The organism is Aphanizomenon flos-aquae FACHB-1287 (assembly GCF_014698755.1).
Lineage (GTDB): Bacteria > Cyanobacteriota > Cyanobacteriia > Cyanobacteriales > Nostocaceae > Dolichospermum > Dolichospermum flosaquae.
In genome coordinates, this window is the sequence record NZ_JACJTO010000005.1 from 115344 (window position 1) to 156697 (window position 41354).

At 37.7% G+C, this 41354-nt stretch carries 47 protein-coding genes (1 of these 47 only partly in view); 13 read left to right on the forward strand and 34 right to left on the reverse strand.

Features of this window, described 5'->3' with window-relative positions; translation table 11 throughout:
- Both msrB and H6G44_RS04055 read left to right on the forward strand, forming a co-directional pair.
- Positions 1-50: the end of a peptide-methionine (R)-S-oxide reductase MsrB gene (gene msrB, locus H6G44_RS04050; protein WP_168360558.1), read on the forward strand. Its footprint begins 445 nt before the window's first position; 50 of the gene's 495 nt are visible here — the last part of the coding sequence; its start codon lies beyond the left edge, outside the window; it ends in the stop codon at positions 48-50.
- A gap of 196 nt (positions 51-246) precedes the next feature.
- Complete coding sequence (locus H6G44_RS04055; protein WP_190385082.1) at positions 247-585, forward strand: hypothetical protein; 339 nt, start codon at positions 247-249, stop codon at positions 583-585.
- Positions 586-761: 176 nt separating this feature from the next.
- Here H6G44_RS04055 and H6G44_RS04060 read toward each other — a convergent pair whose 3' ends face one another.
- From H6G44_RS04060 to H6G44_RS04110, 11 genes are all read right to left on the reverse strand, one after another.
- On the reverse strand, positions 762-1523 hold the full coding sequence (locus tag H6G44_RS04060; protein WP_190385083.1) for a phycobilisome rod-core linker polypeptide: 762 nt from the start codon (positions 1521-1523) through the stop codon (positions 762-764).
- Between the two features lie 125 nt (positions 1524-1648).
- Complete coding sequence (locus H6G44_RS04065) at positions 1649-2377, reverse strand: phycobilisome rod-core linker polypeptide (protein WP_190385084.1); 729 nt, start codon at positions 2375-2377, stop codon at positions 1649-1651.
- 141 nt (positions 2378-2518) lie between these two features.
- Positions 2519-3262, reverse strand: a complete 744-nt coding sequence (locus H6G44_RS04070; protein ID WP_190385085.1) for a phycobilisome rod-core linker polypeptide — start codon at positions 3260-3262, stop codon at positions 2519-2521.
- Positions 3263-3365: 103 nt separating this feature from the next.
- Positions 3366-4202 carry a phycobilisome rod-core linker polypeptide gene (locus H6G44_RS04075; RefSeq protein ID WP_190385086.1) on the reverse strand — a complete coding sequence of 279 codons (837 nt, stop codon included), beginning with the start codon at positions 4200-4202 and terminating at the stop codon, positions 3366-3368.
- A 37-nt stretch (positions 4203-4239) separates the two neighbouring features.
- Positions 4240-4839: a HEAT repeat domain-containing protein gene (locus H6G44_RS04080; RefSeq protein ID WP_190385087.1), complete on the reverse strand. Its 600-nt coding sequence runs from the start codon at positions 4837-4839 to the stop codon at positions 4240-4242.
- 87 nt (positions 4840-4926) lie between these two features.
- Positions 4927-5757: a HEAT repeat domain-containing protein gene (locus H6G44_RS04085; RefSeq protein ID WP_190385088.1), complete on the reverse strand. Its 831-nt coding sequence runs from the start codon at positions 5755-5757 to the stop codon at positions 4927-4929.
- 10 nt (positions 5758-5767) lie between these two features.
- Entirely contained in the window at positions 5768-6013 is a 246-nt protein-coding gene (locus H6G44_RS04090) for a phycobilisome linker polypeptide (protein WP_190385089.1), read from the reverse strand.
- Between the two features lie 49 nt (positions 6014-6062).
- Positions 6063-6923 carry a phycobilisome linker polypeptide gene (locus H6G44_RS04095; protein ID WP_190385090.1) on the reverse strand — a complete coding sequence of 287 codons (861 nt, stop codon included), beginning with the start codon at positions 6921-6923 and terminating at the stop codon, positions 6063-6065.
- 240 nt (positions 6924-7163) lie between these two features.
- A complete protein-coding gene (gene cpcA / locus H6G44_RS04100) occupies positions 7164-7652 on the reverse strand; it encodes a phycocyanin subunit alpha (RefSeq protein WP_190385091.1) in 489 nt (162 codons plus the stop codon).
- Positions 7653-7729: 77 nt separating this feature from the next.
- Positions 7730-8251 carry a phycocyanin subunit beta gene (locus H6G44_RS04105; RefSeq protein WP_190385092.1) on the reverse strand — a complete coding sequence of 174 codons (522 nt, stop codon included), beginning with the start codon at positions 8249-8251 and terminating at the stop codon, positions 7730-7732.
- Between the two features lie 615 nt (positions 8252-8866).
- Positions 8867-9802: an RluA family pseudouridine synthase gene (locus H6G44_RS04110; RefSeq protein WP_190385093.1), complete on the reverse strand. Its 936-nt coding sequence runs from the start codon at positions 9800-9802 to the stop codon at positions 8867-8869.
- 218 nt (positions 9803-10020) lie between these two features.
- Here H6G44_RS04110 and H6G44_RS04115 point away from each other — a divergent pair, with 218 nt between their 5' ends.
- Positions 10021-11061, forward strand: a complete 1041-nt coding sequence (locus H6G44_RS04115) for a response regulator (RefSeq protein WP_190385130.1) — start codon at positions 10021-10023, stop codon at positions 11059-11061.
- A 281-nt stretch (positions 11062-11342) separates the two neighbouring features.
- Here the strand turns inward: H6G44_RS04115 and H6G44_RS04120 are convergent, their stop codons facing one another.
- From H6G44_RS04120 to H6G44_RS04135, 4 genes are all read right to left on the reverse strand, one after another.
- Positions 11343-11957: a 2OG-Fe(II) oxygenase gene (locus H6G44_RS04120; protein ID WP_190385094.1), complete on the reverse strand. Its 615-nt coding sequence runs from the start codon at positions 11955-11957 to the stop codon at positions 11343-11345.
- A 106-nt stretch (positions 11958-12063) separates the two neighbouring features.
- Positions 12064-12564: a 2TM domain-containing protein gene (locus H6G44_RS04125; protein WP_190385095.1), complete on the reverse strand. Its 501-nt coding sequence runs from the start codon at positions 12562-12564 to the stop codon at positions 12064-12066.
- 514 nt (positions 12565-13078) lie between these two features.
- Positions 13079-14470 (reverse strand): asparagine--tRNA ligase, encoded by a 1392-nt coding sequence (gene asnS, locus H6G44_RS04130; protein ID WP_190385096.1) that lies wholly within the window; start codon positions 14468-14470, stop codon positions 13079-13081.
- A 91-nt stretch (positions 14471-14561) separates the two neighbouring features.
- Complete coding sequence (locus tag H6G44_RS04135; protein WP_190385097.1) at positions 14562-14906, reverse strand: hypothetical protein; 345 nt, start codon at positions 14904-14906, stop codon at positions 14562-14564.
- 65 nt (positions 14907-14971) lie between these two features.
- On the opposite strand from H6G44_RS04135, the gene H6G44_RS04140 reads away from it, so the two are divergent.
- Positions 14972-15238, forward strand: a complete 267-nt coding sequence (locus tag H6G44_RS04140; protein ID WP_190385098.1) for a DUF6439 family protein — start codon at positions 14972-14974, stop codon at positions 15236-15238.
- 222 nt (positions 15239-15460) lie between these two features.
- Here H6G44_RS04140 and H6G44_RS04145 read toward each other — a convergent pair whose 3' ends face one another.
- Both H6G44_RS04145 and rlmD read right to left on the reverse strand, forming a co-directional pair.
- Positions 15461-15910 (reverse strand): ATP-binding protein, encoded by a 450-nt coding sequence (locus H6G44_RS04145; protein WP_190385099.1) that lies wholly within the window; start codon positions 15908-15910, stop codon positions 15461-15463.
- Between the two features lie 384 nt (positions 15911-16294).
- A complete protein-coding gene (gene rlmD / locus H6G44_RS04150; RefSeq protein WP_190385100.1) occupies positions 16295-17668 on the reverse strand; it encodes a 23S rRNA (uracil(1939)-C(5))-methyltransferase RlmD in 1374 nt (457 codons plus the stop codon).
- A gap of 161 nt (positions 17669-17829) precedes the next feature.
- Between rlmD and H6G44_RS04155 the strand changes: the two genes are divergently transcribed.
- The 4 genes from H6G44_RS04155 to H6G44_RS04170 all read left to right on the forward strand — a co-directional run bounded on the left by H6G44_RS04155 (position 17830) and on the right by H6G44_RS04170 (position 21411).
- Complete coding sequence (locus H6G44_RS04155) at positions 17830-18315, forward strand: allophycocyanin subunit alpha-B (protein WP_190385101.1); 486 nt, start codon at positions 17830-17832, stop codon at positions 18313-18315.
- A 217-nt stretch (positions 18316-18532) separates the two neighbouring features.
- Positions 18533-19249 carry a hypothetical protein gene (locus H6G44_RS04160; protein WP_190385102.1) on the forward strand — a complete coding sequence of 239 codons (717 nt, stop codon included), beginning with the start codon at positions 18533-18535 and terminating at the stop codon, positions 19247-19249.
- Between the two features lie 192 nt (positions 19250-19441).
- Positions 19442-20785, forward strand: coding sequence for an AAA family ATPase (locus H6G44_RS04165; protein ID WP_190385103.1), 1344 nt, complete (start codon positions 19442-19444; stop codon positions 20783-20785).
- Positions 20785-21411, forward strand: a complete 627-nt coding sequence (locus H6G44_RS04170) for a retron system putative HNH endonuclease (RefSeq protein ID WP_190385104.1) — start codon at positions 20785-20787, stop codon at positions 21409-21411. Before H6G44_RS04165 ends, H6G44_RS04170 begins: the two co-directional genes overlap by 1 nt.
- A gap of 102 nt (positions 21412-21513) precedes the next feature.
- Here the strand turns inward: H6G44_RS04170 and H6G44_RS04175 are convergent, their stop codons facing one another.
- From H6G44_RS04175 to H6G44_RS04205, 7 genes are all read right to left on the reverse strand, one after another.
- Positions 21514-22476, reverse strand: coding sequence for an amino acid ABC transporter substrate-binding protein (locus H6G44_RS04175; protein WP_190385105.1), 963 nt, complete (start codon positions 22474-22476; stop codon positions 21514-21516).
- 114 nt (positions 22477-22590) lie between these two features.
- Positions 22591-22995 (reverse strand): ChuX/HutX family heme-like substrate-binding protein, encoded by a 405-nt coding sequence (locus H6G44_RS04180; protein ID WP_190385106.1) that lies wholly within the window; start codon positions 22993-22995, stop codon positions 22591-22593.
- Between the two features lie 138 nt (positions 22996-23133).
- Positions 23134-24087, reverse strand: a complete 954-nt coding sequence (locus H6G44_RS04185) for a PhoH family protein (protein WP_190385107.1) — start codon at positions 24085-24087, stop codon at positions 23134-23136.
- Between the two features lie 248 nt (positions 24088-24335).
- A complete protein-coding gene (locus H6G44_RS04190; RefSeq protein WP_190385131.1) occupies positions 24336-24722 on the reverse strand; it encodes a KH domain-containing protein in 387 nt (128 codons plus the stop codon).
- A 7-nt stretch (positions 24723-24729) separates the two neighbouring features.
- Positions 24730-24990, reverse strand: coding sequence for a 30S ribosomal protein S16 (rpsP, locus tag H6G44_RS04195; protein ID WP_190385108.1), 261 nt, complete (start codon positions 24988-24990; stop codon positions 24730-24732).
- Positions 24991-25648: 658 nt separating this feature from the next.
- Positions 25649-26056 carry a hypothetical protein gene (locus tag H6G44_RS04200; RefSeq protein WP_190385109.1) on the reverse strand — a complete coding sequence of 136 codons (408 nt, stop codon included), beginning with the start codon at positions 26054-26056 and terminating at the stop codon, positions 25649-25651.
- Between the two features lie 2 nt (positions 26057-26058).
- Entirely contained in the window at positions 26059-26961 is a 903-nt protein-coding gene (locus H6G44_RS04205) for a hypothetical protein (RefSeq protein ID WP_190385110.1), read from the reverse strand.
- 120 nt (positions 26962-27081) lie between these two features.
- Between H6G44_RS04205 and H6G44_RS04210 the strand changes: the two genes are divergently transcribed.
- Both H6G44_RS04210 and H6G44_RS20700 read left to right on the forward strand, forming a co-directional pair.
- On the forward strand, positions 27082-27570 hold the full coding sequence (locus tag H6G44_RS04210) for a helix-turn-helix transcriptional regulator (protein WP_190385111.1): 489 nt from the start codon (positions 27082-27084) through the stop codon (positions 27568-27570).
- A gap of 566 nt (positions 27571-28136) precedes the next feature.
- On the forward strand, positions 28137-28289 hold the full coding sequence (locus tag H6G44_RS20700) for a PIN domain-containing protein (RefSeq protein WP_338078948.1): 153 nt from the start codon (positions 28137-28139) through the stop codon (positions 28287-28289).
- Positions 28290-28312: 23 nt separating this feature from the next.
- Here H6G44_RS20700 and panD read toward each other — a convergent pair whose 3' ends face one another.
- The 5 genes from panD to H6G44_RS04235 all read right to left on the reverse strand — a co-directional run bounded on the left by panD (position 28313) and on the right by H6G44_RS04235 (position 32127).
- Positions 28313-28696 (reverse strand): aspartate 1-decarboxylase, encoded by a 384-nt coding sequence (gene panD / locus H6G44_RS04215; protein WP_190385112.1) that lies wholly within the window; start codon positions 28694-28696, stop codon positions 28313-28315.
- 139 nt (positions 28697-28835) lie between these two features.
- Positions 28836-29354, reverse strand: a complete 519-nt coding sequence (locus H6G44_RS04220; RefSeq protein WP_190385113.1) for an inorganic diphosphatase — start codon at positions 29352-29354, stop codon at positions 28836-28838.
- Positions 29355-29546: 192 nt separating this feature from the next.
- Entirely contained in the window at positions 29547-29735 is a 189-nt protein-coding gene (locus H6G44_RS04225; protein ID WP_190385114.1) for a hypothetical protein, read from the reverse strand.
- A 197-nt stretch (positions 29736-29932) separates the two neighbouring features.
- A complete protein-coding gene (locus tag H6G44_RS04230) occupies positions 29933-30724 on the reverse strand; it encodes a DUF4231 domain-containing protein (protein ID WP_190385115.1) in 792 nt (263 codons plus the stop codon).
- A 224-nt stretch (positions 30725-30948) separates the two neighbouring features.
- On the reverse strand, positions 30949-32127 hold the full coding sequence (locus tag H6G44_RS04235; RefSeq protein ID WP_190385116.1) for an MFS transporter: 1179 nt from the start codon (positions 32125-32127) through the stop codon (positions 30949-30951).
- A 286-nt stretch (positions 32128-32413) separates the two neighbouring features.
- On the opposite strand from H6G44_RS04235, the gene H6G44_RS04240 reads away from it, so the two are divergent.
- Together H6G44_RS04240 and H6G44_RS04245 are read left to right on the forward strand one after the other, a co-directional pair.
- Entirely contained in the window at positions 32414-33046 is a 633-nt protein-coding gene (locus H6G44_RS04240; protein WP_190385117.1) for a bifunctional 4-hydroxy-2-oxoglutarate aldolase/2-dehydro-3-deoxy-phosphogluconate aldolase, read from the forward strand.
- Between the two features lie 68 nt (positions 33047-33114).
- Positions 33115-33633 (forward strand): L,D-transpeptidase, encoded by a 519-nt coding sequence (locus H6G44_RS04245; RefSeq protein ID WP_190385118.1) that lies wholly within the window; start codon positions 33115-33117, stop codon positions 33631-33633.
- 17 nt (positions 33634-33650) lie between these two features.
- On the opposite strand, the gene H6G44_RS04250 is transcribed toward H6G44_RS04245, so the two are convergent.
- From H6G44_RS04250 to H6G44_RS04270, 5 genes are all read right to left on the reverse strand, one after another.
- Positions 33651-35249 carry an Hsp70 family protein gene (locus tag H6G44_RS04250; protein WP_190385119.1) on the reverse strand — a complete coding sequence of 533 codons (1599 nt, stop codon included), beginning with the start codon at positions 35247-35249 and terminating at the stop codon, positions 33651-33653.
- A 154-nt stretch (positions 35250-35403) separates the two neighbouring features.
- Positions 35404-35601, reverse strand: coding sequence for an NblA/ycf18 family protein (locus tag H6G44_RS04255; RefSeq protein ID WP_190385120.1), 198 nt, complete (start codon positions 35599-35601; stop codon positions 35404-35406).
- A 642-nt stretch (positions 35602-36243) separates the two neighbouring features.
- The gene (locus tag H6G44_RS04260) at positions 36244-36975 is read right to left on the reverse strand and encodes a Stp1/IreP family PP2C-type Ser/Thr phosphatase (protein WP_190385121.1); all 732 of its coding nucleotides are present in this window, start codon (positions 36973-36975) and stop codon (positions 36244-36246) included.
- A 21-nt stretch (positions 36976-36996) separates the two neighbouring features.
- Positions 36997-38682, reverse strand: a complete 1686-nt coding sequence (locus H6G44_RS04265) for an ABC1 kinase family protein (RefSeq protein WP_190385122.1) — start codon at positions 38680-38682, stop codon at positions 36997-36999.
- 446 nt (positions 38683-39128) lie between these two features.
- Positions 39129-39449 carry a DUF6825 family protein gene (locus tag H6G44_RS04270; protein WP_190385123.1) on the reverse strand — a complete coding sequence of 107 codons (321 nt, stop codon included), beginning with the start codon at positions 39447-39449 and terminating at the stop codon, positions 39129-39131.
- A 240-nt stretch (positions 39450-39689) separates the two neighbouring features.
- Between H6G44_RS04270 and H6G44_RS04275 the strand changes: the two genes are divergently transcribed.
- Entirely contained in the window at positions 39690-41282 is a 1593-nt protein-coding gene (locus H6G44_RS04275) for an N-6 DNA methylase (protein ID WP_242031629.1), read from the forward strand.
- Positions 41283-41354 lie beyond the last annotated feature (72 nt).

A 41354-nucleotide genomic window follows, 5' to 3' on the forward strand; every position in this document is an offset into this window, starting at 1 on the left:
GCTTACGCTACTGTATGAATGGTGTATCATTACAGTTTACACCTGCGTAAATTAGCAAAAAAGGGAATGGAAGGAACGGGAAGCGGTGAGTGGGTGAAAGTGTTAACAATAATACGGTTCACTTTTTCAACTCTCTCAAGGGGTTCAAACCCCTTGTTTTATTTGAGCAAAAGCGAGAAATTTTAATATAGCAGGTACTCGAGGTTGTATGGAATTATGGAAAAAAGAATCAATAAGGATTAAATAATGCAAGTTTTCAAAAGAGCCATCAAGCCAGAAAGTTATATATCATTTCTCCACACCTACCAAACCACTTGGGGGACTGCTGGTGATATTTGTTTAGTTCGGGAATCTATAGCCAAGTCCAGCGGGTCGAAGTTCTTAGGGCGCAGAATTCAACTAGCTCTCCCTAAAGGAATGGAACGTGATTACTTGGTGAATATTCCTATAATAAAAATTGCAGGTCATGTAGGTGATGGACATCCTAAAGATCCGCAATCTGAATGGGAGGCTTATGAGGGAATAGATCCAGAAATAGCGCTCACTGTTCTCAAAATTTGGGGCTTTAAGTTAATTGAGTTATAGGAAATTTTAGGGTGGGTCAAGAATTATCTTCCTAACACACCCTAGAAATTGAAACTTTTTTGATCAACTCAGTACACAACAGCGGAAGTTAACTAACTATTAAAAACAACTAAAAACCTGATCACATTTGCTTTTTCAATTTTCAATTGTTAATTTTTAATTCCGATAAAGCGGTACTAGCGTCTACCACGATAAGGAACAGCATTTAGGTAATCAATGTCAAAGGAAGATAGCTTTTGAGCGTAGTTACCCTTACCAGATACAGAAGCGGCCATAGCTGCAAATTTGCGAGGATCTCCTTCTGCCATGCGCTTTTCTTTAGCCTTAGCAGTGTAGAAGTTCTCCAAAGTGAAGCGCCAGTCGGTTTTGACTGTACCTGCTGTTTCTTGGAAGTCGGCACCGTAGCGGGGTGTTACCAAGTTAAAAGGACGATCTACAAAACGCTTACGTTGGTAGGGTACGGTATTGTCGCCAAAATTTTCGGTGTATTCGGTGCCGTCTAATAAAACATCAACGAAGCCACTAAAACCTTTGTTGCAAATGACAATTGACCAAGCAATTTCTTCTTTTTTGTTGTAAGCACAGCGACCTAATAACCGTTTGAGAGTGATGTCTACTAAACGGTAGTTGTTGTTAACAGAGACAACTAAACGATAGAAAGCTTCAGATTTAGCTAAACCCCGGATAAAATCACGAACTGACAAAGAACCGTTTTTTAGTTGAGATTCTAAAGTTACTTGACGGTTAAATTTGAGAATTTCATGTTCACTAAAAACTTGGCGATAAGCAGCCCAAATGATATTAGTCATGTCAGTGTAAGAACTAACATCTTCAGTGCGATAGATATAAGGTGTATCTTCATTTTGGTCAGCAATCCCAAAGCTGCTCACTCGGTGATTTTGACTGCTTGGATTGTACTGAAGTAATGGCAATGCCATATTATTTTTCTCCTTTGATGATCAAATTAAACAAAGATAATGAAACAGGAAATAGGGAATAGAGAATAGTTTTACCCTATTACTGATTCCCTATTTCCTCTTGATCTTATTTTCCCCTGAAAAGGTTAGTAGATATCACTAATTCCTAACCAATTGAGGATAAATAAGAAAGTGATGCCTGCGGTTATTACTAGTAATACAGCAGACAATGCTCCCCAATCAACATTTTGCCCAGAGCTTGGGTAGGAAAACCCACGCCATTGATGAATATACCGACCTTTTTGGACAATACCTGCCCGGTCACGATAATCAGCACCATAGCGGGGGGTAAAGCTAATGGGGCGGTCTGTGGTCATGCGTTTGCGTTGGTAGGGTACGGTATACTCGCCAAAGGCTTGTTCATACTCACTACTATCAATCAGCACATCGACAAATTTTCCCCAACCTAAAGTAGCAATTTGAATTGACCAAGCAATTTTTTCTTGCTCATTATAGGGAGAACGACCCAAAATTCTTTTTAGGAACATTTCTACCAAGCGATAGTTGTTATTCGGTGTCACAACTAGCTGATAAAATCGCTCTGATTTTGCCAAACCCCGAATGAAATCTTTAACCGTAATTGACCTATTTTTGAGTTGGGTTTCTAAGGTAATTTGACGGTTAAATTTGAGAATCTCCTGTTCGTTGAAAATTTGGCGATAAGCAGCCCAAATTAGTTGTTCAATTTCGCCGGGAGAGTTAGCATTTTCAATTCGGTAGATATAAGGATTGTCTTCGTTAATATCTGCCGTCCCAAAACTGCTAACTCTTTGATTTTGAGTTGTAGGTTTGTATTCAAGTAAAGGAATTGCCATTTTAAAAAACCTGCCTTTTGGTAAAGTTGGCATCTCAAAATGTTGTTACACTTAGCAAACTAACTAAAATTAAAATCCTTAAAAAAATGCAAACTTTGTCACTTTTTCAACCGAAATTTCCCAGCTAGTTAAAAAAACTATTTAGCCGAGGGGAAAACTAGCACCAGAACTAATAGAAACAGGAATACCTATTGATGTTGTTTCTCTTGTGGTGTTAGGAATTTGGATATTAGCAGTGCTAACTGGTGTGTAAGTCACTGTTTTAATCTTAATGGAATTTGCCATATCCAAAAAGTTTTTGATGTCACCCCATTTATAACGAGCTTCTTCCAGTTGGTCGCGCCAGTAGTCGCTGTATCGTGGTGTTACCAAATTAAAGGGTCTATCTTTATAACGTCGTCTTTGGTAGGGAACAATATTTTCCCCAAAGTTGCTTTGATATTCTTCAGAGTCTAGCAAAGCATCAACAAAACCACCCCAACCCTTGGTCGCTATGACAATTGACCAAGCGATTTCTTCTTCTTTGTTGTAAGGTGCGCGACCTAATAACCGTTTTAGTCCAATTTCTACTAATCTGTAGTTGGAGTTACTCTGAACTACCAAACTTTGAAAAGCTTCAGATTTAGCTAAACCCCGGATAAAATCACAGACGGTAATAGCTTTGTTTTTGACTTGGGATTCTAGATGAACTTGGCGGTAAAATTTGAGAATAACGTGTTCACTAAAAAGTTGCCGATAAGCCGCCCAAATTAATTCTTCTACTTCTCCACCAAAGGCATAATTTTCAATGCGGTAAATTGTAGGTGTATCTTCGTTGGAGACTTCATAACCAGAAACACGCTGGTTTTGAGAACTGGGTTTATATTCTAGTAAAGGTATTGTCATCTTTGTTAATTGTCGGTTGTGAGTTGTCAGTTGTTCAGTTGTTAGTTGTCAGTTGTTAGTTGTTCTTATTAAAGACCAATGACTAATAATGACTAATAACTAACTAATTCTTAGCATTAGCAGGAATGTAACGATAAGGTAAAGAAACTGCTACGGGTTTAATTGTGGGTTGTTCTTGGTTATCTCTGCTTGTATCAGGGATTGCGCCGCTACTAACAAAAGATTGGGCTGTGGCCAAACTGCGTTGGTAGTTGCATTCGTTGGTAATAATTGACCCCGCCATAGCGAAGAAATTAGCAGGAATTGCTCGACGGATATCTGCTGTAGTTAGTTGTCCAGATGTGCGGATATTATAATAGGAACGACCACCTATACCGCGAATGTTTTGAGTATCGCGCCAGTCAGCACCATAACGGGGGTTAGCGAGATTAAAGGGGCGAGATCCATAACGACGACGTTGAAAAGGAACAATGTCATCACCAAAGTTGTCTAAATACTCCTCTGATTCTAACAAAGCATCTATAAACCCATTTAACCCCTTGGTAGCAATGACAATTGACCAAGCGATTTCTTCATCTTTGTTGTAAGCAGCCCGGCCTAAGAACCGTTTTAAGGTGATGTCAACTAAGCGATAATTGGAATTTGTCTCTCCGACCTGGGTGCGATACACCTCTGATTTACCTAAACCCCGAATAAAATCACGCAAGGTAATCGCCCGATTTCGCAGTTGTGATTCTAAAGCGGTTTGCTTATAGCTGGCTAAAATCAGGTGTTCGCTGAAAATTTGGCGGTATGCAGCCCAGATGATGCTATCAATATCTTGATCTGAAGTAGCTCGATCTAAGCGATAAATAGTTGGGGTGTCTTCGTTGGGAACTTCATAACCTTCTACTCGCTGATTTTGGGATTTGGGCGCGTATTCTAGTAGTGGTATTGACATCTTTACTTTTACCTTGTTATATGGTATAAAAATCAGTTTACTGTGCTAAGGCCAACTGAAGGCGAGCGCGAACGGCTTTTTCAGTGTCTTTAGTCAGCATTAATTGAAATTTAGCAAAAATAGGCGCTTGCATTATCGCTACTTTTGCTAAAGCTTGTAACCCAACAATAGCAGCATAACGAATTGACCAGTCTGTATCTTCGCAAATCAACAGAAGTGTTTCTAGGGCGCGGTTAATGGCTATTTGACTTTCAGAAATGTCTAGTTTCTCCCATTGTAGGTTTCCCAGTCCTTTAGCAGCAGCACGACGGACACTGGGGGCAAAGTCGGTTAGTGCAGTATCAATGAGAACACTTAAAGCACGAGGATCGGCGATCGCGGCTATTGTGCGAATAGAATAAGCCCGTGCGCCATAGTTATAATCATCAATTTGGTCTAGCAGTTGTGGTACCGCTATTTCCCCCAATTCTGTCAATCCTGCTACTGCCACTATCGCTGCTTCTGGATTGTTATAACCAAAGACGGCAATTAATGTAGGAATTACCAAGGGATCTTGGGCTGCTGCCAGATTTTTAACCGCTGTCACCATTTGTTCAGGTGTTTCTGCTACGCTGACAGCCCGAATTAGTTCATCCATTTGATTAGTCGTCAGTGGTCAGTTGTCAGTTGTTAGTTGTCGGTGGTCAGTTGTCAGTGGCAATAACTACTGACAACCAACTATTAACTACAAGAGAGAATCCATCAAGTTCATAACTCGGATAGCTTGTTCAGATATACCAAAAGTATCAGACTGTTTTGGCAGTTGATACTCTAATAATCCTTTCAAAGCTATAAGTTTAAAGCTATTTTCCACCTGTGCTTGGGCGATTGCTTCTGCTGCGGCCAAATACCCAATTGCTCCCAAATCCCCCAAAACAACCCGACGCATTTTCAAATCACCTGTTGCCAAAGTTTTCACAAGTAACTCACCATAAACAGAATCTTGTGTCAATTGGTACATAGCTCTGGCGGCGGAACATTGCAATCGGGGAACTGAATGATTGAGAAAAGGCTGAATCAGAGGAACAGCCTCAGTTGCACCCATAGCTCCCAAGGCTTCTAATACTGCTGTATAGGGCTGGGTAAGGTGGGGAAAACCAGGTACTTGTACTGCATGGTCAACTCCCCCATCTAGCAGTTTAATTAGGGCTGGTAATGCGGTTTTATCCCGGAGCATAGCTAAAGATTGGGCTGCTGCTTCGCGGACATAAAAATCACTACATTCTAAACACTTAATCAAACCTGGTACGGCTGTTAAATTGCCTAATTTACCAAGTGCCCTAGCAGCATTACGCCGTAAGGGATAACCTCCCAGTTCTGTTCTGTCGGCTTCATCCTCTAAAGCCCTAATCAATGCGTCTAGGGCTTCTGGCTGACTGATACGGAACTTACCCAACCACCAAGCAGCATAATAGCGGAGACTTAAATCTGATGATTGCAGGTTAGCAATAGCTATCTCTGGGGTGAGATTTGGTGCATTCTTAGCAGAATATTCTTCTCCACTAGTTTCTATCATTGCCAGGAAGTTAGTTTTCTCCTGCTACGGTCAAAGTTTCAATTTTGACAATTCTGCCACCCAAACGGCTAATCCGTTGCATTTCCTCATTCATTCGGCTGTAGGGTACGGTGATGAATACGCTACCACTGCGGCGAATGTCGAATTTATTTTTATCGGTTTCTTGGTTTTGCTTTAGGCCGACAACTTCGTAACGAAATACGCGGCTTGCAGATGAAGAAACACTACCAGCACCAAGTGTGGTTTGACCGAACATTACTTCTATATCTCCTATGATCAGTTTTATCGGTGAACAGCGCCGGCTCTTACGTGGAAATTACGCTGACAATTTTGCCGCCAACTTTATGAATTTGCTGCATTTTGTCTAAAAGGCGTTCGTAAGGAACAATAAATACTGTGCTGCTACGGCGGACGCTGGGGTATCCAGGATTGCGAAGGCCTGTAACTTCAACTCGATAGGTGCGATTTGATGCCCCTACAGCATTACCGAGATTTTGCTTAGGAGCATTGTCCGTAGATACACGAAAGCCCCAATTGTCATTACTACCAGATGGTCCAACAACTGAGGAAGTTTTATTACTAGCTAATTCCCGCGCTAAACGAGATTTAGTACCTTCGACTTGAGCGGTATCGCTGTTGGCATAACCACGGTATAAACGGAACATCCGCGTAAAACCGGCGGCACTTTGTCCAGCTTGAAAATCAAACCCGCGATAGTAGGGAACAACATTTTCCCCGAAGCTATTTTGATACTCTTGGGAATCGATGTAGGAGTCAATTTCTGCGTCGTAACCTTGGTTAATATATAAGTCTAAGTGGTAAGTTACTTCAGACTCATTGTATGGTGCGCGACCCAACAAATGTTTATAGTTGAGTTCAATTAACCGAGTTTGGAAACTATTGTAGAAGAATTTAGCTTTGTAGAGTTCTGATTTAGCAACGCTGCGAACAAACTCACGCACGCTTAAATTGCCATCTCGTAAAAGTGATTCTGCACTAATCAGGCGATCTGATGCCAATATGTAGTCGTTGCCTAAAACTTGCCGATAAACTGCACGAATTACTGCTTGGACTTCTTCTTTGCTGGCATGGGGGCGCAGTTCAACTCTGCTTGCGTCGCTAAAAGGCTCTGTCCCCAGTCTGGATGCTGCTGTTGTAATTGCCATATTTTTCCCCTTTAGTGATTTTCACGCTCTGATTAGGAATTATCAGCTATCTAGATAAAACTATGCCCGGAGCTAGATCCAATTGCTAGGTGAACCAGAATGATCTTGGAGATGTTAATGCCACTTAATTTCTAGTTGAAATATTTTCCAACTTATGCAGTGACCCCCATGAATAACTGGCGAACCCCTCAAGGGGTAACTCCATCTAACAATTGTATCCCTCTCCGGGCATGACTCTATCTAGCTAAGAGCGTTAATTGCGTAGTCAATGTAGGTGTTAGCTTCGTTAGCAGCTTGACCACTTAAACCATGATTAGCTTTGATGGATTTCAAAGCTTCTACATACCAACTAGGGGATAAGTCGAAAGCTGCGTGCATTTCAGTCAAACCAGCAATCAAGAACTCATCTAAAGGACCTGTACCACCAGCAACTAAGCTATAGGTGATGATGCGTAGGTAGTGACCAACGTCACGAGCGCACTTAGCTTTACCACGAGCATCGGATGCGTATTGATTACCTGGTGTAGATGTGGTGTAAGGGAATTTGCTGTAAACAGCACTGGTAGCACCATCAATCAATTGTTGAGCTTTAGCGGTTAAACCACGAGCAGCTTCCATGCTGGCAGCAGCACGAACTAGACGACCATTAACTGCTTGTAATTCGGTGTTGCTTAAAAAGCGTCCTTGGGTATCAGCAGATGCGATTGCTTCGGTAATTGGTGTTTTCATTGGTGAAAATCTCCTAGATAGTTTCTTGCTTGTTTTGTTGGAAGAAGCTCAATTAAGATTCGAGCTATTTGTAATTGTTAGGCAACAGCAGCCGCAGCACGGTCAAAGTAGCTGGCAACTTCAGAAACCAAAGAACTACAATCACCTTTGGTGATACCGTTAGGATCGTTAACGATAGCGATTGCATGTTCTTTCATTTTACCAACACCAACTGCTACAGAAGCACCAGGAGTACCTAAAGCTTGGTATGTTTCGCGCAAACCATTTAAGCAACGGTCATCAAGAACACTAGCATCACCAGCAATTGCTGCATAGGTTACATAGCGCAAGATGATTTCCATGTCGCGCAGACAAGCAGCCATGCGACGGTTGGTGTAAGCATTTCCACCAGGAGCGATTAAGTTGGGTTGTTCTTCAAACAAAGAACGAGCAGCGTTGGTAACGATGGCGGAGGCGTTGCTGGTGATGCGGTTAACAACATCTAAACGTTTGCTGCCGGAAGCTACTACTGCGGTTAAAGCATCTAGTTGTTCGGTGCTGAGGAATTCGCCTCTAGCGTCAGCTTGGGAAACAACCTTGGAAAATACATCTAATGTCATGGACTCTAATCTCCTAAATTACTTAGTTGAGAGATGTCTAAATTAAAACTAATTTGGATCTGTTTGCAACGGAGTCAAATCAAAGCGTCTCTCAGTTTGTCTTCTCATCTACTAGTTTACAGTTTATGAACCAGAAATTATGAGAGTCAAAGATAATTTTATGAGAAACTGGCAAACTTGATTAATTGCCTGCTTTTTCAACTTTCCTCTGTTGTTTAACCCCTACAGTTTATGTTTATACAATGCTATAGAACCATTATTTGTTAAAAATTATGAATAAATTAGATGAAGGTCTCGGAAACACCTCAAATCCTTTATTTACAAGAAATACAACTCAGAATATCTTGATGCTTTTGTTACATAACTTTACATTTTTTGAAAAGAAACTCAATACTTAGTAAGTAAAGATTGTTTTAATCTTCCTGAAAACCCATTTTCTCATTGGATTACAGCAGTTTTTTCCTGTATATGGTTTTTCTAAGGTTTGTTAAGAAGTATTAAATTTACTTTTCTCAATGTTTGGAAATTTTTCTGTTTTTTCCCCAGGTAGGGATATTAAAGGGAAAAAAGTTATATTCATAAATTCAGAACAAATCCCTATTTTTTCATAAATTCTTAATAAATGCCACTGCGACGGCGCAGGACTTCTAGTAAGGTTGTCAAACTCCGGGGAAGAGGTGCTGTGACTGCGACTAAATCCCCAGTAACGGGATGTTGTAACTGGAGTTTCCAAGCGTGTAATGCTTGTCCTGGCAAATTTACGCCGAGGGAATGGCCAGAACTATAAATCGGGTCCCCGACAATAGGATGACCAATTTTGGCGCTGTGGACGCGAATTTGATGGGTACGTCCTGTTTCTAGTTGAAAGTGAATTAATGTATAGTTGCCAAAGCGTTCTTTTACTCGCCAATGGGTGACAGCATTCCGTCCACCATCTTCTAGGGAAACTATGGCCATTTTTTTGCGGTCCTGGGGATTGCGGCCAATGGGTAAGTCTATACTTCCGGTTTCTGTTTTGGGGACACCGTAAATTAAACCTAAATATTCTCTTCTGGCGGTTTTTGCTTGTAATTGCGCTTGTAGGTGTTGATAAGCTAGGTCGGTTTTAGCGATCGCTATTGCTCCGGTTGTATCTTTGTCTAAACGATGGACAATTCCCGGACGTTGAATGCCACCGATTCCTGGTAAATTGGGACAATGCGCTAATATAGCATTAACTAAGGTGCCGTCAGGGTGTCCAGGTGCGGGGTGGACAACTAAACCTGCGGGTTTATTGAGAATAATTAATTCATCGTCCTCATAGAGGATGTCTAGGGGAATATTTTCTGCTATGAGTTCTAAGGGTTGAGTAGCGGGAATTTCTAGGGTAATGAGATCTCCCGTTTTCAGGTTAATCTTCTTAGATGTGCAGATGAGATTATTAATTTGGACGTGACCCTGTTCTATTAATTGCTGGATGCGAGAACGGGATAAATCTGATAACTCTTGGGATAGGTAACGATCTAGGCGATCGCTATTTTTGCTAACTTGGATATTATTAATTACAGACACGATTAGGTATTGGGTGTTTTTAGAAACGTTGAGATTAAAAATGTGCTGAGAGAACCTGGTTACTTCATTTTTTCATCTTATTTTAAGATACTTTTTTATTTCTCCAAAAAATCTATAGTAACCTAAAAGTAATCATTGAATAATTATAATTCAAAACCTTGGCAAAATCCGATGATTCAATGATCATGGGAGAAAATTTTAATGATCAATTTGAAAATATGAACATAATTCCTATTACTAGATATAGATTTTTTCAAAAATTACAACCAATAAGCTTATTAAAAAAGATTACTAATCATTCCTTTACTGGTTGTTTGCAGGTATTTAGTGAGTCGGGAGCATGGTCAATATATATTGATCAGGGTCAGCTAATTTACGCTGGTTACTCTGGGGAAATGTTTGCATCTCTTTACCGCAATTTAGAGGAATTGAGCCAGAAAATTTCTACTCTTCCTCTGGGTATTAAGGAACAGGTACAGATGATTTTTGAAAATGATCTTGAGAATCAGTCTATCCCAAATCCAGATTATTTAGCCATTTGTTGGTTAGTTAATCAAAAATATATTAGTCATTATCAGGCCGCTTTGTTAATTGAAAAATTAGCGCTGGAGGTTTTACAATCATTGCTGGATTTAAAATATGGTAGTTATGAATTTGTTCCTCATACTTTTTTAGATAATCTTCCTAAATTTTGTCATTTGAATTTAAAAACTTTAGTGGAACAATGTCAATCAGGGGTTAAGGTTGATGTTACAGAAAATTTGATTTTGGAAAATTACCATCAACTTAATATACCTGATAAACAGCAGGAACAATTACTTGGAAGCAATTCTGAACAAGTTGATTTGGAAGTAAATATAAATCAGCAGAATCATACTCTAGTTAGTGAGAGGAAGAAATACAGTATTTTGAGTGTGGACGATGATTATAGCATATTAAATACTGTGGAAGAATTTTTAGATGAGGAAATATTTTCTGTGCTGAAATTTATGGATTCTTCCCAAGCGTTAATGGAGATTCTACGGGTACAACCAGATATGATTTTACTAAATATAGAAATGCCTAATTTAGATGGTTATGAAATTTGTTCTTTATTAAGAAAACACGCACATTATCAAAATATTCCTGTGATTTTGATGACTGAAAGAATGGGATTAAGAGATAGAGCAAAAGCTAAGTTTGTGAAAGCTAATGGTTATTTAGAAAAGCCTTTTTCTCAAGGAGATTTACTGAAAATAATTTTTCATCATATTGTGTGAAAATTCAGAAATCAATTTCTGAGTATTCTGTTAACGCAGCAGGATGAAAGTTGTATTTCATTTTTATAAAATTCGTCTGATTTGAGCTAAAGCACAAGTGTTGAATCCTGCAATAAAACTTTACAATCTTTGCGTTTTACCCAGGTAAAATCCATTGTCTATTGAGAATAGAGTCATTAATTGATCAAATTTGGTATCACCAATACCAATGCACAACTTGGACACAATCCTCAAAATCTTAACATTCAACACTTCTGAAATTGTTGATATTATATTATAACTTACTTCCTTTGTTTTTTCCCATTCCCTTGATTAACCCTAGATTCTAATGTAAACTGTGGTATTTCCTCAAGTTCATCTTCACTCAAACAATACTGTTCACACACAAGACTTAACCGATTTCCCACAGTTGTAACTGCATTCACAGAATGAGTTAAATCACCCTGAAAATAAATTAAAGAATTGGTTTGGGGTTTAACTTGTCCAACTTGGCGTTTTTGCGATTTTAGCACCAATTCTCCCCCTTGCATATCCTCCGGTACACGCACATAAAGCACACTTACAAATGCAGGAGGTTCAACAGTTTTACAATAGGAACGCAAAGACCGGTCAATATGGGGATCAACGCGAGAACCTGCTTTCAATAGTAAAGGATTCAGATAAAAAGCATTACAATTAGGTAAAAGTGCTAAATCTAAATAAGGCTTAAAATAGGGGAATTTTTGGATAACTTCTGCTAAACCTTGACGTTGAAATACAACAGAAAAGCCTTTAGTATTAATAAAATCTCGGTTGAGGTTATTAATAGCAAAATAAGGACAAGCTTGGATTTCTCCCCACAAGTCCTGGAGATATTGAAGAGAAAAAGCGTTAGGATGTTGTTGATAATATTTCACTGTATTTATTCTGTTTCTTGAAAACACAAATTCTCCTTAAAAGCATTCATCCAAAAACGATCTAAATTTAGAATGAAATAGCCCTGGTTTCTAGTAGATTTTAGGATTAAGGACTAAACACTTTCAACCACCTACTTAAAACTGTATTGATTGTTTGTTTAATTTGATGGTTACGATTCCATCGTTGAAAAGCAATTTCGTAATCCTCACCTTTAGTTTGAAAAGTATTCCAAATATCTAAGGATATAGCCAATCCACAACCTACTAAAATGTAAAGTGACCAAGAAATACCACCACTAATAGAATTTATAGCTAGGAAAAAAATATTCATAATTGCGTAATTTCCTAGACGCTTTTTAAATTTACTACGACGATAAATGTTAAAAGCTTCGCGCTGTTCAACTTCGCTTTGTTTAACTAACCAATCCCGTTCCGCTTGTTGCAGAGTATCAGGTGATATTTGTAACTCTGCTGCAATTTCCAATATCTGCTGATAGGAAAATTCTTGATTATTGTCATTGACTTGACGAGAAATCGCTAATTGTAGAATTTCCTGTACATCTTCCTGAGTATAGGAACGCAGGGTATGAGAATTAAAGTCCGTCATAATTCTTGCTCAAATAAACATTTTCATAGAGAACAACACTACCTCAGCAGTGTTTGCACTACTTCCAGGTTAGCAAATTTCAGTCTATTCTGGTTGATTTCTTTTCTCTGTGTTCTTGAGTGCTATCTGTGGTTAGGATTTGAAGAATAATTAACCGCAGATTAATGCAGATGAATGATAATGAGTTTATAATTTATGCAAAACTGTACAAAATTTGTATAATAGAACCCCATAAACAAGATAATCTATTGTGGGATAGTAACCAAAAAATTGCTAAATTTTTCTGTTTCCATTCATTAATTTTATCCTGGATTTTTTGGCTTCTATGAAATGATGTTTTATCAATAAAAGGGGGTTTGAAAAGTTTTGAGAAATCAAAATTTATGCCAGTCACCGTACCATTATCCAAATCATAGCAACGTAAATAAACGTCTCCGATATTTCCGGGAGAAGTTCATAAATTAGGAAAATAATATTTTCAAATGAGACGTGATTTACAACGTCTCTACAATCATTAAAACTCCGCGTTTTCTGGTGTGCGAGGGAATGGAATAACATCCCGAATATTCCCCATACCCGTCATAAATTGTACCAATCTTTCAAACCCCAAACCAAAACCAGCATGGGGAACAGTCCCATAACGACGCAAATCTAAATACCACCACAAATCTTCGGGGTTCATACCTTGTGCTAATACCCTTTTTTCTAAAACATCTAACCTTTCTTCCCGTTGTGAACCACCAATAATTTCCCCTATTTTCGGTGCGAGAATATCCATAGCACGGACGGTTTTTTCATCATCACTTAACCGCATATAAAAAGCTTTGATTTGTGCGGGATAATCTGTCACAATTACAGGCTTTCTAAACAGTTGTTCGGCTAAATAGCGTTCATGTTCTGATTGTAAATCTGCACCCCAACTCACAGGATAATCAAATTTGACATCGGCTTTTTCTAAAAGTTTGACAGCTTCTGTATAAGTCAATCTTGCAAATTGATTGTTAATAATATTATTTGCAGTTTCTAAAACAGTATTATCAATGCGTTCATGGAAAAATTCCATGTCTTCTAGACAGGTTTCCATCACATATTTAAAAATGTATTTCAGAAACTCCTCAGCCAAATCCATATCACCTTCTAAATCACAAAAAGCCATTTCTGGTTCAACCATCCAAAATTCAGCTAAATGACGAGAAGTATTAGAATTTTCGGCGCGAAATGTAGGACCAAAAGTGTAAACATTAGTAAAAGCCATAGCCATAATTTCGGCTTCTAATTGGCCACTAACTGTTAAATATGCAGGTTTACTAAAGAAGTCTTGGCTATAATCAATTTCTTGATTTTCAGTTCTGGGAACATTCTTTAAATTAAAATTAGTAACAGTAAATAATTCTCCAGCCCCTTCACAATCACTAGCAGTAATAATAGGAGTATGTACCCATAAAAATCCCCGTTCTTGAAAAAATTGATGAATAGCAGTCGCGCAAGCATTTCTCACCCGAAATACCGCACCAAAGGAGTTAGTTCTAGGACGCAAATGAGCTATGGTTCTTAGAAACTCAAAGGAATGACGTTTCTTTTGCAGAGGATAGATATCAGGATCAGCGTCTCCGTATACTTTCACTGTATCTGCTTTTAATTCTATTCTTTGTCCTTTTCCTTGAGAAGCTACTAGGACTCCTGATACTTCTATAGAAGCACCTGTATTGATTTGTTTTAATATTAGTTGATAATCTGGTAAATCTTGATTAATAACGATTTGCAAATTTCCCAAAGATGAACCATCATTAACTTCTAGAAATGCAAATCCTTTTAATTCGCGTTTTGTTCTTACCCAACCTTGGACTACCAAAGTTTCTTCTGGTTTACCACTTCTTAATATTTCTGCAATACGACGATTTAGCATTTTCTACAATTTGTATTTTTTTTAAATTATCATATCCCCGACTTCTTCAAAAATTCGGGGATCTTTTCTTTTTCTTTGAGAATTGTACCAATCATCCAACCCAAGACCTCAGTAACCAACCTATAATAACGCCCAAACCCCCAAAACGGATAGCTTGCCAAAAAGGTCTTTTCAGGCTACTCCAAGAAAACAACTGGCTTTCTAGGTTGATTTCTAAGGTTTCTAGCTGTTTTTGCAGCCGGGTTAATTCGTTCTTGATTTCTGGAGTCTGCTTGCTATTTTGCTTTAAATTTTTTAATTTCTGTTGCCATTGTGCCTGTTGTTGTTGATCATTTTGCACTTGGGTGTATCTATCCTTCAAGAATCGCAGTGAAGTTTCTACTTTCTCTAGTTCCTGTGCAAAATCCCGCTGAAAATTTTCCTCTAAGTTAGTCATTGGTGATTAGTCATTAGCTATGATGGTTAAATCATAACTTTTACTTTGATTTAGCACTTAGTCTTATGTCGCAAATTAGTCCACTAGATGAAATTAGCACTCTAGAACTGGCACAAGCCCTCATGAAAAGATTAAGTATCACTCCAGAGGATTGGCATCGTCTTAAATCTAATCGCAATGCCCGCGCTAGTGAACAGATTGCCGCCGCTATGGTCTTTTTGGTTAAAAATGACCCCCAAGAGGCACAAGCCAGAATAGAACAGGCTTTAGGCTGGCTAGACAAGTCAATTTCTGCCCCTCCCTGTCCTACCCACGGACACAAGGGAATATAGCCCTGTAATTGCTTCAGTAACTCCCTCCTCTGCCGTCTAGGGGCTGTGTGGTTAGATAAACCATTTTAAGACCGCATAATCACTAAGATCACAGAGTTAGGACTTAGCTCAAATATCTGTCAAACTCGCTTTTATTCGTCTTTTTTGCGTCTATAAGTGGTTCATTATTCCCTTGTACGTAATTCATAAAAGTCAGAAAAAAGAAATTTTTCCAGTCACCTCTCACCTTCGCAAAGATAACAAAGGACGGCTTTCTACTTGCTTACAAAGCCTGAGTTCTGTGCCTGTGCGATTCCATTCTACTTGATCAAAAATCTGGTGCAGTAAGGACATACCTCGTCCACTTTCTGCTTCGTCTGGTGGTAAATAGTTATCGGGCTCACTAGAGGATTCCAAGGAGGGAGTAAAACCGCTACCCTGATCTGAGATAATCCACCAATACTGATTATCTACCAATGAGAAACGGACTACAACTAATTTTCCGGGATCAAGATTATTCCCATGTTTAGCGGCATTTACTAGGGCTTCTTGAAGTCCTAGTCGCAGTTCTGATTGTAGTTTTGCCGGAATATCAGTCAAAAGTAAATCTAGGATTGGACAAAGATAAAGCGTGGAGGCAAAACTAATTGTCCCCCAGTAACGCCCAACTGGACGAAGAGAAATGGTAATCACTTGAGAAACCCCGTAGCTTTTAGTTAGCTAAACATCTGGAAAGCTTTTTCAGGCATTCTGATCAGAATTAGGTAATCATTCTGCCGGCAAATTTACGTCTGTAAAACTAAACTTATAAAAATGCTCTTGGCCGATAATTTAAGACGAGAATTCACATTGTTTGTTTACCAGATACATAAGCACTGCTATTTTTGAACAACAAGGAAAAACAATCTCTTTAACTACTGGTTTGTATTTAACACAATCTTATTCCTTTCTTAACATTTTATGCAGCCTCGATTTCTTTAAAAGAAAATGAGTTTCTATCTTCATCTAATTTTATTCTAGCATTATGAGTATCCACTAGGCTACAAATTTTTAATTTTTATGCAAAATTAACTTGTCCTAATTATTTTCCGATAGCACCAGAAAAGCGGCTGCTTCTACATGGGCAGTTTGAGGGAAAAAGTCCGCAGGTTGCACCCTTGTGATTTTATACATTCCATCTTCACAAAGCAATTTTAGGTCACGGGCGAGGGTAGCTACTTTACAACTGACATAAACAATTCGAGACGGTTTGAGGTTTCTTAATGTTTTGATAACGTTAGGTTCACATCCTTTCCGGGGTGGATCAAGTAAGACGACATCTGGTATAATTTCTAAATTCTGGAGAATTTTTTCCACTGCACCTACTTGGAATGTGACATTATTAATTCCATTGTTTTGGGCGTTGACAATTGCCTGTTCTACTGCTGTTGATTGCAATTCTAACCCGATGATATGCTTTACCTGTTTAGCTAGGGGTAAAGTCAATGTCCCTATACCACAATAGGCATCTACTAGGACTTCGTGACCTTGTAAATTTAGTTCTGACTGAATTACCTCTAATAGTGCTTCCGCTGTTTCTGTATACACTTGGAAGAAGGTATCTGGGCGAATTTGAAAATCCAGTCCGGCGAATTTTTCTCGTAGGTAAGGAACTCCAGCTAGACAACGGGTTTCTAATCCAAATATAGCATTTGTGCGATCGCTATTGCGATTAAGTGACACGCCCACTAGTTGAGGATAACGCTGTAACCATTGCTGTGCTTGGGTTTCAATTCCCGGTAATTTCCAATCTTTGACGACCAAGGTTAGCAGTATTTCCCCTGTGCGGCGGCCAATGCGTAAACCTAAATGGCGAATTAAGCCTTTATGATGGATTTCATTATAAATTGGCCAGCCTTGCTTTTCAATGTCTAATTTTACTTCAGCTAATAAGGGGTTAAATTGTGTATCTTGAACGGGGCATTGATTTAGGTTTATTAGTTTATGAGTTCCTTTGTGATAATATCCAGCTTGGACATGACCTGTAGCAGATACACCAATAGGATAAGTAACTTTGTTACGATAATTAAGGGATGCGGCAGCTACTAATACTGGATTTATAGGTATGTCAACAAAACCGCCAATTCTTTCTAAAGCTTGAGTTACTTGATTTTGTTTGGCTATTAACTGGTAATCATATTTAATATGTTGCCATTGACAACCACCACATTTATCAGCAACAATACAGCTTGGTCTTACTCGTTGAGGCGAGGCTTGCAATAATTCTTGTATTTGACCATAGGCGTATTTTGGCTTAACATTGAATAATTTGACAAGTAAGCGATCGCCTGGTACGGTATCTGAAACAAAGACGACTCGCTGTTCAAAGCGTCCTACACCATCACCAGTGTCGCTTAAATCAGTAATTTCCAGTTCGATAATTTCATCTTGTTGCCACATTGTATTAGTCATTAGTCAGTTATGAGAGAATAGGGAGTTTTATCACGGGGAAGTGAGAGTTTTCCAGTGTCGAATTGTAAATTCATTTATCCCTATCTTCCCACAGACTTCACGAATGTCCCTCTAAGTCGGTAAACTAGCAAATATAAATATTTCAGGTCATTTAGATTATCATGACTGTCATTAGCCAAGTTATTCTCCGCGCTGACGACGAACTGCGTTACCCCAGCAGTGGCGAACTCAAAAACATCAAAGCATTTTTGGAAACTGGTATGCAGCGGACTAGAATCGCTTCTACCCTATCAGAAAACGAGAAAAAGATCGTTCAAGAGGCCACCAAAAAACTTTGGCAAAAACGCCCTGATTTTATCGCTCCTGGTGGTAATGCTTACGGTGAAAAGCAGCGGGCTTTGTGTATTCGGGACTTTGGCTGGTATTTACGCTTAGTTACTTACGGTGTACTTGCTGGTGATAAAGAACCTATTGAAAAAATTGGTTTGGTTGGTGTGCGAGAAATGTACAATTCTCTGGGCGTTCCTGTTCCTGGAATGGTAGAAGCGATTATTTCTCTCAAACAAGCGTCTTTGGATTTATTGAATACAGAAGACGCTATGGAAACTGCACCTTACTTTGATTACATCATTCAAGCGATGTCCTAATCAAAGATAATGGGTAATAGGAAATAGGGTTAAAAGTCTTGACTTCCCCGCAGTTGGTAGTAACTATGGCAATATTTGTCAAGTGATTAACCAGTTGTGGGGATATTTTTATATTAGTACTGAAATATAATAAATAATTACAAATACTTGATTTTTTACTTATACTGGATTAGGCAGTGTTTATACAGCTAATCAATTCGACAATAACCAGAAGTGTATGAGTAATAGTTTACAACTTTCAGAAATAGCGATCGCTCTTGCTGCTAAAGATCTTAATCCCGCAGTATTAAACCCAGATTTCCTGAAATATACAGGGATTATCCCAACGGATTGGGAATTAGCCAATCAACCAATTTACAATAATAATTTGGTTCAGTTGGTTTATAAAAACGGTGTAGGAATCATTGTTCAACCTAACCGACTGAATGTATTAGAGATGATAGGGGGAAAAGCACCGGCAGAAATTCAACTAGCAACAGTTGCACTGCAATTAATAGAAAAGTTGTCTCAAATAGAGTATCAAGCTGTGGGAATTAATCCTAAAGCATTTGTAAATTTTCCATCAGTAGAGGATGCTTACAATTATATATGTGGCAAACTTTTAGCTCCTGGATCATGGCAGGAATTTGGAGGAAGTAAAGTTAATGCTGCTTTACAGTTAAGTTATCCTTTAAAACGAGGAACTTTGAACCTAGCTATTAATCAAGTAAACGTCCAGGTTGGGGAGCAGGAGATAACACCAGCAATTTTATTTTCTGGTAATTTGAATTATCCCCTATTAGGAAATACCAACACAGAAAAAATCCAAGACTTACGACAAGTAATTGGTAACTGGCAAAATGATGTCAAAACTTTCCAGGATTTGCTAGGAGAGAAGTTTTTGCCGTCTGCAAATCAGGGACAATTAGTTAGTAGCTCGGTGTTTTTAAACTGAGTAAATAGGTAATAATGTAAAGACATTTCTTGTTTTTTCATTTTGTGGGTTGGGCATTTGTCCCAACCTAATATTGTATTATAGTTTTTATATAATTGTATTTTTTTGATCTAAACTACTCGATATGAGTTAAAATTGAATTATCCCAAAGAGTTGATTAAAACTAATATTTCTTCAGAGAGATACACTATTATGTGGCTAAAGAGTATTGAAATAAAAGATATCAAAGGATTTCGAGAACAAACTATTTCATTTCACAATAAAAATAAGCCCTACAAGTGGATTACATTATTAGGTGAAAATGGAGTAGGAAAAAGTACATTACTTCAAGCAATTGCCTTGCTTTTAGCTGGTTCAGATGGGGCTAAACAACTTATATCATCTATATCATCCCCTCAAGATTGGGTAAGGAATAATTCGGAATATGGTCAATTAACAGCGACAATACAAAGAAATAATGATGATAAAGGAATGATGCGAAATAAACGTGGGAACAAAAACTCTTATGATTATTCTTATTTTGTCATAGGTAATAAAAATACCCGAATTGGTAGAGAAAATTATCCACCAAATACACTAAATCCCAATCCCAAAAATTCAGAAACTCTGGACTGGTTAAGAATAAATGCCTTTACTTTAGATTCTCAAGGGTGGTTTGCTGCTGGTTATGGTCCTTTTCGTCGGCTTTCTCGTAGAAAAGAAGATCTAGTATCAAGAGAACTTAAAAGACCAGATCGTGAAAGTAATTTTAGTACACAGTTTGCAGAAGATGATAGTTTGAAAACTTTTCAAGAATGGATGTTTTATTTAGATTATCGTATTGCTAAAAATCCTGATGATGCTAAATCTAAACAGATGATGGAATTAGGAAAAAAAGCTATTATCGAACTTTTACCTGGAAATATTAAATTTGATATTACAAATGATGGAAGTATTCTTTTTTCCTTAGAAAATCAGTTAATTCCTATTACTCAATTATCAGATGGTTTTCGTAGTATTATCGCTTTAGTTGGGGATTTAATTTGGCGTTTATTTCAAAGCTTTTCTGATCTAAGCGATCCTCGTCAAGCATCAGGTATTGTCTTAATAGATGAATTAGATATTCATTTACATCCAGTTTGGCAAAGATTGATTGCTAAAAAGCTAAGAACCGTTTTTCCTAACCTACAATTTTTCGTAGCTACTCATAGTCCTTTTGTTGCTGCTGGTGCTGGCGATGATGCACTTACTTTAACTGTAAAAATGATTAATGGAGAAGTCCAAATTGAGGAAGTTGAGAATATTGCAGCTTATGATGTTGATTATATTTTAAGAAGTCCTGCTTTTGGTTTAATCTCTACTCATTCTCCAGCTACAGAAGAGAAAATTGATCGTTATGATTACCTGACAAGTAATAGAAATAATTTACAAGGAGAAGAAATTGAGGAATATGAAGAATTAAGACAATTTATGAAAGAATTTCGACCCATTGGAGGTAAACCAGAACCGGGTAGTTTAGAGGATAAAATGAATAAGTTTTTAGAGGAAAACTCGTAATGATTCCAGTTAAAAGAACAAGCACACCAGGTATTCTGAAAAAAAATGCTGATAAATGGTTAAAAAAACTTCAAGAAGCTATTAAAGAACGTCAAGAAGCTATTATCGCTCTTGAAAAAATAGAGGAAAGTCCTAAACCAACCAAAAAACAAATTGAAGAAGCAAAGAAAAAAATTGAAGCAGCAAAGAAAAAAGTAGACAATGCTCAAAATAAATACAATCCAGGTATAAGAAATGGGGAAAATCCTGTAAAGCAGCCACTATATGATATGTTTTCTAGTAAATGTGCTTTTTGTGAACGGAATGTTGAACTTTCATCAGGAAGAATTGAGCATTTTAGACCTAAATCTCAATATGTTGATTTAACTTTTGATTGGAATAACTTTCTTTATTCTTGTGAAGTTTGTAATAATCGGAAAGGAGATAAATTTCCTCTTGATTGTGATGGGACTCCATTATTAATTGATCCCACTGATGAAGATTGTGATATATATGAATATCTTGAATTTTATTGGGATGAAGAACTTGAATTAACTCGTGTTGATGGAAAAGATGGACGTGAAAAGGTTGTTACAGAAATATTAGATCTTAATAGAAAAGATTTAAGAAAACATGATGATTTATAATAATTGAATAAATATGAATAATTAATATGAATTAATAATCTAATTATACTGCTATTCCCTGAGGGAATAGGCTTTTGAATTTGTGCAAATGATAACTACAGTTTACAAATCTTTCTGGGGAATTGCTTCATGAAACTCTATCATTAATTGCATAGTTTCCACAGCTAAATCACGTAAATCTCGATTTAAATATACAACACCTTGATAACCAAACCAATGATCAAAAATCGCTACATATTTGGGGTTATTATTGACAAATCCCTGCATAAACTTGACAAGAGAATAATTCACCGAATTAAGAAATTTAGAGTTATTTTCAGGTACCATACAAGCAATACCCTCTCGTGAATAGGGACGAGGAGGTACAATTGCAAAACTATCTTGATTTTTTGCTGTTTGCAACCATCCCTCTAAAAGAATACTATCAGATGCAAAAGCGTCAACTTTTCCCTGTTCCAAAGCTGCAAATCCTTCCGGTCTAGTTCTTAAATATACAAGCTTTGCTTGGGGTTGTATTTGCTTGATTACTTGTTCATTGGTAGTTCCAGCTAACACACCCACACGCTTGTTAATTAGAGATTCTGGTGAACCTAAATTACTGTTTTTCTTAATTAAGATTTGAGTACCTGTGACACCATAACTAATAGAAAAATCAACTTTTTTATCTCGCTCCCAAGTAAAACTACTAGCATCACAAACAATATCAACTTGTCGGTTAATAATCTTAGGAATCCTTTCGGCCGGGGTAACTGCAACTAATTTAAGTTTAATTTTTTTACCCGATTCTTTCTCTAATTGCTGCTGAATTAAACCTAGCATATCCACAGAATAACCAGTCAATTTTCCCTGACTGTCAGAGTATGCAAAGGGTAAAGCGTCCCTACTTGTACCAGCAGTTAATACCCCTGTTCGTGCTACTTTTTCCATTACAGTCTCTGCGCTGGCAACACCGGGCATAATTGCTGATAATATCAAACCAAATATCACAGGTGCAATATTTTTATATATCTTCGATTTAGTCAAAGCAGGTAAGTAAGAGAGATTTATTTGGGTATTGACAAACATATTAATCTTTGGAAATCCATAGGATTAAAATTATTCTACCTGATAATTATTTTAATTAACATTTAAGATTCCCGACTTCTGCAACGAGTTAGGAATCTATATCTGTTCAAATTATCAGGTTTCTAGGGGTAAAGGTTGCCAAATTTCTCCATATTTTGCTTTTAAAACTTGCCAAGCTTCTACCTGTCCTGGTTCGTATTCTCCGGGTTTACCCCATTGTAAAAATAGGCTTAATGCAGGTTTTTCTTCTACGTCTAAAAACCGAATTGCATAAGTTGTAAAATTCCCTCTTTTGGCTTCCCCTGTTTCAAATTTTACTTGTTGAATTAGATCCATATTCAAGTGAAATTCAAAACCTTCGGTGTGCATATTTGCATATTTACCTTTTGGTAATTCAGCATAAAATAGCTTTTCTATTTTTCCCCTAGCTTCTAAAACAGCGGCGCTGCTGGTGACAATTAAACGCAGCATTCCCAAGGTTTCACAAGCTTCTAAAAATTCCTTCAATGTTGTTGTCATAATTGTTTATTTTTTGGATAACTGTGCAATTTGAAATTTACTTCCTTTCTAGTAGGAAAATATAGCCTAAATCAACTACAAAGACTTAAAAAAACCCGATAACCTCTGACAACTGACAAAGGACAACTGACCAATTTACTACTTTTCATACCTCTCATAAGCCGCAACAATACGCTGTACTAAAGGATGACGCACCACATCTTGCTGAGAAAATTCACAAATAGCAATTCCTTCCACATTTTTTAAAATTTGTAAAGCTACATCTAAACCAGATTTTTGATATGATGGTAAATCAGTTTGGGTAATATCACCCGTAATCACCATCCGGGAATTAAAACCTAAGCGCGTTAAAACCATTTTCATTTGCGCTGGTGTAGTGTTCTGAGCTTCATCAACAATTATAAAAGCATTATTTAAAGTCCGTCCCCGCATATAGGCTAATGGTGCGACTTCGATGATTTCCCGTTCGATTAAATTAGGGACTTTTTCCGGGTCTATAAATTCATTAATGGCATCATAAAGGGGACGCAGGTAGGGATTAACCTTTTGCTGTAAATCTCCCGGTAAAAAGCCGAGTTTTTCCCCTGCTTCCACTGCGGGACGGGTTAAAATCAGTCGTTCAAATTGATTACTAAGTAGTGCTTGAACTGCGACTACTACGGCCAAATAGGTTTTCCCTGTTCCTGCAGGACCTATACAAAAGGTTAAATCACGTCTGCGGAGTGCATCTATATATTTGCGTTGGTGAAAGGTTTTAGCGCGAATTTCTAACCCTCGACGAGTTTTAGCGAGGATATCGCGCTGTAAGTCCTGTAATTGGTCTTCTGTATCGGTATCAAGGGCTTGACGGGCTGTGAGAATATCCGCACTGGATATATTATTACCTTTACTCCACAAATTTTCTAGAGAGCGTACCAACTTCTTCGCTAATTCTATTTGTTTCGGTGTTCCTGAAATTAATAATTCTTGTCCCCGCAGAACTAAATTAGCTCCTGTTTGTTGAGATAAAAACTTGATATTAGCCTCACCATATCCTGCTAAAGCAATGGCACTAGACATATTAGGCAGTTGAAGTATAGAATCATCTGCCATATTATTGCTGAATTAAGTGAAAAGTGATTTTTGACAAAATTAATATTTTCCTTGAAAATCCTAAAATTTTCGTTAATTAATATATTTATGATGGGGAAATAGGCTGACAACATTTGTTAATTCTTGGCTTGTAAATCCGTAATAACCACGAAATTTTTAGCCAAGATTTGACAATGCTGTTGTCCCCCGTCTCCATTTTTCCCATAATTTTAACCTGCCACCAACAATTTAAACTGACTAGTTATAATCTAGCGTAAACGTGGTTTGACAACAGGTTTGGGAATATTGCTCTCTCTTTCTTTGGACTTGGGTGGTAGTATCCGCTCTTCCTGTTCTTCATCAAAAGACATACTATCTCGACTGTGGGAAGTACCGCCGTAAATATCCAGATATACTGACTGTCCAGCTAGTTCCGCTGCGGCGGCAATGACAGTGCGAATTGCCTGGATATTTCTTCCTCCGCGACCAAACACTTTTTCTTTATCTGTGCTATTAAAAGCAATGCGAACCCAAGCCCGATTAAGGGTTTGAGACATTTCACAATCAACGCTTAGAGATTCTGGAGATTCTAAAAACGGCTGAACCAGAAACTTCACCAGCCCAACATAATTGGGACTGGTTGCTAGGGATTTAATCTCAAAATTATGATGCGGCTGTTGCACTGACCTGTTCAAAAACGTTAGCTTTTATGAGGATACGACGAACTGTATCGGTAGGTTGGGCTCCTTGTTGTAGTCGCTTAACGATACCAGGAATGTCTAATTTAACTTCATCAGTTCTGGGGTTATAAAATCCTAGTTCTTCTAGGGGGCGACCGTCACGACGGGAAAGATTGTTCATAGCAACAATCCGGTAACTTGCTTCGCGCTTTTTGCCAAATCTTTTTAAACGCAATTTGATCATTTTGAGAACTGTTTCTCCTGTTCCTAGTTAGTGAGTTTGCAACTGATTAATGAGGAAGTGACTGGGTTATGACACCCATGTTCACAATTTCCGACACCGAAACGCTAATTTTAGCACTTCCTGTCTATGAATGGCTATTAGTTAGTTGTCTGTTGTCGGCAAGAAAGATATTCTCTCTGCTGTTGATTAACCCCCTGCTCCCGTCGTTTCGGGATAAAACAGTTGTAGCACCTCAATTTTTCCCTCATTACCTGCTCTGATTCATTATAAATGATTTTGATAAATTCTAGGCCTTGACCTAGACTGGGTACTTATTTCGGTATAGGCCAAGAGCTAACCTGACCTAAAGTTACAGGAATGTGATCTGCTTGCAGCAGCATTTCGCTATCGATCACATCAATAGTAAATGAGAATCAGAGTTTTATAGATAAGTAGTAGTGCAGAATAAATTGTTTAATAACTTTTGTACGTTACAGAATGCTTAAACTAGTCCCGCTATCAAAAATTCAGTGTTTTCGGTTACATATATCTTCAAACAGTCAGTATTACTACTATAGTTCTAGGAGTAGGAATCAAGCTTGCACCTCTAGTTGAGGCAGAGTCTCATCAACTGCATTCCTAGTCAGAGACTAGGAACGAGGAAAGATTTTTAAAAGTTTTAAATAACCCATTCATGGTCTGGATCATCAAGGGCTGCTGTGACTGATTGCAAATTAGCAAAATCTTTAAATGGACTAGACTTTGCTATTTCTGTGATAGAATGCAGAGCTAAAGTTAATTGGTTATTATCACCATTTGCTATTGCCTGATCTACTTTTTCAAACAGAAAGCTAAAATTCTTAGCTCGTTCATCAAATGAGTTTTCAAGATACTTAATTAGAACATCACGATCAGCTTGAATCTTAGCAATTGTAGCTGTTTCCCAGGCTTCTATACCACGTCGTTTAGTCGTTTCTTCTTGTGCAACTATTTTGTATTCAGTGTAGGCTTCAACGATAGCTCGTAAGGTGTTAGCAGCATCTACACCTGCACCCAATACTTCTACATGAACTTTCTTGACTGTCATTTCTATTTACCTGGTAAGATGCGATATTTTTCTATGATGGTGACAGTGCCAAGGTTAAGTTTTCCATCACTGTTTAATACTGGAGTTTTCAAAATTTCTATCAGGGACTTCATGAGAGTTCCCACTTTTTGAAACTTCTCAGCATCTCTCTTTGAATCAAAAGGTTGAGATTCAAGTTCATTTAGACTTTGAACAGCACGAGTGTTAATAGATTCAAACACACCTCTTAACTCAGTAATCCGCTGTTTTACAGTTTTCGCAACGTCTTTAGCTCGATTAATCTCAGCGATCGCTTTATTCACTTTGCCCTCATATTCTCGTGCTTTTGTCATGGCTTTCTCACCTTCACTAGCCGCAAAAAAGCTGCCAATCGCTAAAGCTGGTAAAATGGTAATACCGCCTAGCACAACAGTACCTAAAGCCATACCACCGCCACCAGCAGCGATCGCTCCACCGCCAAACCATGCTAAAGTTGCATTCCAAGCTGCTGCTCCACTGAGGCCTGATATCGCTGTTCCTGTACTTGCTGCTCCTATTGAAGTTGCAACACCAATAGCACCACCATAACCTGCTGCTGCTGCTCCTACGGATTTAGCCCCAGCGCCGAAATATTGTTCTGCTCCTACCGCAGCAGCTTTGTATTCTTTAATCTGTTGAACCGAAAAATCCATACCCTCTAAAAGCCTCCTCTCGCTTTCAGAAGCCTTTCTCCCAGTGCGCTCAACGAAATCTACAAACCGCTTAATAGTTTCTTTTATCACCTGTAGTTGGAGTTCACCATACTCCTCTGCTAACTTATTTGTTGCTGCTTCCTCAATTTTCAACCATTTTAAAGCGCGTTCATATCGCTCTTGAGCGCCCTTAGCTAGTTCATTAGCTTTCTGACCAGGATAAAATGAAACCATGAAAATAATCCTAAAAATATCTAAATCTAGACTATCATTGCGGAATTTAGGTGTCTACTAGCCAATATTAGAAGTTAGGCTAGTATAAGATTAGTAAATTTTATGTACACAATGTTGACAATGGCATCTACTGAAGAACGCTTTGTTCAAGCCACGAACTACTGGGATTTAGAAACTCTATACACAGATATTGCATCTGCTAAGGGTAAACGGCTCACACCTGTTGAGAAACTACATTTACGTGGGTTACTTTGTGGTTACAGCCCCGCTGAGATAGCGGAGAGGCTGAATAAAAATGTTAAAGGTGTCGAAGTAGACCTTTGCAATACTTTGTATAAGTATGTGAAAAGTTTAGTAGATAAATCTGATGAAAAGGTAGAAAACTGGAGAAATATTACTGAATGGCTTGAGGAAGCAGGATATAAAAGCCAGCCTTCTATTGAATCTGAAATAGGTGACGGTGTATCTGTAAAACTTTTAGTACAGGAAGCAAATATAACTCTTGAGAAAAACCAATTAATAATTGATTTAAACATCAGAATAGTAGCTCCTTCAGCTTCAAGAACTTCAGTTATACAAGAATTTAATACAAACGGCAAGTTTAATTGATGACACAATCTATTACTCAAAAATTAACACTGGAGCAATGAACAGACATCAGACAACTAAAAAATACTACGATCACAAGTGTTGAATCCTGCAATAAAACTTTACAATCTTTGTGTTTTACCCAGGTAAAATCCATTGTCTATTGAGAATAGAGTCATTAATTGATCAAATTTGGTATCACCAATACCAATGCACAACTTGGACACAATCCTCAAAATCTTAACATTCAACACTTCTGTACTACGATATATAAAGTCTATGATTTAACTCCTGAACAAATAGCTATTTTTGACGAAGCAGTTAAAAGGAAATAAAAAATGACTTATTTATTAGATACCAACATTGTTTCTTTTGCTATCAAAAATAATCTCGTAATTAAGAAAAGATTAGAAGAATTACGCTCACAATAAGAATTAATATCCATTAGTTGTATTACTTATTTTGCGGTTAAAAGAGGTTTATTTGCAGTCAACGCAATTAAACAATTAGAAAAATTTGATGATTTTTGTAAGGATTTTCAAATCATTTTCTTAGATGATTTAGCAATTTTATAAAAACCCGCAGAAATTCATGTAAATCTCAGATTAAGAGGATTACCAATCCAAACAGAAGACATTTTAATTGCTGCAACTGCTATTATTAAAAATTTTATTCTCGTTTCTAATGATAGTGATTTATTAAGAGTTGAAGAATTAAATTTAGAGAATTGTTTTAGGTGATTTTTCGCCCACCTCTGAGGCTGTTAGAGGTTACTAAGCAGATCATCATAATGTCGCACTTCTAATAACTGGTTTTTCTCACCCACAATGACAACTGTAGGAGAGTAACCTTTTAACTCTTCTATGGTAAACTGCCCATAAGTCATTATAATCAAGCGATCGCCAGCAACTCCTAAACGTGCCGCCGCTCCATTTAATTCAATCGTCCCCGAATTAGCCGGAGCAGGTATAGCATAAGTAATAAACCGCTTACCATTAGCAACGTTCACTACTTGTACCTGTTCATAAAGAAATATACCAGCTTTTTTCAAGAGCATTTCGTCAATGCTGATACTACCCACATAGTTAATATTTGCTCCTGTGAGGGTACAATTATGAATTTTTGCCGATAAGAGAGTGCGCTGCATTTGATTTTAATTTTTTTTTTGCAACCAGGGAACTTTAGTAATTAGACTCAGTACATTGTTACTGATTGTCCCACAATATATTTTTTTGTATCCATTTCATGGGTAATGAGTAATTTGCATTACTACTACCCACGATCTATTATGCTTTATTTTTAGCCGCTTGGATGAACTTTTCTACTAAAGGGGCCACCTTATCCACATCCTGCCAACCGAGAATTTGCGTTACCTTTTTTTCCAAATTTTTATAACTGCGGAAAAATTCGGCAATTTCCTCCAATCGGTGGGGAGATATGTCCTTGAGAGACTTGACATGAGCATAGCGCGGATCTTTATCGGGAACACAAAGAATCTTTTCGTCGCGGTCGCCACCATCAATCATTTCCAAATAACCAACCGGTCTTGCAGCAATAACGCAACCGGGAAATGTTGGCTCATCCATGATTACCATACCATCCAATGGGTCACCATCATCAGCTAGGGTATTGGGTATAAAACCATAGTCGTAAGGATATTTGACTGAAGAATAGAGGACACGGTCGAGCGCAAATGCTTGTAAATCCTTATCGTATTCATATTTATTTTTACTTCCGCCAGCAATTTCAATCAGGACATTAATCACACCTGGCTTTGGTTGGGCAGGAATCAGAGATAAATCCACAATAAAACTCCTTTACTAAAGGTGAATCAACGGTAGCAAGCTATTTTCGCTCCCAGTCTCAAATTTTAGGGCATTGTGGATCTCTTCCCCCAGATTCCTTCTAAAATGATCAACAAAAAAGGGTAGAAGAGATGAAAAACTGTTCCTACCCTTGCTCCTTACTTTTTCTTCTTCTGAATTCTACTGTATATTTTAATCTCCACGAATAGATAGGTTATAGCTTAAGGATGGCTGATTGTTCTCAACATTGGCTGAAGAATAGTGGGCAATGATAAATACTGGTAAAATAAGGGTGATCAGAGCAATTAATGTTCCCACAATGTCTGCCAAGCGTTGGGAATATGTATCGGAAGAATTGGCAGACTGGCTATTTAAATTCATACAAAGTTGTAATTAATCACATCACTAGCAGGTTAACTCTCCAGAAGAGAGCGTCCATACTATTTTAACTGTTTTTTTACTATAAACCGTAATGTCAGGAATAACTGACATTTATTCATCATTCAGAAATTCCGTAGGGGCGCAGTAAGTGCGCCCATAAACTGAGATATGCTGGTGAATTGGTGATTATACCAAAACTATGCAGCTACTTTTTCTTCTGTAGTTGCTTCTTCAAGTTTTGGTGAGTCTTGTCTTTCTTTATTTACCTGGTCTGAATCAGTTTGTTGTTGTGCTTGGGGGAGGTGAATACTATTCACTTGATTAATAAACAGTTCTACAGCCTGACTAATTTTTTGTTGTTGTTTATCTTCTTCTGGAATATCATAACAACGATAGGCTGGAGTGATTCCTAAAATAAACTTCTCTTGTTCAGATTCTAACAATTCTACTGCTGTGTTAGCAGCCATCCAATTTTTTTCAAAAGGAAATGATGTGACAACACTGGCTACAATGGAAGCAACTGCTGGACAGATAACAGGTAGCCATTTTAACCAGTTTTGTCCTGCTTCCAATTTATCCACTAGAACTAAAATTGGTGTCACACCTGATAAAATCACGGTAGAAATTTGCAAAACGTAGTATAGGGTTCTGTTAAGATCTCTAGAACTTTTATAATCGTCAATCAATTCTTGAGAATATTCTAAAGCTTTAGTTCGGGCTGGTAAAACTGTGTTATGATCTACCTGAGTATCTTTACTTAATAAAGAAGTATAAAGTTTAGCCCTTTTCGATAGCTGATTTCTTTCTGCTTTCCTTTTGGCGCTATTTACTGATTGTCTATTGAAGATAAATAAACCAATAGCAAGAGTTAAAGCAACGGAGGCAACGATTATATGTTCTTGATTGCTAGAATCAAAATAAATAATACCAAATGATGCGATGGCAACTGCGGCTAATAAATAATCAATCAATTTCAAAAAGAACAGCATATTTTCGTCTCGTGTAGTTATTGTGGGAGTGTTGAATTAATAATCGGAAAAGTTGTTGTAATAAATGTTGTTACAACCAAAACTATATATTACCCTAAAGTGGTATTATTGACAAGGTACTGCAATTTTCTTCCAGGATAAGGACAAGGTTTAAATTTCTTGAAGTTTACCGAAAACTTCGATCAAATTGCTCCTTTCAATGAAATCTGTTGTAAATTCACGAATCAAATAGCATTGCTGTATTTTTTGCGCGTAGCTACGGCTAAAACTAAAACTAAAAAAGTCAAAACTCCTGCTAAATATAAAGGATAACTATAAGTTATAGGTTTAGATTGTTGAACTATCATACCAGCAATCACCGGACCAATACCATTAGAAATACTTAAATAAGATGCGTTTAGTCCTAAAGCAGTTCCCTGGTCTTGTGGTTGAGCATTGAGAGAGATTAATGTACTAATCATCGGTTGAACTAAAGCATTAAACAACGCAAATAATATACTAACGATGATAAAATAATTAATGTTAGGCCAAATAGGCATTAACAAAAATGATAAACTGCGAATACATAAGCCTAAAAATAATATTTTGACGACATTAAATTTACGACTGAGAACAGATACTCCCCAAGTTTGCATAATTACTCCTAATGTGCCAAATATTAGAAATAAGAGTGTTAAAGATCTACTATTTTGATCTAAAACCTTAATAAAATAGGGTTGAAAAGCATAGGTAAACATAGTAAATGTTAGTCCTGTACAAAAGTTAATTAATAACAAAATGCCAATACCGGGCATAGCCAAACCTTTAATTAAGTTTTCCAACCCTAAATCAAAGATATTTGTAGCTTTTGGAGATTTGGTTTTTAAGGTTTCTGGTAATAAGAAGATTGTCATTAATACGGCTATCATTGCAACTGCTGCAGAAACTAAAAATGCTGTTCCTAAAGAAATTTGTTGGGCTAATAAACTGATTGCTGGTCCAAGGATAAAGCCTAATCCCATTGCTGCACCATAAATTCCAAATGCCTGAGCACGATTTTTTTGATCGGTAACATCAGAAATCACAGCTTGGGCAACAGACGCATTTCCACCTGTGATACCATCTAAAAATCTGGCTAAAAATAATAATGTTGCTGTTGTCGCAGTTCCCGCTATAGTATTAGCAATTACTGTTCCCGCTAAACTAATTATTAATAATGGTTTTCGTCCAAATCTGTCAGAGAGTTTACCAATAACTGGAGTGGCAAAAAACTGAGCAATAGAGTAAATGGAGAATAATAAACTGGTTTGGAAATCATTTAAACCAAATTGTTTACCATAGAGATAAATGATGGGAATTAAAATTGTCAAACTCAGGGAGTTAATAAAGGCAATTAACGCAGTAATCCAAAAAACTCGATTCATTTTTAACTAAATATATTTATCTTCAGTCATCTTACCATTTCCTGGACTTTTACCCACTGCTCATGAAATTTAAATTACAGAGATTTTTCAAGAAACCAGGAAAACACTTGCATCAATGAGTTTATGTTCAAACCCGCAATGTGTGGATATTACGTATTGCTTTTGATGTTTATTCGTCTTGATCAAGGGATAGTGGGAAAATAGGCAGGATGGAATGTTAAGATACTGTTCCTAGGTCATGATTATTTTGAGGTTTTTAACCTCTTGGCTACAAATCACAGTGAAAATGTCTAATCAAGTTTGGTTGTCACAGTTAAAAATACATCGAGCGATCGCTGTTATTCGCGCCCAAAAAATGGTATGGGGTGAACAAATGGCTTTAGCTGTAGCATCTGGGGGGATGAGGCTCATTGAAATTACTTGGAATAGCGATCGCGCCCCCGAATTAATTTCCCAACTCCGCGCTAAATTACCCCATTGTTTAATTGGTACGGGAACGTTATTTAATGTCCAAGAGTTACAAGAGGCGATCGGCTGTGGGTCCCAATTCCTCTTCAGTCCCCACACCGATCCCGTCATGATTCAAGCCGCAGTCGCTAAAAATATCCCGATTATTCCCGGCGCTTTGACACCGACGGAAATTATGACCGCTTGGAATTATGGCGCTAGTTGTGTTAAAGTATTTCCCGTGCAATCACTGGGAGGAACTAGCTATATCAAAAGCTTACAAGGACCCCTTGGGCATATTCCTTTAATAGTTACGGGCGGTGTAACATTAGAAAATGCTCAGGATTTTTTACAAGTTGGTGCAGTAGCCGTAGGATTAAGTGGTGAATTATTCCCACAAAAATGGGTATTAGCAGAAAATTGGCCAGCAATTACAGAACAAGTACAAATCCTCATGCAGAGTTTACATTAGGGGTTAGGTAAGGGAGAATAAAAAGGAGAAATAAACATTTTTCCCAATTACCAATGAGTGTGTTTACCATGAAAAGCCTAATTTATACCTGTACTTCCTGGGTGAATCTCTTAAAAATATTACTTGCAGGTACAGCAGTTTCTGCTACTATTATTACTTCTGTAGCTGGTGAGGTATGGGCAAATTCTCCACCACAGAAAACTCCTAACACTGTTCAAATCCTCAAAAAATCCGATCAGCGTTGGATTCAAATTGACCTCTCCCAACAAAAATTAATTGCGTGGAAAGGAAATAAACCTGTGTATGCAGTGAGGATTTCTTCAGGAAAAAAAGCTACATCTACTCGCACTGGTACTTTCAAGATTCAAACTAAGCTGAAAAAAACTAGGATGAAGGGCAGAGGATATAATATTGCCGATGTTCCCCATACCATGTATTATCAAGGTAGCTATGCCATTCATGGTGCATATTGGCATAGCAAATTTGGTACACCTGTTAGTCATGGCTGTGTGAATCTTTCCCCTCGTCATGCTAAATGGGTATTTAATTGGGCTAATGTGGGAACAACGGTGGTAATTCAGAAATAAGGTAATCTACTTAATCCTTAACTCAATTTAGCTACCAGTTGATTTTCTACTAAGGTATTATTTGTCAATAAATCCTCAACAGTAATCCTTAAAAACCTTTGTTCATCTACTTGAAAATAGATCTTAATCCGATCGCTCCCCGGAAAACCAGCGGGTTTAAGTTCAGCAATTTTACTACCACTGATTGTATCATTTAGGGGTTTAACTGTAGTGGCTTGACTATGAAGTTGACGAGTAATTAAACGATCTCCATCAAAGTATACCTCTATTCCTCCTGTTTCTGCCCCTAATTCCCCTATAATTAACTCGATACTGGGTTGATTTTCCACGGAAGCACCCAAAACTAATTCTACAGGTTGAGTCATGGGGTAGGGTTGTCCAGTTTTAATAATCGGATGCCAATTATGGCGTTGATGACGGCGATCCCAATAACGCACACCGTAGCTATGATAAAGATAGTCTTTGACTTCTATACCTTGAGTTATTTGTAACGCACCTTGAGCGATCGCTTCAAATGGCAGTTGACGACGGATTTTTTCTGGTGTAAAATACTTTTCTATCCATGTTTGCACCGCTGGTAATTGCACTGTACCACCCACTAACAAGACTGCATTAATATCCTCAATTTCTATACCGTAGCGTCGCGCTTGTTGTAACAGTGTCATCATCACATCATCCAATTTGTCAAAAAATCCATTTTCCCGTAAAATATTTTCCAGGGTGCAACGATCAAGATCCATTTCATAACTTTCAAAGGTTTGATCATGAAAATAAACTTCACTGGCTTGATTATGGGTAGATAACTGAATTTTTACCCGTTCCGCTAATCGCACTGTCAGAGAACTAACCGGTAGTCCTTGGGTTTTAGCAAAATAATCTACTATCCAATTATCAATATCAATTCCGCCCAGATTTTGCCCTGCTTTCGCCAATACGCGGGCTGTTTTAGTCTTTTGTTGAGAATTTTCACTTAGATTCCTATCTCCCCATTTAAGAAGAAATCCTAGGGGTTTATTTTTCGTCTTTAATCCTTGGTCTAAACTCACTAAAGATAGATCTAACGTTCCACCACCAAAATCAACAACTAACAAAGCACCTTGATCTGTTAAACCATAACCCAAGGCCGCAGCAGTAGGTTCATCTAATATCCGCACCTCTTCGATGGGTAGTGATTGACAAACTTTCCCTAACCAATAACGATAAGCTTCAAAGCTGTCTACAGGTGCGGTTAAAACTAAGGAAGAGATTCCCCCTTCTAAGGGCGCTAATTCTGCAATTACCTGAGTTAAAAACCATTTTCCTACTTGTTCAAAGGTAATATTTTCTCCATCTATTTCCGGTAAAAAACCCTGGATATCTGCACCTATCCCCCGTTTGAAGTTACGAAAAAATCTTTGGTCGGTTTTTGTATCCAAACCGCGATCGCGCACCTGCTGACCAGCTATAATTTTACCTAAGCTGGCATTTTCTACATAAACTAAACTGGGAATTAGTGGAGGATTTAGATATTGTTGCATTGATAAACCCGGTAGATTCAGGGTTTCCGCTTGTTGAGTAACAGGATTCCAACGAGTGATAACTGTGTTACTTGTGCCAAAATCAATAGCGATCGCCATATTGTTATGATTATAATATTTATTAACTCAGGAAGTCAACAGAAAATTAACCTCAACCCAAGGATGGGGAGAGGTCTGGAAAGGGGTCAATTTCTCAGCCCTTTGGCAGTATACAATTGATATCCTAACTATCTAATCTGTTGTTATAATCAGTCTATGCCATGTGAGAACCTGAGTCTAGACCCCAATTGTGTTTAAGTATTTCTTGATATGTTGCTTCACGGACAACCATTTGCTCATAAAGCTTGACTAAAAAGTCTTGAGCTTGTGTGTGACTCATCTGTTGAACTTGTGTAGCAAAGGAGCAAATGCTAAATTGCTGTTCTAAAGACAGTTCGGTTCGTTGATTCATAATGAACTCCAAAACAAACAACGTATAAAATGGAAATTGACCAGGGAATTTAAGGGTTGACAGTTAGAAATGAGAAGTAAAACCCCTGTCTAGATACGGTTTCATGATCATCTGCTTAATCTCGTGAAATTCCTAAGCAGTAATTCTTCGGCTAGGTTTTGGTTAACATTTGTTTCTCTATATTAAGAAAGATAACAAATGTTTGACAATTTGCCCATCTTTTTAGGTTTATTTTTCTGAGTATGTATTGGTAATAAATCTACTGCTATAGGAATCTATCCCGCTGAAAACGAGTTGATCTAAATTGAGATACTTTAATTTTGGCAAAGATTCTTTGAGAAACAGTAGTTATCGACCGGTAATATTCAAGGGTCAAATGGAGGAATCAAGATGAAAACAATGATTTATTGACCCATTATTTGCTGTTTATTTGGGAATTATAGAAAATTAAGCTCCTGTGGTAATTTTTGGAGATTAAAAGTATTTTTATCAAATTATTAATGGAAAAAATGCTCAAATTGAACAAATTGTCAAGTGTATTTACTTTTTTTAGGGAATGGGTAATCATAGGCAAGAGGTAATATGGATTGCTTCTTGCCACTAACAACGGACAACTAACAACGGACAACGGACAACGGACAACTAACAACGGACAACGGACACTAAGACAACAGTAATATTATCATGTCCACCTTCATTTTTAGCAGCTTCAATGAGGTTATTAGCGGCTTTTTCTAGTGAGTGTGTATCCTTAATGTACCCTAAAATTTGCTGATCGATAAGTTCTTCCGTGAGTCCATCACTACAGAGAAGTAAAAGATCACCATTTTCTAAATTTAGTTCTTGCACATCAATCTGATTAAGGTCTTCCCTACCTAAACAATTAGATAAAATATGGCGATAAGGATGAACCCTACCCTCCTCAATGGTAAGATCACCGATTTTTATAGCTTTGGCAATCCAGGTATGGTCTTCTGTGATTTGTTGTAATTGTGATTCTCTTAAACGATAGAGACGGGAATCACCAACATGACCACATACGGGGGATTCAGATGGACGGATTACCACTGCTACAACCGTTGTTCCCATATCAGAACGTTCAGGATGACTGTGCTGATCTCGAATTATAGCTTGATTAGCGGTGGATAAAGCTTGTTTTAAAAGTTTTGAGGCAGATTCGGGGGATTGCCAATTTTGCTCTAGGTATAAACAAATTTCTGTGGTAGCAATGCGACTGGCTTCTTCTCCTCCTGCATGACCACCCATACCATCAGCAACTATAAAGAATCGCCCTGCGGGATCAATATAATAGGAATCTTGATTATAAGAGCGAACAAGCCCTGGATCTGTACAACCAATAGAGTCAAGTTTCATAGGTTTTTAGTGAACAATTAATTAATACATTCGATCATAACGATCTAGACGTAAAAGCAACTGAATCAGCATGAATGCAACTGAGGCTGCAATTAAACCAATCAGACTTGCTAACCATATATAATGGCTAACTAGGAGAATTGTCGCGGCAATTGTAAAACCACTAATGATCAAAGCATAGGTCATGCCCAATTGAATATTGCTTTGTCGCCGGAGCAGACGTTCAGTTTCGACAGAGCGAACTCGAAACCGGATATCCCCTCGCTCTATTTTATCTAGAGTATCTTCTAATCTCCGTGGTAATCCTAAAGCAGTGCTACTAACTTGGACTGCTTGACGACTTAATTCATTCAAGAAGCTATTCCCCTCAGAACTATTGTTATCTGTCATCAGTTGCATGGCATAGGGCTGGGCAACTTCCATAAAGTTAAATTCTGGATCTAAACCTTTACCAACTCCTTCAAGGGTGGAAAAGGCACGCATGACAAAGGTAAAAGTTGCTGGAAATCTAAATGGTTGATCATAAGCGAGTTGGTACAAATCCTCACTGATAGCTGCCACAGATTGGTTTTCAAAGGGCTTATCCATGAAGTTATCCAGCATATACTGGACAGAACGCTGGACAGGTCCCATGTCTTCAACTGGGGCGATCGCTCCTAAATCAACTAAAGATTTTACCACACGGTTGCCATCTTTTTGGGCAATACCAAATAAGGTTTCCATTAATCCTTCGCGGACATTGGATTTAATTGTTCCCATCATCCCGAAATCGTAGAAAATCAAAGCTCCGTCGGGACTAACTGCCAGATTACCAGGATGGGGGTCAGCGTGAAAGAAACCATTATTCAGCAGTTGATGTAGGTAAGCTTGGGCCCCATAACGAGCGATCGCTTTTCTATCTACACCGGCAGCATCTAAGGCTTCATACTGACTAACTTTAATACCAGGTATATACTCTAAAGTAATTACTCTGGAGGTAGCATAACGCCAATAAACTCTCGGTACTTTTACCCAATTAAAACTACGGAAATTTCGGCGGAAAGTATCGGCATTACGTCCTTCATTCAGATAATCAATTTCTTCCCAGAGAATGCGACAACATTCTTCATATATACCCATCCAATCCCGACCCCGTCCCCATTTGGGATGGTGTTGAAAGTAGCGAGCAATACCTTTGAGAATGCCTAAGTCAATTTCAAACAGCTTTTTTAGTCCAGGCCGTTGTACTTTAACGACTACGGACTCACCAGTATACAAGGTGGCCTTGTGGACTTGACCCAAACTAGCAGCAGCGAGGGGAACAGGTTCAAAATCTTGGAAAAGTGTGGGAACAGCTTTACCTAATTCCTGTTCAATAATTCCTTCTACCTGTTCATAACTAAATGCTGGGACTCTATCTTGTAACTTAGATAACTCCTCTACGTATTCCGCAGAGAAAATGTCCGCACGAGTTGAAAACAATTGTCCCACTTTAATAAAAGTCGGACCCAAATCTAAAAACGTCGTTCTAATCCAGATAGCTTGGGCTTTGCGTCTAGCTGCTCGTTTGGCTTCTGTTACACCACCGGAATAACTCCAGGCCTTGTTATAGCGCCAAATCTTGAACATTAAGGTCAAGACAAAAGACCAAATATCGACAAAGCGGCGTTTGGTAGAGTATTCTTCCCGATTCCAACGGTATGCTTGATCTGAGTAACCTTGTTCCATATTTTTATTATACCGTCGGGTTGTCACGGAGTCATCTGATTGAAGGTAGGGAGTGGAGGACAGGGAATAGGGTTCAGGTATTGTCAGCTACAAATAATTAGCTTTCACACCCGCCCAGAAATTAATTTCCGGGATCATAATTACAGTTTACATAAACTGTGGATTTTTGAGATTTTTTAGTCATTTTTAGATGACCAAAAATCTGGGATACAAGCCCCGTCCTTCTAGGACGGCTTTATGTTATAATTTGGGTATAGTCGCCATAGGGCATTGGGAGACTTTAAACGGACATAGAGGGACGATAAGACCACTTGTGGCGCGTTCCAGTGAAGTGTCAAGAATCACCGCTCCTTTAGGACGGTGAGTATGTCAAAGGATGAAACTGGGAATGATTTCCCAGTCGGGTTATGGGTTTGACATTAAAGTTAATACCCATTACCCATTACCTATCTTGCGGCATTGCGATACTTTTGTAGTTCACTTCTCAATAGAGCAATTTCTGCCCTTAATTCGTCAATTTCGGTCTGTAGGTCTGGTGAATCTCCCCCAGATGTGTTATCTGTGGTTGTTCCAGTTGCTGACGTTTCTGCTGCGCGATTAGCTCGGGCGATTACTTCTTCTGTAAACTGGCGTAGCTGCTCTTTAGCTTCAGCATCAAATTTACCAAGTTCACTCAAAGCATCAGTCAAGGCGACTTCTACGCGTTCATTAATCACTTCAGCGATCGCTCTACCTACGAAAAAGGCCTGTACAAGGGGATTACTCATAAATTTTTGTAAAGTTGCTCCGCACAAAGAATTATAACCTGTATTCAGGCTATAGTGTTTACCATGATTCAGGAGTTTATCTGTACAGAGTTGGTTTTTTCTTTGTATGATTTAAATTTAGGCGTTGATAAATCAATAATAATCTTGTGTTGTGCAAGGGCGCAATGGGTAAGGGTTTAAGCAGATTTTTATTGTTCAATTTATTAATGGCTATGTTTGTATCTTTTTTTGAGGTGTACTATGTCTAGACTCCTGGTGACTCAATATCAAGCGGAAGTAGAAAAAATCATTAGATATGGTGGTTCTCGCAAAGAAACATCTATTCGCGTTGCTTTCCAAAATCTGTTAAACGAATATTGTAAACCCCGTGATTTTCTCCTCATTCCCGAACTAGATTATAAACTACCAAATGGTAAAATTGTTTATCCCGATGGTACAATTAAAGATGCTTTGCGCTTAGATTGGGGTTATTGGGAAAGTAAAGACCAATATGATAATTTAGATCAAGAAATTGCCAAAAAATTAAATAAAGGTTATCCCGATAGTAATATTTTATTTGAAGATTCGCAAACTGCGGTTTTAATTCAATCTGGACAAGAAACTCAGCGCGTAACTATGGGCGATGCTGACGCGGTAGATGGTATTATTAATAACTTTATTAATTATGTCCGTCCTGAAGTGCGGGACTTTCGGGAAGCGATAGATATATTTAGGCAAGATTTACCCATTATCTTAGATTCTCTCAGAAAGTTGATAAAATGTCAAGAGGGTAATAATATATTATTTGAAAATGCTAGAAATAAGTTTTTTAATATTTGTCAAAAGTCCATAAATCCTGAAATTACTTTATTAGATATTCAGGAAATGATTATTCAACATATTTTAACGGAAGACATTTTTATTAATATATTTAGTGAGTCACAATTTCATCAAGAAAATAACGTTGCGCGGGAATTACAAGGGGTAATTTCCACCTTTTTTACAGGAAGTTTAAAGAGAAATACCTTAGGAAGTATTGAAAGATATTATGCAGTAATTAGACGAACAGCGGCGAATATTGTTAATCATCAAGAAAAACAGAAGTTTTTAAAAGCATTGTATGAGAACTTTTATAAAGCTTATAATCCCAAAGCAGCAGATAGATTAGGAATTGTCTATACTCCTAATGAAATTGTCCGGTTTATGATTGAAAGTACAGATTTTTTAGTACATAAACATTTTGGGAAGTTGTTAGCAGATAAAGAGGTAGAGATATTAGATCCTGCGACGGGAACGGGGACTTTTATTACGGAGTTAATTGATTTTTTACCAACCCATAGTTTACAGCACAAATATAAACATGAGATTCATTGTAATGAGGTGGCTATTTTACCTTATTATATTGCGAATTTGAATATTGAATACACCTATAAGCAGAAAATGGGGGTGTATGAGGAGTTTGAAAATATTTGTTTTGTGGATACTTTGGATAATACCTCTTTTGAGGGTAAGCAATTGGATTTGTTTGCTATGACTGTGGAGAATACTGCGAGAATCAAAAGACAGAATGATAGAACTATTTCTGTGATTATTGGTAATCCTCCTTATAATGCAAATCAACAGAATGAAAATGATAATAACAAAAATCGTGCATACTCAGAAATAGATAAGTTAATTAAGGCTACTTATGTTAAGGAAAGTACAGCACAAAAAACTAAAGTTTATGATATGTATTCTCGTTTTTTTAGATGGGCTACTGATAGACTAGGAGCAGAAGTGTTGAATGTTAAGAAAAGCCTGATAAAAATAGCCAAAAATATGTTAAATTTTGGGCGAAGGATTAAAATATTTTGATTAACCATGATCATAAACTCATTTCCCAAGATTGTCAAAAATATCCTGGAAGGACTACCCAAAAATGATTAT

Bases quoted from the DNA above. Each gene is read 5' to 3' on its own strand.
- H6G44_RS04270 (WP_190385123.1), bottom strand. From the start codon at position 39,449: ATGAGTAATCCCCTTGTACAGGCCTTTTTCGTAGGTAGAGCGATCGCT.
- H6G44_RS04070 (WP_190385085.1), bottom strand. From the start codon at position 3,262: ATGACAATACCTTTACTAGAATATAAACCCAGTTCTCAAAACCAGCGT.
- asnS (WP_190385096.1), bottom strand. From the start codon at position 14,470: ATGCTAAATCGTCGTATTGCAGAAATATTAAGAAGTGGTAAACCAGAA.
- H6G44_RS04205 (WP_190385110.1), bottom strand. From the start codon at position 26,961: ATGGTTTCATTTTATCCTGGTCAGAAAGCTAATGAACTAGCTAAGGGC.
- H6G44_RS04240 (WP_190385117.1), top strand. From the start codon at position 32,414: ATGTCTAATCAAGTTTGGTTGTCACAGTTAAAAATACATCGAGCGATC.
- H6G44_RS04155 (WP_190385101.1), top strand. From the start codon at position 17,830: ATGACTGTCATTAGCCAAGTTATTCTCCGCGCTGACGACGAACTGCGT.
- H6G44_RS04175 (WP_190385105.1), bottom strand. From the start codon at position 22,476: ATGTTTGTCAATACCCAAATAAATCTCTCTTACTTACCTGCTTTGACT.
- cpcA (WP_190385091.1), bottom strand. From the start codon at position 7,652: ATGAAAACACCAATTACCGAAGCAATCGCATCTGCTGATACCCAAGGA.
- H6G44_RS04210 (WP_190385111.1), top strand. From the start codon at position 27,082: ATGGCATCTACTGAAGAACGCTTTGTTCAAGCCACGAACTACTGGGAT.
- H6G44_RS04265 (WP_190385122.1), bottom strand. From the start codon at position 38,682: ATGGAACAAGGTTACTCAGATCAAGCATACCGTTGGAATCGGGAAGAA.
- H6G44_RS04275 (WP_242031629.1), top strand. From the start codon at position 39,690: ATGTCTAGACTCCTGGTGACTCAATATCAAGCGGAAGTAGAAAAAATC.
- H6G44_RS04245 (WP_190385118.1), top strand. From the start codon at position 33,115: ATGAAAAGCCTAATTTATACCTGTACTTCCTGGGTGAATCTCTTAAAA.
- H6G44_RS04260 (WP_190385121.1), bottom strand. From the start codon at position 36,975: ATGAAACTTGACTCTATTGGTTGTACAGATCCAGGGCTTGTTCGCTCT.
- H6G44_RS04115 (WP_190385130.1), top strand. From the start codon at position 10,021: ATGAACATAATTCCTATTACTAGATATAGATTTTTTCAAAAATTACAA.
- H6G44_RS04200 (WP_190385109.1), bottom strand. From the start codon at position 26,056: ATGACAGTCAAGAAAGTTCATGTAGAAGTATTGGGTGCAGGTGTAGAT.
- H6G44_RS04255 (WP_190385120.1), bottom strand. From the start codon at position 35,601: ATGAATCAACGAACCGAACTGTCTTTAGAACAGCAATTTAGCATTTGC.
- H6G44_RS04060 (WP_190385083.1), bottom strand. From the start codon at position 1,523: ATGGCATTGCCATTACTTCAGTACAATCCAAGCAGTCAAAATCACCGA.
- H6G44_RS04235 (WP_190385116.1), bottom strand. From the start codon at position 32,127: ATGAATCGAGTTTTTTGGATTACTGCGTTAATTGCCTTTATTAACTCC.
- rlmD (WP_190385100.1), bottom strand. From the start codon at position 17,668: ATGACTAATACAATGTGGCAACAAGATGAAATTATCGAACTGGAAATT.
- H6G44_RS04105 (WP_190385092.1), bottom strand. From the start codon at position 8,251: ATGACATTAGATGTATTTTCCAAGGTTGTTTCCCAAGCTGACGCTAGA.
- H6G44_RS04140 (WP_190385098.1), top strand. From the start codon at position 14,972: ATGTCGCAAATTAGTCCACTAGATGAAATTAGCACTCTAGAACTGGCA.
- H6G44_RS04095 (WP_190385090.1), bottom strand. From the start codon at position 6,923: ATGGCAATTACAACAGCAGCATCCAGACTGGGGACAGAGCCTTTTAGC.
- H6G44_RS04055 (WP_190385082.1), top strand. From the start codon at position 247: ATGCAAGTTTTCAAAAGAGCCATCAAGCCAGAAAGTTATATATCATTT.
- H6G44_RS04080 (WP_190385087.1), bottom strand. From the start codon at position 4,839: ATGGATGAACTAATTCGGGCTGTCAGCGTAGCAGAAACACCTGAACAA.
- H6G44_RS04090 (WP_190385089.1), bottom strand. From the start codon at position 6,013: ATGTTCGGTCAAACCACACTTGGTGCTGGTAGTGTTTCTTCATCTGCA.
- H6G44_RS04160 (WP_190385102.1), top strand. From the start codon at position 18,533: ATGAGTAATAGTTTACAACTTTCAGAAATAGCGATCGCTCTTGCTGCT.
- H6G44_RS04065 (WP_190385084.1), bottom strand. From the start codon at position 2,377: ATGGCAATTCCTTTACTTGAATACAAACCTACAACTCAAAATCAAAGA.
- H6G44_RS04185 (WP_190385107.1), bottom strand. From the start codon at position 24,087: ATGGCAGATGATTCTATACTTCAACTGCCTAATATGTCTAGTGCCATT.
- H6G44_RS04125 (WP_190385095.1), bottom strand. From the start codon at position 12,564: ATGACGGACTTTAATTCTCATACCCTGCGTTCCTATACTCAGGAAGAT.
- panD (WP_190385112.1), bottom strand. From the start codon at position 28,696: ATGCAGCGCACTCTCTTATCGGCAAAAATTCATAATTGTACCCTCACA.
- H6G44_RS04085 (WP_190385088.1), bottom strand. From the start codon at position 5,757: ATGATAGAAACTAGTGGAGAAGAATATTCTGCTAAGAATGCACCAAAT.
- H6G44_RS04165 (WP_190385103.1), top strand. From the start codon at position 19,442: ATGTGGCTAAAGAGTATTGAAATAAAAGATATCAAAGGATTTCGAGAA.
- H6G44_RS04230 (WP_190385115.1), bottom strand. From the start codon at position 30,724: ATGCTGTTCTTTTTGAAATTGATTGATTATTTATTAGCCGCAGTTGCC.
- H6G44_RS04075 (WP_190385086.1), bottom strand. From the start codon at position 4,202: ATGTCAATACCACTACTAGAATACGCGCCCAAATCCCAAAATCAGCGA.
- H6G44_RS04170 (WP_190385104.1), top strand. From the start codon at position 20,785: ATGATTCCAGTTAAAAGAACAAGCACACCAGGTATTCTGAAAAAAAAT.
- H6G44_RS04225 (WP_190385114.1), bottom strand. From the start codon at position 29,735: ATGAATTTAAATAGCCAGTCTGCCAATTCTTCCGATACATATTCCCAA.
- rpsP (WP_190385108.1), bottom strand. From the start codon at position 24,990: ATGATCAAATTGCGTTTAAAAAGATTTGGCAAAAAGCGCGAAGCAAGT.
- H6G44_RS04135 (WP_190385097.1), bottom strand. From the start codon at position 14,906: ATGACTAACTTAGAGGAAAATTTTCAGCGGGATTTTGCACAGGAACTA.
- H6G44_RS04250 (WP_190385119.1), bottom strand. From the start codon at position 35,249: ATGGCGATCGCTATTGATTTTGGCACAAGTAACACAGTTATCACTCGT.
- H6G44_RS04180 (WP_190385106.1), bottom strand. From the start codon at position 22,995: ATGACAACAACATTGAAGGAATTTTTAGAAGCTTGTGAAACCTTGGGA.